This is a genomic window from Pseudomonadota bacterium (assembly GCA_036339585.1).
Taxonomy (GTDB): Bacteria; Pseudomonadota; Alphaproteobacteria; order UBA8366; family UBA8366; genus UBA8366.
Map to the genome: position 1 here is coordinate 173,015 of JAYZAS010000002.1, position 49,235 is coordinate 222,249.

Genomic DNA, 49,235 nt, shown 5'->3' on the forward strand with positions numbered 1-49,235 from the left:
GCATGTCGCTCCGGTAGAACAAGATGCCTATACATTCCACGCTTCACATTTATTATGCTCTCCAACGACGGGGTGGCACTTGCCAACACGGCCGAACAGCCTTCAATTTTAGCGCGGACGACTGCCATGTCTCGAGCATTATACAGCACTCCGTCAGACTGCTTAAACGACCCATCATGTTCCTCATCGACAACAATCATCCCTAACCGGTCAAAAGGCAGAAAGAGCGCTGATCGCGCACCAACGATTACGTCAATACTGCCCTCGGAAACACCACGCCATCTGTGCCTGCGATCTGCTTGACCTAAATCTGAGTGCCATTCAGCAGGAGCCACGCCAAAACGAGTTTCAAAGCGCGTGAACCACTGAGCGCTGAGCGCAATTTCAGGAAGTAAAACCAAAACCTGTCGACCATGCCGTAAGGTTTCTGCAACGGCTTCAAAATAAACCTCAGTTTTGCCTGAACCAGTTACCCCGTCCAGAAGTGTAACAGAAAATTTTTTATCCTGAATGCTTTTGACTAACTTGTCGGCGGCAAATCTTTGTAAATCGGATAATTGCGGGCCGGGACAGTCCGGATCTGGAGATGGAAAGTATGCATCTTGCGACAGCGCTACTTTCTCTAAAACGCCCAAGTCGCAAAGACCCCGGATTACTCCGCCGCTCACACCTGCCTCTCGCGCAAGTTCCCCCCCAGCGCGGGGACACCCAACTTTCATTAAGTCAAGCACCCTTTTTCTAGCAGCTGTGACGAGAAAATTAGTTGGTTCCGCAGAAAGTGAAAACCCAACACGTGATTTTGGAGGCTCTAGCGCCTTGGGCACACTCATTACCATACGTAGTACTGCACCAGGAGGACTAAACGTATAATCCGCAACCCAATTCACGAATCGCCTGACCGATTCGGGTAATGGTTTAACATCAACAGGGCCCTCAATGAATTTCAAACGCTCGTCATTTACCGTACCATTACTACTAAAGCCCCATACCACACCGACAACTATGCGCTTGCCGAGCGGCACGTAAACGAATGTTCCTAAAGGGATTTTTGCGTCACTGAGAACTTTGTAATCGTATACGCCGGCCAAAGGTAGAGGGATAAGAACCTGTATTCTCTGCATGCCCGTGTTTTTTCCAGCGGTTGATGTAGTATGCGGTTCAGCCATTCGATAAAGTACATTAAAGCCTATAAAGAAAAATTTACTTGATCGCTATAATGATTTTAAAACTGTGAGGACCCAAAAATGAAGTTTTTCGTGGACACTGCTGAAATTGACGAAATTCGCGAACTAGAAAATACTGGGCTCGTAGATGGCGTCACCACAAACCCATCCTTGATAAACAAATCTGGGCGAAATTTTTTTGAAGTTGTTCGAGAAATTTGTTCCCTCGTAGATGGCCCCGTCAGCGCAGAAGTCACTTCACCTGATTTTGACACCATGCTCGAAGAGGGTAAGAAATTAGCCGAAATAGCCTCAAATATTGCAGTTAAGGTACCTCTAACACGAGCAGGTCTGAGGACCTGTAAATCGTTAAGCGACAAAGGAACAATGGTAAATGTGACACTCTGCTTTTCGGCAAATCAGGCCATACTAGCGGCAAAGGCGGGCGCACGTTTTATTTCTCCCTTCGTCGGTCGGCTGGACGATATTGCTTATGACGGGATGGATTTGATATCGGACATATGTGATATCTACGCAAATTATCCTGATTTCTCAACAGAGGTGTTGGTTGCGTCTGTTCGAAGCCCAATGCATGTAGTAGAGGCAGCAAAGATCGGCGCCGATGTGGCCACTGTTCCTCCCTCAGTGCTGCACCAAATGTTTTCACATCCGCTTACGGACAAAGGTCTAGCTGATTTCATCTCCGATTGGGAAAAAACCGGCCAGTCTATTCTTTAGGCAAGAAATGGAACAAGATTTATCAAAAACGAAGAACACCCCTAAGATAACCGCGGCCGACGTTGTGGAGTATCTGCGTAATGAACCTAATTTTTTTTCACGGCACCCAGAAGCACTGACTGCCATCAGCTCGCCTGATAGTGGCCAGGGTGATGGGGTGATTAATTTTCAAAGTGTCGTAATCAACAAATTGCGCGACAGTGCAGAAGAATTCAAACAAGAACGGAAAGACCTTTTACTCACTGCCCGCACCAATCAGCAGAGTTTGTCTCGTATCCATGAATGTGTATTGGCGGTACTAGCTTCGAAATCTTTCGAACAGGTGATCCACACGGTTACCACGGATTTTGCGGTCATGCTCGATTTAGATATGGTAGTCTTATGCATAGAAGCTGATGATGAGAAAATACGCCTACTAGACACGCGAGGTTTAGTGGTTCTTCCGAAAGGAGAGATCGAGCGTTACCTTGGTGCTGAAAAGCTCGTGCGCTTGCGCGGCGATATTACGGGCGAAAAACAAATTTTTGGTGCCGGAGCATCACTAATTAGGTCTGAGGCTATCGTTCGCCTTAATATATCCTCTGTCACACCTCCTTCCTTGATAGCTTTTGGTTCACGAGACCCACTTCGTTTTGACTCTGGCCAATCAACTGAACTGGTAGCCTTTCTTGCATGCGTTTTAGAACACGTGATAAGCACATGGCTCGATATTCCAAAATAATTACCCTCCTTAAGGATCCGATATGTGCCGATCCCGCACTAAGAGACTCACTTTCTGACTGGTCTGCTTGGCTGGCTAAAGAACGCCGTTTTTCTGACCACACTGTGAATGCATATCTTCGCGATATAAAATATTTCTTATACTTCGTTGCCAATCATATTGGTGAACCCCCAACGCTTTCCGCTCTTCAAAACCTTCGCACAGTTGATTTCCGGGCATGGCTGGCGAGTCGTGCCAATAACGGCCTCAAAAAAACTACTATCGCCCGAGCTCTCTCGGTCACTCGAAATTTTTTTTCATGGCTAGAACGGAATAGTTTAGGAGCTAATCCAGCAATTAAAGTTTTGAATGCTCCAAAAATCCCGCATGGGACACCAAAACCGATAATGGCAAAAAATGCAGTACGTGCTATGAAAACTATCAAAAACGAAGCGGGATATTCTTGGGTGGCCACGCGTGACGCAGCCGTATTGTTATTACTCTATGGTGCGGGCCTCCGAATCGGCGAGGCATTGGGAATATTGGTAAAAGATGCTCCAATTAGCAACAGTTTAAGAATTTTGGGAAAAGGGGATAAAGAGCGCACAGTGCCAATACTACCTGTTATCCAGAACGCTGTACGGTCTTATTTGAAAAGCTGCCCGTATAACCTTATGCCAGAAGATATACTTTTTCGGGGGGTCAGAGGGGGATCACTGAGTCCCAGAATAATTCAAAAAAGAATGCAGTTACTACGTGAACAACTGGGCTTACCTCCTAGCGCCACCCCACATGCACTTCGTCACAGCTTTGCAACCCACTTACTATCTAACGGCGGAGACCTTCGTTCGATACAGAAGATTCTAGGGCATGCTTCATTATCAACCACCCAGATATATACTGAAGTTGATGAAGGGCACATTCTTCAACAATATAACGCACACCCACGACGTAAATAAATAGATGCCCTCTATAAAATAGACCTCATTCTTTTTTACACTTACCACAGCAGCTGAGTTCATAACCCTCTAAACGCAAATAAGGTTTAGTTACTGGTTAATATGCGGCTCAAAATCTGCCGCGCTCTGACACGAGCATTACGATTGATTTTAGCAAATTTTGGATATTTCTGGGCTATCTTATCCAACTTACTTGCAAGCCAGAAAGATTCTAAAGAGAGTACGTATGCGCCAATAATTAAAAATATAACCCCCGGCATCACTGGTAATAAAATTCCTATTATACCGAGGAAAATAAAGCCCCAGCCTGCCGCCAATGTTATCAGACGTTTCCAGACAGCTTTTAACCTGCGCTGACGCGGAAGATACTTGCCCATTGTCAGGAGGCAAACTCGTAAAACATAATAGTTCGTTCTTCATGCATGAATTTGTCTGTTAGACACTGCTAACGCTGCCTCCTTAATTGCCTCGTTCAACGTCGGGTGGCCGTGACAGGTTCGGGCCACATCCTCTGCCGCTCCCCCAAATTCCATAACAGCCACCAACTCAGCAATCATTGTTCCTGCGTCAGCCCCTATTATATGTGCACCAAGGATGCGATCAGTTTCCGAATCTGCAAGAATTTTTACAAACCCTTCGGTGGTGTCATTACAACGGGCTCTGCTATTCGCTGTAAATGGAAACTTTCCGGAAGTGAATGAGACCCCCTCTTCCTTTAATTGTTCCTCAGTTTTCCCCACCGACGCAACTTCTGGCCAAGTGTACACAATCCCCGGAATGGCGTTGTAGTTAATATGACCAGCCTGCCCAGCCAACATCTCGGCGAAAATTGTACCTTCCTCCTCAGCTTTGTGAGCGAGCATGGCACCTCGAATACAATCGCCTATAGCATAGACGCCCGAAACTGCGGTTTGAAATGAGTCGTCGACCGCAATTAAACCATTAGCATCCGGTTCAAGGCCAATTGTTTCTAGACCAAGACCTTTCGTATAAGGCCGCCGCCCAACGGAAAGTAATACAGTATCACATTTTATTTCGCTTTCCTCATTTTTGCTCACAGACGCCAAACTTAATGCAACTGTCGACTTATTTGTACTTGCACCCAACACTTTGGTGCCCAACAAAAATTTAAAGCCCTGCTTCGTTAAAATACGCTGAAAATGTTTTGCCACCTCAGCATCCATGCCGGGTGTAATTCTGTCCAAAAATTCTACAACGGTGACTTCGGATCCAAGCCGGCGCCAAACTGAACCCATCTCCAAACCTATATAACCAGCACCAATTACCACCAAATGCTTTGGCACCTTAGAGAGTGATAAGGCTCCAGTCGAACTTACAATACGTTTCTCATCAACTGTCACTCCGGGTAACGTGGTACCCTCCGAGCCTGTAGCAATTAAGATTGCCTCGGCCTCTAATATTTGCTCTTCGCCCTTATTCAAAGCCACTTCTACTTTTTTTCTGTCGGCAAAAGCACCGTGGCCATTGAAGTAATCAACCTTATTCTTCTTAAAAAGATATTCTATACCTTTGGTGAGGTCGTTAACAATCCGGTCTTTCCGTGCCATCATCTGTTTCAGGTTTAGCGTAGCGCCTTTGATATCAACACCATGATCAGCCAAATGGCCGCAAGCCTCAGCATATTTTTCTGAGCTTTGAAGAAGCGCTTTGGAAGGAATACATCCTACGTTCAAACAAGTGCCTCCTAAGGTGCCGCGCTTTTCTACGCAGGCCGTCTTCATACCGAGCTGGGCTGCTCGTATAGAAGCAACGTATCCGCCAGGACCACCGCCAATGACAACCAAATCGTATTTTTCCGACATAGCAATACTATCTCCTCAAAGAATTAAATTGACCGTCAGATCATTATTTGTCTTTACCCTATCTACGACCATTAGCTGTGTCACCTTCAAAAATATCAACAACAGCAAGGCTAGCGGCAAATCGCCGTTCCCATTAGGATAGAATAAGATTTTGGTCCTAAGCAACATAATGGAGAGAGCATGACTGCCATTTTTGATAGTTTAATGACCGGACTCCCCTTTCTTTTACTTCATTCCAGCGTTACATTTTTAATGTTGGGCGCCGGCCTATTAATTTATGTTCGCATTACACCATTTGACGAAATATCGTTGATCAAGAATAAGAATAATGCTGCGGCCATCACCCTGGGTGGAGCTGTAGTTGGATTCGCTATCCCCCTGGCGGCTTCGCTCAAAACGAGCCTGAACCTGTGGGATATAATAATTTGGGGCTTTGTAACATTAATACTAATGTTGATTTCCTATAGGGTGATTGATTTTCTCGTGAGAGATTTAGCACGACGAGTAGAGGCCAATGAAATTGGGCCAGCTATCCTTCTTGCAGCCATCAAATTAGCGGTTGGGTTGATTGCAGCAGCCAGCGTTGCCGGCTAAAGGCTCCACACAATGCGATTACCAACCGGCTTGTCATTTATTTTTGCCGCTCTTGTTTGGACCATCGGCGGATTGTTTATTGAGCGCGAAAATATTCCACGAGACCGAAGCCCAAGCCCTTTGATGGAAAAACCGCGAAAAGAAGCACCCAGATCTATTGGTTCAATAAAGGAAACACAGCCCGAAAAGATACTACCTGATATTTCCCCAGGTGATCCCGAAATTTCGGTACAGTGGGGAACTAGCGGTGGAACTTCCACCGGAACAGCCTTTCCGGTAAGTAGTGGGGGATTTTGGTTAACAGCTCGTCATGTCGTGGATGACTGTACTAGGGTCGGGATATTTTCTGCACAAAACTCGCAGGGGGGATTTTGGGTGCGAAAAGTATATGTTCATCCGAGTGCGGATATCGCCGTTTTACAAACTAGTCGTACACCTCCTGCTATTGCGATCCGACCCGCTTCCAAAAAATTAACTGTCGGCCAGACAGGTTATCATTTTGGTTTTCCACAAGGCGAGCCCGGCGACTTGCTGTCAGAACTCATCGGACGTCGCAAATTACGTAAAATTGGTAGACATAGCTTTGTCGAACCGGCCATCGCGTGGGCAGTTAAACTTCAGGCCCCGCGCCTCGGTGCATTTGGTGGTATTAGCGGAGGACCAGTATTGGATCGGAAAGGCCAAGTCGTAGGAGTAACGGTAGCAGGCAATATTCGACGCGGTAGGGTTATTGCCAGCCCCCCAAAAACAATTAATGAATTTTTACAATTTATTAGCATTAGGCCAGATGGAACTCCCTCGGCGAATGTGTCGACAAAGACACTAAATAAGGGTGCTTTTTCGGTTCATGGTGACTATCTCCGAAAGAATTTGTCTGTTGCTAAAGTCCTGTGTTCAAATAAAAAGCCGAGTAAAAACTAATCAATTAAATTGGCTTAATCGCAAGAACCCAATTGCCCAAAAAACAAAAACCCCAGACACAAAACCAAAAAGTAATATTAGTTTCATAAGACAAAAATTACGAGAGCTATAATCGCGGCAATGAGCCTATCAAATAAGAGCGTTTCTCCCAAGGCACCAGTAGGATTGAATAACATACGGAACGCAAGACCTGACGCCATAGCGTATGCAACGCATGTCATCCATTCAAAAATACGGCCGGCGGGGTCCACGCGGCCTGCTGCAAGGGCTCCTAATGCACGAGGCAATAGTGTTGCGACGGCCGCAACTAAAAAAATGTCCATTGCGATAAATCATTCACTACGTCTCTCCGAGCGCAAACCCAGTAAGAATGCAAGTGTACCACCCACAAATCCGCCCAATACCAAGCCCCACCCCGCCAAACTCAAATCTATAGCTACTACTGCACCACCGCCAAAAAACACAGCGACAACAGGCAGAAGGGTGCTTGCGTTAGCCGCCAGCAAAAGAAGGTGGATTGTTGGTATAATTAAAAGTGCTGAGTTGAAGTGATACGGCACCTTGCCCGCAGCTAAATAACCGATGATAGTTGCGATTACAGCTAATGTAAGCACTGTAATGGCGAAGCTAACGAAATAGACAGGCCGCTTACTTTGCTCAATCTTCGGTGCACACGTTGTCATATAACTCCAACTTATAACTGAAAGTAAGTGAGCATATAATAGGTGAAGCGCGCGGAAAGGCTCTGCCCCCCTTGACCAGTGGAAGAGTTGCCAATGCTAAAGGAAAAAATCTAGCGTTAACAAAGAGAACTGCAAAAAAAGTGCGGCTAAACTATCCGAAGGATACAAGTCGACTAGAACAATCTGTCCGGGCAATGCCCAAACACCTAGCGTCACCGAAACGGCAACCAGCAAAGTTTTACCGTTTGACTCAGCAAGCGCTCCGAAATCTAGCGTTGACGAAAAACCAGCAATGCTTGGTACGCCAAGGGCGTTTCTTACACCATTCCAAATTACCGCAGAGTGACGCCTGGTTTTCGTTGCAACGAGCACTTTTTCGTCAGTCGATTAAAAAGTGTTACACGTCTATTAATAATCTTTGCGGGTCTTCCAATACTTCTTTCATACGAACTAAGAAAGTAACAGCTTCCCGACCGTCGACAATGCGATGGTCATAGCTTAGTGCCAAGTACATCATCGATGCAATTTCGATTTCATCGCCACTCACGATTGGTCGTTTCTGGATCGTATGCATGCCCAGAATTCCTGACTGGGGTGGGTTGAGGATAGGCATTGACATGAGAGAGCCATAAACTCCACCATTAGATATTGTAAAAGTACCACCAGTCATTTCTTGGATAGTAAGCTTTCCGTCCCGCGCTCGCCTACCAAAGTCAGCGATAGTGCTTTCAATTTCCGCAAAAGTTAACTTATCAGCATCGCGAACAATAGGCACTACCAGCCCCTGCGCCGTTCCCACCGCGACTCCAATGTCATAGTAATTCTTATAAATAATCTCGTCGCCGTATATTTCAGCATTTACTGCAGGAATTTCTTTAAGTGCGATTATGGCTGCCTTAAGGAAAAAAGATAAAAAACCTAGTCTTGAGCCATACTTTTTCTCAAAAATTTCACGATACTCCGACCGAAGTGCTATCAGATTATCCATTCGGCACTCGTTGTAAGTGGTCAAAATAGCTGCGTTATTTTGGGCCTCCTTCAAGCGCCGAGCAATCGCCTGCCGCAACCGAGACATACGCACCCGTTCCTCACCGCGGTTGTCCACCGGCCGTAGCGGTAAATCAGCAGAATCATGGGAGGATAGTGGCAGCGTATTATGCTTGTTAGTTTCTGCCGGAACAACCGAGGGCGTCCCACTATCCTTGGTTTTGAGAAACTTTAACACGTCACCTTTTGTGATGTTACCTTTAGCACCCGTCGCCGAAATCTGTTGCGGATCAATCCTGTTTTCTTCAACTAGTTTACGCACAGCGGGAGACAGCTCTGGAGCTCGGGATTGCACTTCATCAGCTGCATTCTGACCCTCTCCAGTAGACGTCTCAGCGGTTGGCGTCAGCTCAGCGGCTCCTTCGTCTAAATTACCAAGTACGGAACCAACTGCAACCTCTGCGCCATCAATTGCAATAATTTTACTTAAAGTGCCCGCTGAAGGAGATGGCACCTCTAGCGACACTTTATCTGTTTCGAGTTCAACCAGAGGCTCGTCAACACCAACCGCATCTCCCACGTTTTTAAGCCACTTAGCTACCGTGGCTTCATTGACCGACTCGCCTAGAGTAGGGACTATTATATCAACTGCCATTTTCGACTCCTCTTAGCCGCCATTCCTATTTTTTGGACTTTAGCCCTCGTAAGTCAGCGCAGCATTAACAAGATCGTTTTGTTCTTTCAAATGCCGCTTTAGAAGACCCGTAGCTGGAGCTGCCGCTGATGAACGACCTGCATAAACCGGGCGCTTTTGCTTCATATCTAGTTCTACCATTAACTCTTCGACAAGATCACTAATAAAGAACCACGCTCCCATGTTTTTCGGCTCTTCCTGACACCAAACAACGTTAGCGTTTTTGAACCTAGCAAGCTCATTGCGAAGCGCACTAGTTGGAAATGGATATAGTTGTTCTAACCGCAAAAGATAAGTGTCCATTGCACCTCGTTTGTCACGCTCTTCTAACAGGTCAAAATAAACCTTCCCAGAACAGATTACGACACGCTTGATAGATTCATCATCAAATAATTTCCCACTGTGCTGTGCGTGATCCCAAAGAACACGGTGGAATGTCGATTTTGGACCAAACTCTTTTATCGAAGAGACACAACGCTTATGGCGCAGTAGAGACTTAGGCGTCATGAGAATAAGCGGCTTGCGAAACTCACGCCTAATTTGTCTGCGCAGAATATGAAAGTAATTAGCAGGATTGGTGCAGTTAGCTACTTGAATATTATCTTCACCGCATAGCTGCAAATAACGTTCAAGCCGAGCTGAGCTGTGTTCAGGCCCTTGCCCCTCATAACCATGGGGAAGAAGAAGAACAAGGCCACTCATCCGTAACCACTTAGATTCACCAGAGGAAATAAACTGATCTATTATGACCTGTGCACCATTGGCAAAGTCCCCAAACTGCGCCTCCCACAAGACAAGAGCATGAGGCTCTGAAACACTGTAGCCATACTCATACCCAAGAACACCAAACTCTGAGAGTGGACTATCAATGACTTCAAATGGCGCCTGACCGAAATGAATGTTATTCAACGGCACATAACGATTTCCGCTTTCCTGATCATTTAATACTGAGTGTCGCTGACTAAACGTCCCACGCTGGCAATCCTCACCAGAGAGCCGAACCGGTGTTGACTCACAGAGCAGCGTGCCAAATGCGAGTGCTTCTGCCGTCGCCCAGTCGAAGCCATCGCCGGTCTCAATCATGGTCCTCTTCGCTTTTAATTGTCTTACAATCCTAGAGTGAACATTAACGTTAGGAGGAACCTTCGAAATTGCAAACCCAACCTCTCTTAGAAGGTCGAGACTGACACCTGTTTTTCCACGACGCTCATCCCCTGACGCAGTGGCTAACCCCGACCACTTGCCTTCAAGCCAGTTGGCTTTATTAGGCTTAAAAGATTGTGCAGCTTCAAATTCAGTATCAAGATCTTCATTAAATGCCTCCGCGATACTGTCAGCTTCACCGTTCTCAATTACCTTCTCTTTTTCGAGTTGTTTGGCGTAAATAGTCCGCGTAGTCTCATGGCCAGCTATCTTCTTGTACATCTGCGGCTGGGTAAAGGAAGGCTCATCACCCTCATTATGCCCGTGGCGCCGATAACAAATTAGATCGATTACTACGTCCTTTTTAAAACGCTGCCGATATTCGGTGGCAAGACGTGCCACATGAACGCATGCCTCTGGATCATCGGCGTTCACGTGAAAAATTGGAGCTCCAACTGCCTTTGCCATATCTGAACAATAGGGCGAAGACCGAGAAGATGATGGCATGGTTGTAAAGCCAATCTGATTGTTTACGATTAAATGTATGGTCCCGCCAGTTTCGTACCCATCGAGATCAGACAAGGCAAATGTCTCTGGAACTATTCCCTGACCAGAAAAAGCAGCATCCCCATGCATTAAGACAGCCATTACCTTTACTCGCTCTTCATCGCCGCGTTGTAGTTGCTTTGCTCTTACTCGTCCCAATACAACTGTATTCACTGCCTCAAGATGACTCGGGTTCGGATTGAGGGAGAGCCTCACGACGTTTCCATCAAACTCCCGTTCCGTTGATGTTCCAAGATGATACTTTACATCCCCTGAACCTTGGACATCCTCGGGAGCCGCTGGTTGACCTTGAAACTCAGAAAAAATTGCTCGGTAAGGTTTTCCCATGACATTTGCAAGAACATTGAGGCGCCCGCGATGCGGCATTCCAATGACAATCTCCTCAATTCCTAACTGACCACCGCGTTTAAGCATCTGCTCGAGCATGGGAACCGTAGTTTCACCCCCATCGAGCCCAAACCGTTTTGCACCTTTGTGCTTCCGATCGATGAACTGCTCAAAAAGTTCGGCCTCTGTTAGACGTTCCAAGATCGTGCGCTTGCCAAGCTTAGTAAATTTTGTTTGGTTCCGGGCACCCTCTATTCGCTCTTGAATCCAGCTTTTTTCATCCGGTTCTGTTTTATGCATAAACTCGACGCCGATTGAGCCACAATAAGTCTCACGAAGGATTTTAACAATATCTCTAAGCGTGGCCGACTCTAATCCAAGCACGTAATTTATAAAGATAGGTCTGTCCATATCGCTTTCACTGAAGCCATAACTTTCAGGATCTAGCTCTGAATGTGGCATTGGCTTTTGAAGCTTTAAAGGGTCTAAGTCGGCTTCTAAATGACCACGCACTCTGTAGGCTCTGATAAGCATCAGTGCACGAATTGAGTCCTGAGTTGCCTGTCTAATTTTATCAGCACTATCCACAACCCCACCCATTTGAGACACAAGTGAGTCAGAGGGCATCTTTTCTTCAGGCAGGCGTGGCGCCGAATTGGCCACGGATAATGATGCGTCATTCTGGCCCAAGACCGATGTTTTCCGTGGAGCCCAACTTGGGCCGTTCAGATCATCTGCAACAGATTTCTCAAGTTCCTCTAATTTATCAAAGTAAGCTAACCATCCGCCGTCGATAGATCCAGGGTCGTTCAAATATTTTTCATACATCTCAACAATGTAGGTCTCATTTGCGCCAAACAAGAAGGAGGTCTCACCAGAATACTGCGCCATAACGCGCTCTCCTTTTCAAAGATTAATTGTGCACTCGCGTTTAACCTTAGCCCATTGATTTCAGCATCGTGCTACCCAGCTCGGATGGACTATCGGCAACATGTATTCCAGCAGACTTGAGAGCATCTATCTTGTGCTCAGCAGTATCTTTCCCACCTGAAATTACTGCGCCCGCGTGACCCATACGCCTACCTGGTGGTGCAGTACGCCCGGCAATGAATCCGGTTACCGGTTTTCTGGTGCCGGACGCTTTTAAGAATTCGGCCCCATTCGCCTCCGCATCTCCGCCAATCTCACCGATCATTATAATACCCTCTGTCTCATTGTCGGCGACAAACCACTCTAAACAGTCAACAAAATCTGTACCATTTATAGGATCACCGCCTATTCCTATACACGTACTCTGACCGAGCCCAGCTGCCGTCGTTTGTGCCACCGCTTCATAGGTTAAGGTGCCCGAACGTGAGACTATCCCTATTTTCCCACGCTGGTGGATATGCCCCGGCATGATACCAATCTTACATTCATTTGGCGTAATCACACCCGGGCAATTTGGCCCAATCAATCGGGTGCGACTGGTTTTGAGGGCCTTTTTGACTACCACCATGTCTCGCACAGGTATCCCCTCCGTTATGCACACAATCAACGGCAATTCCGCATCTATCCCCTCTAATATGGCCTCAGCGGCAAATTGGGGAGGAACGTAAATTACGGATGCTGTAGCACCGGTCCGGTCAACAGCATCTTTCACAGTATCAAAAACGGGAAGGTCAAGATGAGTTGTTCCTCCTTTGCCCGGAGTAACACCACCAACCATCTGCGTCCCGTAACTTATTGCTTGCTCAGAATGAAAATTACCCTGCAATCCGGTGATACCCTGACAAATCAGCCTCGTATTCTTATCAACCAAAACCGCCATCGTATTTAACCCCTCACCGCTTCTACGATTTTCTTTGCGGCATCGCCAAGATCTTCTCCGGAGATTATGGTTAGCCCAGAGTCTGCCAGTATTCTATTGCCCTTGTCCACATTAGTACCTTCCAAACGCACAACTAACGGCACTGAAAGATTAACCTCTTTCGCCGCCTCTACAACGCCTTCAGCTATTATATCGCACCGCATGATTCCGCCAAAAATATTAACTAAGATACCTTTTACATTTTCATCAGATAAAATTATCTTGAAAGCAGCTGTCACTTTTTCTGTTGTTGCACTTCCACCAACATCTAAGAAATTGGCCGGCTCTTCGCCGTAAAGCTTGATTATATCCATGGTAGCCATGGCCAACCCTGCTCCGTTAACCATGCAACCTATGGTACCATCTAATTTGACATAGTTGAGGTCATACTTCGCAGCCTCAGTCTCGGAAGGGTCCTCCTCAGCTTCATCGCGCATTTTTTCGATTTCAGGATGACGGAATAGCGCATTGTCATCAAAGTTCATTTTAGCATCAAGCACTATTAAATTATCCGTTTGAGTAACAACTAAGGGGTTAATTTCGAGAAGAGTGGCATCAAGCTCGCAGTATGTTTTGTAAAGGGTCTTCAGTAACTTAATACCTGCAGATAGCTTGCTGCCTTCTAAACCGAGACCAGAGGCGACGCGGCGAGCGGAGAATCCTGTCATGCCGATCAGTGGATCGATGGCAACCCGGGTAATTTTTTCAGGCGTCTTTTCTGCAACCTCTTCTATTTCCATACCGCCTTCTGTAGATGCAACCACAGTGACCTGGCTAGTTGCCCGATCAGTTAGTATTGCGAGGTAAAGTTCGCTGCCTATCGCACATCCATCCTCTATGTAAATTCGACGCACCTCCTTGCCAGACTGCCCGGTTTGCTTGGTGACAAGAGTATTACCAAGCATTGCTTTAGCATGGCTGACGGCTTCCTCTTTCGATTTGGCAATCCTTACTCCGCCTATCTCTGGTTTTTCTTTGAAAAAGCCAGCACCACGCCCACCCGCATGGATTTGAGCCTTCACAACCCAAACCGGCCCTTCAAGACTATCGATAACTTTCTCCACTTCATCAATTGTGAATGCCGCAGCTCCTGCTGGAACTGGCACATCGAATTTTTTCAGAAGGCCTTTGGCCTGATATTCATGGATATTCATAAATCCCAACCCTTTATTCGAAATTACTATTATCGACCACCGGCAGTTAGTCAAACGAGGTATTAACCAATCGTTCTTGGATCTTTAATTAAATTTAATAATGTACTCGCAGCAACAGCTTAATCCTAGAACATCGCCATTCAAGGTAGCAACAAAGTCATACAATACATCGCTGTTATGCAGGATTCTGTTTTATCGATTACCGCAGGTCGAAAAACATCATTTCTTTGTATTTTTTTCGATCCTTTCAACTTCTTTTATCAGACCTTTTACCGAATTGACGGAACGACGAAATTTTTTGCGTTCATCCGCATTGAGCTTGATATCAATAATGCGCTCAACGCCTTTTGACCCAATCACAACTGGGACACCAACATAAAGTCCATCAAGTCCATAAGAGCCCTTCACATAAGCAGCGCAGGGCAGGACACGTTTTTTATCAAGTATATATGACTCTGCCATAGCAATAGCAGATGAAGCTGGCGCGTAAAAAGCCGACCCTGTTCCAAGAAGCTGTACAATCTCGCCACCACCGTTAGCTGTGCGATCGACAATGGCTTCTATCCTCTTCTTTGTCGTCCATCCCATTTTAATTAAATCCGGGACCGGGATCCCCGCCACGGTTGAGTAGCGCACAAGCGGAACCATTGAGTCTCCATGCCCACCCAAAACAAAGGCCGTAACATCTTCAACTGAAACATCAAATTCGTGCGCCAAAAATAATCGCAATCGAGCGGAGTCGAGTACTCCGGCCATCCCAACAACTCTGTTAAAAGGCAGGCCGCAGGCCTTGCGTAGCTGGTGCACCATTACGTCTAGAGGATTTGTGATGCAGATGACAAAGGCCTTAGGGCAGTATTTTTTTATTCCCTTCCCAACGGCATGCATTACAGAATTATTAATCCCCAGCAAATCATCTCGACTCATCCCAGGCTTTCGAGGCACGCCTGCGGTTACGATAACCACATCCGAACCTTTTAAGGCTGCGTAACTATTTGCCCCGGTTACTTTTGAGTCAAAGCCTTCAATCGTCGAAGCTTGAGCTATGTCTAGCCCTTTGCCTTGAGGCACTCCCTTAGCAATGTCGAAAAGCACAACGTCGCCCAGATTCTTTAAACCAGCCAATAGGGCCAACGTACCACCAATTTGCCCAGAGCCCACCAATGAAATTTTATTACGTGCCATACGAAACTTCCCCATATTACTACCGCCCACTAATTCTTAGGCGCAAATTGATAATTTTCCTTTATTTCCTACCGCCTTTGCTGAAGTAGAGCAAGTTTAGCCTAAGACGCTTGGTGTGCCGTATCTATATAGTCGTCGGCCTGCATCTCCATTAACCGGCTAAGTGTGCGTTCGAATTCAAAAGCATGAGTTGCCCCTTTATAAATATCATGTGGTGCTGTTGAAGCTGCCATAACGAGATTAACCCTTAACTCATACAGCGTATCAATCAGCGTTATAAACCGTTTAGCCTCATTGCGGGTTTCCTCGGTCAAGTGGGGGACACCATCCAGTATTATTGTATGAAATCTTTTCCCTAAACATAAATAATCTTCTGCTCCACGCGGTTCACCGCAGAGCTGATCAAAACCAAACCACGCTACACCCCTCGCAGCACGAGCTACTTTAATATCACGACCTTTAACACTCACAACCTCAGGGGTTGGGAGTGCACCTTCTGTCAGATCAACGAAAGATTTCTCCAACGCTTGGGTTGATATTGGACCAAGGGGAAAATGAAATACTTCCATCTGTTTGAGGCGCGCAAGCCGATAATCGATTGGCGAGTTTAATTCGATAGGGTCAAGGCGCTGCTTCAATAATTCGATACAGGGCAGGAATCTCTCACGCTGTAAACCGTTTTTGTAGAGTGAATCTGGCTCGAAATTTGATGTAAGAACTATAACTACCCCAAGTTCAAAAAGGTTTTCAAAAAGCCTGCCAAGGATCATTGCATCTGCCACATTAGTAACGTGGAATTCGTCAAAACATAGCAGCGATGCTTCGGACGCAATAGACTTCGCAATTTCCAGAAGAGAGTCCCCGCCCCTCTTCGAAACTTTTCTTTTTCGCCACGCATGAGCAGCATCATGAACCTCAATCATAAATTCATGAAAATGGACACGCCGCTTGTGTTTGACCGGTGCACAATCAAAAAATAAATCGGTCAACATAGATTTTCCACGCCCAACTGGCCCAAAAATATATAGGCCCTGAGGGCTTTTATGGTGTTTTTCCCCTAATCGAAACCAAGCCCTCCAGCCAGCTATGGTAGGCCTCGCCTTATAGTCATAAAGCGAATGGTACAAACGTTGAAGTTTTTCAACAGCTTGCTCTTGCAATACATCTGGCCTCAATATTCCAGTTTTCTTGCGACTCTGATATTCTTGTCGGGGGTCGCTTTTGATACCATCTAGGTTTGAAGCCTCGCCTTTAGTTTCAGTCATTTCTATCCAAACTTGGCGCTCAGTTACAAAAGGTATTTGACAGCGTACCAATGCCGTCAATTATCACATCAATCTGCATCCCGGGGCGCATTGGTAATGCGCCTAACCCGGTGCCACAAGATATAATGTCGCCAGGATAAAGAGTCATAAATGACGAAATTAAATGAACTAAATTTTCGGGCCCAAAAAAGAGATCACTTACCGAATAGTTCTGCCGTTCGCGACCGTTGAGCTCAGCGCGAATATTCACGTCATCCAATTCAACATCGCTAGAAATTGTAGGGCCCATCGGTGTAAAAGTGTCAAAGTTTTTAGCGCGTGTCCATTGGGCGAAATTATCATTTTCGCCTATTATTTGAGTCGCTGTGACATCATTGATACAAGTATATCCAAATATTGATTCTGCTGCCTCAGTCTGCGATGCGTTATAGACCTCACGCCCAATGACAATTCCTAGTTCTGCTTCAAAAATAACACGTCCATCATAATTATTCGGTTTCTTAATTACCCCACCACTCGGCAAATATGTATTGGAAGTTTTTATGAAAACCAGGGGGTTATCCGGCTGCTCTAATCCGTGCTTCATAGCGACCCCACGCGAATTGTTCCAAAGACCTACCACTTTTGTTGGGGAACAAGGTATGTCGAGCACTGCATCGCTGAATGGAAAAGTCTCATCAGTCTCTTCTGGGGAGTCAAACATACTACCCGTGCATAGAACAACCATCTCTTTAACAAGCTTCCCAAATCGATATTCGCCGTTATGCTGCAAACCAATCCATTGAGCCATATGTTTTTCCCCTGGAAGCAAACAAATTTTCTCCACCCTAATCTAGCTACGCCGAGAGAGAAAGAGGACAAATGCAAGATAATACAACTGAACCACTGTTGTTTGAACCCATACAGATTCGTGGAATAGAAGCTAAAAACCGCATTGTAGTCTCTCCAATGTGCCAGTATGTCTCAAATGACGGAATGCCGAATGACTGGAACTTAGTCCATCTGGGGCGCTATGCCTTCGGCGGCGCGGGCATAATCTTCGGCGAAGAGACGGCAGTTGAGGCACGCGGGCGCAAATCCTATCAATGCGCTGGCATATGGGATGATAATCATATCGCCGGTTATCGCCGAATAACTGAGTTCTTAAAATCTTTAGGAGCAGTGCCCGCAATTCAGCTTGGCCATACTGGATCGAAAGCTTCGTGCCGTGGCCCTATGGAACAGTTTGCCGCACTCACCGACGACGACATAAAAACCGGGATGCCTCCATGGCAAGGGCTCGCACCCAGCGCGTTGAAATCAATAAACCGCCGATTTTTGCCAAAAGAGATGGATGCCGGTGATATTTCTATTGTCCAAGAATGCTTTCGGGAAGCAGTACAAAGAGCCGTCGATGCGGGCTTTGAAATTATTGAAATCCATGGTGCACACGGTTACCTTTTGCATCAATTTTTGTCCCCGACAAGTAACCTTCGAACAGATTCGTATGGCGGCGACCTCCGAGGCCGTATGCGTTTTCCTCTTGAAGTTGCCGAAGTCGTCAGGAAAGCCCTCCCCAAAAATCTACCACTGTCATTCCGTTTGTCGGCGGTTGACGGCAAAGGCGGGACTTGGGGGTTTTCTGAGGCAAAGGTCTTCGCTCGAGCGCTTGAGGAAAGAGGTGTTGATATAATAGATATTTCCTCTGGTGGCATTTCAGGTGACAGTAATTTGCCTAATGTCCCAAGAGTACAAGGTTATCATGTTGGATTTTCCGAAGGATTTAAAAATGAAGTCAATGCATTAGTCATGGTGGTTGGTTTGATAACTAATCCAAGACAAGCTGAAGACATTTTGAAGAGCGGAAAGGCTGATCTAATAGGGATGTCCCGCGAGTTAATGTATCATAGCGACTGGCCATTGCATGCCGCTCGGGAATTAGGCGTATCAGATTATCTGTCGCTGCAGCCTGAACCTTATGCTTTTCGATTAAGAAAACGGGCAGCAGATAGGTTATTAGCCAATAATCTACCCGAAGAGGCTAAGAGAGCTTTCGAGCAACTGTACAAGTCCTAACTAACAATAGTTGGTTCTGCAACCATGGCTTGTAGTAATGGAAGTGCGTTTATTCAGAGCAACAAAAATTTTTTGTATGTGGTTTTTTGGAAAATAAACAAATCAAAATAACCTAGTAAACAACAATTCAATGCACCTAATGTGGCCCATTTACAGTCGGCGCTTTATCATAGAAATTCAACGCATGTTTGCTATATTTTATTTGCATTCCATTTCGCTAGGTCTTGGTCAGCTAAACGTCGCGCTCGCGGCGACAACTCTGAGAAAAGATCTATTAGCTTCGCGTAAGCTGCTTTTTGTTTTGGCTGAGTTTGGATGCTGTGAGCAAGGGTAAGAAAAAATATTGCCCAACGAGTAGACCGCTCATCAATGTCCTCCCTATCCAAAAGCTTCATTACTTTATTTCTGTAAAGTGTCGCCGCCGGCACATATGCAATCACATGCCTTTGTAAGGCGGAAACCGTAAACCATCTTCTGGCCTTGTCTTCACTTCTCGCTACCCCTTCTCCCTTGAGGTACATCAATCCCAAATTGTATGCAGCGGACGGGTGTTGTTTATCTCCAGCTTTTTTCAGCCAGCGATAGGCCTGTTTCATATTTTTTTTAGTGCCTACGCCCGCAAAATAAAGCTCACCTACACGAGAGGCGGCTTTCGTCTCACCAGCCTTTGCTCCTTTTAAACAGAGCTCAAATCCACGTTTCGAGTTTTTCTTTATGCCATTCCCTAAAATATATAGATCACCCAATTCGCAAAAAGCAGGTTTGTAACCCTGATTCATAGCTGACGAGAGCCACTTGTGCGCCATACTAAAGTTAGGCTTGCTAGCTTTACCCTTCGCCATGCAAATACCATAATTGTGTTGGGCGGCAGGGTCTCCTCGCTCCGCGCCTTTGAGGAACAACCGGCAAGCAATACTCTTGTCTTTATCGACGCCCAATCCTAAAACATACAACTCGCCCAGTGCGTTGGGGGACAGCTTATCACCCTTTGCAACACCAGCACGAAAGGATTTAACCGCACCTAGGTAATCTTTTTGATCTAAAGCCTTTTTTCCGGCCTCAAATTCAGTTGCTAGCCCTCCCCATGAAAGGGACAGAAAGAATCCTAAACACCACAACATCAACCATCTATTATGGATCATTATTAAGGTTTCCCCGCTAGCCTTATGGAGAATAACAGACTATTGCCGAGCCAACATGAGTTTTTTTATCTCACCAATTGCCCCCGCTGGATTTAAGCCCTTGGGGCATGTCTTGGTGCAATTCATGATAGTATGACACCTATAGAGCCGAAAAGGGTCCTCCAACTGATCTAACCGTTCACCGGTATCTTCATCTCGGCTATCGATTATCCAACGATAGGCCTGTAAAAGGATAGCTGGCCCAAGGTATCTATCGCCATTCCACCAGTATGAGGGACACGACGTAGAGCAGCAAAAACATAAGATACACTCATACAAGCCATCTAACCTCCGGCGCTCTTCCGGCGACTGCAATCTCTCCCTGGCCGGCGCTGGAGATTGGTTCTTCATCCACGGTTCAATAGAGGCTAGTTGCGCGTAGGCTGTGCTTAAATCCGGAACCAAGTCTTTCACAACCGGCATGTGCGGCAGAGGATATATTTTAATAGCGCCGGCCACGTCTGAAATATATTTGGTGCAGGCAAGCGTGTTTGTTCCATCGATATTCATTGCGCACGAACCGCAAACACCTTCGCGGCAAGACCGGCGAAAGGTAACCGTAGAGTCAATTTCGTTTTTTATTTTTATAAGCGCGTCCAAAACCATTGGGCCGCAATTGTCTAAATCGACCTCAAAGGTATCGACACGGGGGTTATCTCCGCTGTCTGCATCCCAGCGATAGATCTTGAATGTTTTGAGATTTTTCGCCCCCGCAGGTGCCGAAAACGTCTTGCCGGTCCGAACTTTAGAGTTAGCAGGCAAAGTGAATTGCGCCATTTTCTGTCTCTTTCCCCTGAACTAAATAACTATGCTTCCTGTATAAATATGTTTCCTGTCATCGACTGATGAAAACAATCAATAAACCCTCGCTTTTGGTGGGAATGACTGAACTTCATTAGTCATGGTCTGCATAACTACAGAACGATAATCTAGTTTGACGTTACCCTCTTCGTCACACCATGCCAGAGTATGTTTCATCCAGTTTTCGTCATCGCGATCAGGGAAATCTTCTCGCGCATGCGCTCCACGGCTTTCCTTGCGTTCGGCTGCTGATGTCATTGACACCATTGATTGACCCAAAAGATTATCTAACTCCAATGTTTCGACTAAATCTGAGTTCCAAACCATCGACTTGTCACTAACACTTATATCATCTCGTTTCGACCAGGCCTCTTTCATCAATTTGACACCCTCATCGAGGACCTCTCCTGTTCTAAATACTGCACAATTTCCCTGCATTATGCGCTGCATTTCAAGACGCAGTGTAGCTGTGGGAGTATCGCCATTAGCATGGCGAAATTTATCTAAGCGAGCCAAGGCCTCATCACCAGCATCTGGCTTCAATTGTTTGTGTGATGCTTCAGGATCTACAGTCTCAGCACAGCGCTTTGCCGCAGCTTTCCCGAACACAACAAGATCCAATAGTGAGTTTGACCCAAGCCTGTTGGCGCCATGCACTGAAACACAAGCGGCTTCACCTATTGACATTAAGCCTGGAACCACGCTTTCTTTCCCATTAACCGTTAATGCTTCACCATAGTAGTTGGTAGGAATACCCCCCATATTATAGTGGCAAGTTGGAATTATTGGGATGGGCTCTTTATGAACGTCAACGCCGGCAAATACTCTTGCAGTTTCTGATATGCCCGGCAGGCGTTCCTCTATCACATTTGGGTCCAGATGCTCTATATGCAGGTGAATATGATCAGCTTCCGGCCCCACACCACGCCCCTCTCTTATTTCGATCGTCATCGAACGGCTGACCACATCTCGGCTAGCAAGATCTTTTGCTGAAGGAGCGTATCGCTCCATAAATCTCTCACCCTCGGAATTCGTTACATAACCACCCTCGCCTCGTACTCCTTCGGTGATCAAGCACCCAGCTCCATATATGCCAGTTGGATGGAATTGTACGAATTCTGGATCTTGTAACGGCAAGCCCGCACGTAGGACCATTCCACCGCCATCGCCGGTACAAGTGTGCGCACATGTTGCCGAAAAATAAGCTTTCCCGTAACCACCCGTTGCAAGAATCACCATTTTGGCCTTGAACCGGTGAATAGATCCATCATCTAAATTCCATGCCATCACACCAGCGATTTCGTCATCATCATTCCTTATTAAATCCAGTGCAAAATATTCTATGAAGAACTCGACTGAATGTTTGAGAGACTGTTGATAGAGCGTGTGCAAAATGGCGTGCCCGGTTCGATCCGCCGCCGCGCAAGTGCGGTGTGCAGTACCATCGCCATAATTAGTTGTCATTCCTCCAAAAGGACGTTGATAGATTTTTCCCTCTTCAGTCCTGCTAAACGGCACACCATAGTGCTCAAGCTCAATGACTGCGGGTACTGCTTCACGGCACATGAATTCAATAGAGTCTTGATCTCCAAGCCAATCTCCACCCTTAACAGTGTCATACATGTGCCAGCGCCAATCATCATCGCCCATATTACCCAAAGAAGCTGACATGCCTCCCTGCGCTGCAACCGTATGACTGCGAGTAGGGAACACCTTCGATATGCATGCAGTTTTTAGTCCTGCCTCTGCTAGCCCAACTGTTGCCCTCAAACCTGCACCACCAGCCCCGACCACAACAACGTCGTATTCATGATCAATAATTGGATATGCTTCGCCCATGATTTTATCCCCCAAAGGAAACTTTAATAATTGAGAAAGTAGCAGCCACGGCAAGGCCGATGCTGCTCAATTTCATGACAACTAACGCCATCAGTTTGACACCTTCGTGATGGACGTAATCCTCTATTACCACCTGCACACCCAGCTGCAAATGATGAAACGTTGCAATTACTAGCAGCACCATCAATATACCGTTAGTAGGCTGCGCCAGCCACTTAATGCCGCTTGCGTGATCGCTGCCCGCAAGCGTTAATGCGGAATACACAAACCAGAGCGTGAGAGGTACGAGAGCAACCGCAGTTATGCGCTGTGACCACCAATGGTGTGATCCTGCCTTCGCACTACCTAAGCCGCGCACTCTACCAAGTGGATGCTGTAAGCCCATTATATTCCCTTCAGAACACTTTAGTATATAAAACGCACCAAAATCCGCCCGTCAAAATCACAGATAGTGCAAACACAGCATAACCTGACGCTCGCGCGACCGGTAAATCGTACCCAAGCCCGGCATCCCAAACCAAATGCCTAATGCCGTTTGCCAAGTGGTAAAATAACGACCACGTCCAACCAACCAACATGACGTATCCGGGTACAGAGGTGAGAAAATTGCACAACATCAAATACCCATCTGGGCCCCCGGCAAGAGTTAATAACCACACTGCTAAAAGGACGCTTCCCGCTGTCAGCGAGATGCCAGTGGCCCTATGAAGTATTGATAAAGCCATTGTCCATTGCCACCGATATATCTGCAAATGCGGGGAAAGAGGCCTGCCTGTGGATGCCATTTTCGAGTCCTTTAAGCTCTAACAGTCAATTGTTACTCTTTATTAATGCCTGTATTCAATCCAATTCAACACAAATTCACGATGCGCATAACAGAAATAAAAAAATCGTTCTTATTTGTCTTAACTGGGCGTTCATTAGACACCTTTCAAGTCCCAAGTCAACTTCTGGTTCTGATATGTGGCTAGCGGTTTTTAAGGAAGGACGTTCATTGCATGAAGCTGCGCAAATGCAAATTCGAAAAACCCGATGGCATGCCATTTTGGGGATATTGTCCGCTGTGGAAAAATTCGGGGATAAGTTGTGGGTCTTCTGTGCGTAAACGAAGGGGTTATTCACAACAAATTTGGAAATTAGTTTTCTTTGCGCTGGACATTTAATCGGTCCACGGTCACCCTTAAAGACAGCATGAATTAGTGCTGAATTTGAGATCGTACGTAGGCATCCGTGTAGTTTTTTGCAAACTGGTACGCGCCCTGTATGAACCAAATTTAGGGCTCAAGCGGCGTCGGGACATCTTGGTAAAGCTTGAGTTGGGTAGCTACGGTGTTCACAGCAATCGTGTCTTAGACACGAGTGTTGCGCGGGTAATAGTTTTTGTTCGCGGCAGAATATCGAGAATGCTTTTGAGCGTAACGGCAGCGTCGTCGCCAGGGCGCCTGTTGTTCAAGCTCTGGTATTGCCTGACTAGCCTCGTGCGGGGAGCCTCACGGCTTCATAGGCGTCGGCAACACCGCATAGGTGCGAATACGACACGGTGGTCCCACCAACTCCTTGTCGTATTGCCGACGCCTTTTTTATTTGAAGAAAGGCCGAACGATAAGCTACAATCCTCGGCCGCGAGTTTTGTAAGTTCTTGTGTTGTTGCGTAATCGGGTTTTAACAACAAACGGCACTAAATGTTCCTTTAACGCGCATACAAAAGCGAGAGGCCGTCAATATTTTTTCTCTCTATGATTTCCCAGCTTGCGCTTACCAATTTAGCAACAAGTTCTTCTTCTGAGTGATCATTCACATATCCAGAAGCTCTTCGATCCTCGTGATCAAAGCTTAGCCTTAAAGGCACACCGTGATAGACTATATAAAGATGGCCCACAGATGTTCTCAGCCTCGCGAACAAGCGGTCTACATCGTGAACATATTCAAGCACCCCAAGCAAAGTCGCCATGTCCCAATGCCCGCTTGGAAATTGGTTTTGATTGAGATCAGCAATAACCGTATTTTTTGAAAATCGAACAATATCCAGAGGGGTGTATTTCACAGCTATCGGAAGCTTTTGAAACAGCCTCATCGTGCCAGCACCAACATCAATAAGTGTCCCTCTCCGCAATAAATATGGCATAACCATTGAAGCGCGCATTTCCGCGCCTTGCACTAAATTTGGAGGCCGACACCAACGCCATCCATCAGTTGCCTTTGCCTTCATAATACTTTTCGTAAAGCTGGCACGGGCGTGTCGATCGTAAGGTCTCTCTTGAACATCCGATAGCGATAGTGGGGGTGGTGGATACGGTTTAAAATAGCCATCGTATACTGGGTCTGCCTCAACAGCCTCAATTAATGATGGAGCAATAGCTAAAATATTACCAGTCTCGTCACCCGAGATCCAAGGCATTAAAACTCCGGGCATATGGATGTGTGGAAACCAAAAAAGACGAAACCCCAGCTCCAGAAGGCGTTTGGAAACCCTGTGAAACTCTTTTAGCGAATTTCTCTTCGCGTATTCTGTTGACTTTTCAAAAATTATCGCAGCAACTTTCCCGGATTTTAGTGTCTCATCTGCTCCATCCAGCACTTCTGGTTCCCCGCCCTCAACATCAACTTTTATAAAAGTCCGTCTCTTGGAAAGTCCTTGGCGCACAGCAAGAAGCTTATCAACCGAGATCATTTCGATATCCTCGCCCGCGGCAATCGGTACTTCTCCAGGATGCAGAGCCCCTGTTTGATGTCCCATTGTCGAAAATGACCAGAGTTTTGTGGAGCCAGTATCCAGCCCACAAGCAGCCTCGATAATCTCAATCTGTTCATCACGCTGATTTAGTTTGGCCCATGTTTTCAGTACGCGTAAATTGTGGGGATCGGGTTCTATAGCCACAACACTGACATCGCCGCATGGAGCGCTAGCGGCAGATAAGGAGTAAATTCCGAAATGGGCCCCTACATCTATAAACAAGTCACCCGACATGAGGTGACGATCCAAGAAACTACGGTACGGGTACTCATACCCACTATAGAGAGCCTCACAACGGGCAAGAAGGGCTAACCCCGGGTCTTTAGCGTAGTCGGGTGGCAAAACCATGACGAAACGAGCTGATCCATCATGATTTTTCTGACATGATGGCAGTAATAGATTACCATCGCTAGACTCTGGCAGTTGAGGAAGTAATTTCTGGCCCATAAAACTCTCAACCTACAAAATTAATATACAAGCTTTCGATTAGCGAGAATGCGGCGCAAACAACATCGCGTAAAGAGAAAAAATTGGCAATTTTGTCTATACAGTCTAATGTCATAACCGGTTACGTCGGCAATGCAGCAGCGCGTTTACCGCTACAAAGACTTGGTTTCGAAGTCTGGGCTTTAGATACGGTCACCTTGTCGAACCACCCGGCTATTTGCCCACCTGCCGGTCAAATCAGCACTCCTGAGCAAATTTTAGATTTGTTCAACGGTATCCGCTCACTAGGGCTTCTTAATAAATGCGTTGCAGTGCTTGGTGGGTATTTGGGTAATGCGGAGAATGGACCCGCATTACTGCATGCGGTTAGTAGGACTAGAAAGGAAAATAAGCGCGCTTTGTTTGTTTGTGATCCTGTAATGGGTGACAACGGCAGAATTTATGTCGATGGAGATATTGTAAGCTTTTACACAAACAAAGCTATGGGTATAGCTGATGTAATACTTCCCAATGCGTTCGAGGCAAGTTTATTGACGGGTATCTCCGTAACAAGCGTCAGCACAGCATTACAGGCCATTCAGAACCTCAGAAATAGGGGCCCGGCAATCATAATTGTTACGGGTGTAGAGGCGCCAGGCACCTCAAAACTCGCGACCTTGATATCTTTCAAAGACGAAGTATGGCAAACTTTAACCCCTAGAGTTGAAATCCAATCGCACGGCGCAGGCGATTTACTAAGCGCGCTTTTTACTGGGAATTACATTCAAAACAAAAACCCTTTAACGTCGGTGTCAAGTGCCATAGCGGGCGTATATTCAGCGTTAAAAAACGCAAAAAAAACCGACGCCGATACTTTGCTGTTAACTTCCGTTCAGGAAACAATGCTTGACCCGCCGGAAACGTTCAAACCAGAACGGCTGAGGTAATTTCCTATGCGTGCTTATTAATAAACAAGACAATGACTTGGTGCTATTGTATTCTCTCATCATTACATTAGGAGAATCTGTTTACTAGCACCTCGGCAATCTGAACCGTATTCAACGCAGCCCCTTTACGCAAGTTATCCGCAACCAACCAAAATGCTAAACCGTTTTCCACAGTGTGATCATCGCGAAGGCGACTGACGTAGACTGCGTCCTCGCCAGCACTTTCTAGCGGTGTTACATAGCCGCCATCCTCCCGATCATCAACGACAATTACACCTGGCGCCTTACGAAGCAAATTACGTGCTTCGACTGCAGAAACATCATTATCAAATTCCACAGTTACAGCCTCACCGTGCCCAACAAAAATAGGTACACGCACACAACTCGCTATCACTTTAATATCAGGGTCAATAATTTTCTTAGTTTCGGCCGCCATCTTCCACTCTTCTTTGGTGGAACCGTCATCAAGAAAAGAGTCGATATGTGGAATTGCATTGAATGCTATTTGTTTTGTGAAGTGTTCATTTTTTATTTCTGCGTTTACGTAAATATTGCGTGTCTGCTCAAATAGTTCGTCCATCGCACTTTTCCCCGAACCTGAAACCGACTGATAAGTAGCAACCACCACGCGTCGAACGTGGAATGCGTCATGTAAAGGCTTAAGCGCTACTACCATCTGAATTGTTGAGCAATTAGGATTTGAGATAATATTCCGCTTTTTATATAGATTAATCGCATCCGCATTTACTTCTGGCACTATCAATGGCACATCCGGATCCATTCTGAATTGCGAGGTGTTATCAATTACAACAGCCCCTGCTTTTGCCGCCTTAGGTGCAAATTCGGCGGAAACCTGCGCGCCAGGGGAGGAAAGAACGATATCGGTGCCCTTAAAATTGAAGTCTGCTAAATCCTGTACATCAAGAATAGCTTCCTCACCGAATGACACCTGCTTACCTGCGGACCTTTCTGAAGCAAGCGCTACAACCTCGTCAGCTGGAAACCCCCTCTCTGCTAGAATCTTGAGGATTTCTCGGCCTACATTGCCGGTTGCACCCACTACAGCTATCTTGTAACCCATTTTTTTGTTTCCTTCTCCGCATTTTCCCGCGCGGCAGTGAAAAATCGAATTATTGTATAACGAAAGATTTTCGCCATTCGTGATAAAACGCTAAAAATCATATAGAAGGTTTATGTCTCGGATATTCTCATCAATTTTTCTAATAGTGCGTCACCCATTGCATCGGTGGATAATTCAGTTGCGCCCAATTCAGTGATATCGGCAGTCCGCATACCATCATCAAGGACCGAACGCACGGCCCTCTCTACGAGCAATCCATCCTCAACCATATCAAGTGAGTGTTTTAACATCATCGAAAAACTAAGGATTGCACCCAATGGATTTGCAATGTTCAACCCAGCAATATCAGGGGCACTCCCATGCACGGGTTCATATAATGCTAATCTGCGACCACTTGAGTCAGCCCCCCCCAGAGAGGCGGATGGCAGCATACCAAGCGACCCTGTTACCATTGACGCACAATCAGACAAAATATCGCCAAACATGTTGTCTGTAACGATAACATCAAACTGCTTTGGCTCGCGCACCAATTGCATTGCGCAATTATCGACATACAAATGGCGCAACTCAACGTCACTGAACCGATCGCGCTGGATCCCTGTCACCACATCCCGCCATAATACACCTGTCGCCATGACGTTTTCTTTATCAACTGAATGCAAAATACCTTTTCTCTCTCGGGCTAGCTCGAATGCCACCTCGGCGACACGATAAATTTCATTTTCTCTATACCGCTGCGTATCAATAGCTACGCGCTCATTTTCTTTGCCCGTGATACCGCGCGGCTCGCCAAAATATATTCCTGATGTGAGTTCTCGTACTATTAGGATATCCAATCCCTTAATAACTTCAGGTTTTAAAGAAGAAGCCTCGAGCAGTGCATCAAACGTAATTGCAGGCCGTAGATTAGCAAAAAGGTCCAATTTTTTCCTTAGTTTCAGCAAGCCTGCCTCAGGCCGCATATCTCGGGGCAAGTGATCAAACTTGGGGCCGCCGACAGCACCCATAAGCACCGCGTCTGCTGTTTTCGCTCTTTCTAAGGTTTTATCTGCAAGCGGTTCCCCATAGGCCTCAACCGCCGCGCCTCCGAAATGGTCATCCTCAACTTCAAGTGTTACCGACCTAACATCAGATAGCCAATCGATGATACGCCGCACTTGGTCAACCACTTCCGGGCCAATGTAATCACCCGGCAATATGAGAATTTTCCGGTTTACAGCCATAACAAGCATCCCTTACAAGACAAAAATGAGGGTTGAAAAGATGAGTCGTCAAGGCTTTTGCAAAAAATCAAGTGGACACTCCATATCTTCCATTCACCTTAAAATAATTCGCTACCCGGAAATTGGATTTGACAGCACAAAATTCGAATTTTTTTAAAAGACCCCGGACCTTTCAAAGTGTGAATTGGGGGCAAGCCTTTATAGACTCAAATATGGGCTCTGCTCCGACCAAAAAAACCCGTATTCTATAATTTTCACTTGCTTTCACTCTCCATGTAAAGCCAAGGCTGTTTTGCCCGTTGACTGCTCTCAAAGCCATCGATCTTTTTTTGTTTTTGTAAAGTGAGACCGATATCATCTAATCCTTCCAAAAGACATTTTCGCCGAAATTCGTCAATTTTAAACGCAACCCTACCTCCATTCGGTCGGATTATAGTCTCATCCTTGAGGTCCACAGTAAGCTCAGGGTTTTCCCTATCTGAAGCATCCGCCATTAATGATTTTAATTGATCTGATTTGACGGTGACAGGTAAAATTCCGTTTTTAAAACAGTTGTTGTAAAAAATATCTGCAAAACTTGTCGATATGATGCACCGAATGCCAAAATCTAGTAGTGCCCATGGCGCATGTTCTCGGGAAGACCCACAGCCAAAGTTGTCGCCAGCAACGATAATCCCAGACCGTCGGTACGGTTCTTGGTTCAAGATAAATTCTAATTTTTCGGTTCCATCAGCATTGAAACGAAGCTCATCAAAAACAACACGCCCAAGTCCAGTGCGTTTTATTGTCCGCAAATATTGTTTCGGAATGATCATATCGGTATCGATATTTATTCTATCCATGGGCGCCGCGATGGCTGTGAGCTTTATGAAGTTTTCCATACGGTTTTTGTTAAGTATGCTTCCTCTAAAACACACTTCCCCCTCAAAGAACAAATTCAAATCATCTGTCGTTCGCGCTCGCGCAGAGCCTAAATCCTAAAGAGATGCGGCCTATAAGTCTTGTCCCGGCACTCTGATAAATCTTGGAAATTTTAATTTTATCGACTTTCGTCTCCTTCAAAAGCCAGCTACATTTGCTGGTTGCTCGAACGAAAACTCGATCACGCGAATGCAAGTGATCGTCTCTGTAAATGTCATGATGCCGATTTTCCTTTCCCCTCATCATAACATTCCCCGAACATCGGTTAACTTTCCTGTCACCGCAGCGGCAGCGGCCATTGCAGGGCTTACCAAGTGCGTGCGACCCTGCCGGCCCTGCCGACCCTCAAAATTTCGATTGGATGTTGATGCACAACGTTCCCCCGGCTCTAACCTGTCGGCATTCATAGCAATACACATAGAACAGCCTGGCGAGCGCCATTCAAACCCTGCTTCAGTAAGGATTCTATCGAGGCCTTCTTCTTCCGCCTGTCGTTTTACTAATCCGGAACCGGGCACAACCATGGCACGAACACTATCGGATACCTTACGACCCTTGGCAACCTCCGCCGCAGCTCTGATATCTTCAATTCGACCGTTAGTGCAAGAACCTATAAACACCCGGTCGACCGGAATACCGGCCATATTCATACCCGCTCGTAGCCCCATATAGTCAATAGCGCGTTGCCAGCTATCGCGAGCATCCTCAGTGGGCGCATCTGCTGGATCTGGAACCTGACTGGTAATTGGGGCTACCAATTCCGGACTAGTTCCCCACGTCACCTGTGGCACTATTTCGCTGACGTCCATTATGACTTCCTTGTCGTAACTAGCTCCCTCATCTGAAGGTAATGTCTTCCAATACGATACAGCCTGATGCCACAACTCTCCCGTTGGCGCTCGCGGACGTCCCTGAAGATAGGCAAAAGTAGTATCGTCGGGGGCTATGAGGCCAGCCCTTGCCCCGGCCTCTATGGTCATATTACTGACCGTCATTCGACCTTCCATTGTCAATGATTTAATTGCCGGACCTGCATATTCTATGACATGCCCCGTCCCCCCTGCCGTGCCTATCCTCGCTATAACAGCTAATATGAGGTCTTTAGCGGAGCAGCCCGCAGGCAAATTCCCATCAACGCTAATCCGCATCGATCTAGCCGGAGCCTGGATCAGCGTTTGTGTTGCCAGCACGTGTTCAACTTCTGAGGTCCCGACACCGAAGGCGAGCGCACCAAAAGCTCCATGCGTTGCAGTATGGCTATCCCCACAAACAATTATCGTTCCGGGAAGAGTGAATCCTTGCTCGGGACCAATAACATGCACTATTCCATTTCTAGCATCGTCAACCTCGTATAGCTCCACACCGAACTCAGCGCAATTACGCCGCAGCGTATCAATCTGGAGTTGTGACTCCTCATCTATTTTTTCATTCCAATCTGTCGGCACATTATGGTCAAGCACAGCGATCGTTGCATCAGGTCGACGCACGCTGCGACCAGCTTGACGCAATCCCTCATAAGGCTGAGGCGTTGTAACCTCGTGTGTTAAATGACGGTCGATATAGAGTAGGCAGGTCCCATCCCCTTGGACATCCACTAGGTGGCTATCCCATATTTTCTCGAATAGAGTTTTCGGATCTGTCATCTTCCACCCACGTTATGCCATCACCTCAGGCCCCTTTTTATTCTTTTTCAACTTTTTCTTCATCAACCTTTTTAGGCTCTGGTGCCTGATCTGCTGTTTCAATGTTTTGGTCAACATCCTCGGTCACCGCAGCCGCAACAGCTTCCGATACAGTCTCTTCTTGCTCACGACGATAGCTGGTATCTTCTGCGATACGAGCAGATTTACCGCGCCTTCCGCGCAAATAATAAAGCTTGGCTCGGCGAACCGAGCCTCGCCGAACAACATCTATGCCTTCAATGCGCGGGCTAAGCAGAGGAAAGATCCGCTCGACTCCTTCACCGTTACTGATTTTGCGCACAGTAAAAGAACTGTTAAGCCCTGCATTTCTGCGTCCAATACACACACCTTCAAAGGCCTGTATGCGTTCTCGGGTACCCTCGACAACACGTACATTCACACGCACAGTGTCTCCAGGCTTAAAACTAGGGACAGAGCGTTTTTCTTGCAGCGCCGAAGTCTGACGTTCTTCAAATTTTTGGATGGTATTCATTATAAAATGCCTTCTATCTTATTGCTTTGCAATGTAGGCAGACCAAAGATCCGGTCTGTGATTTCGAGTAAGCCGTTCTGACTGTTCGCGTCTCCAAGCACTAATTTTCTTATGATGACCAGAAAGCAAAACCTCTGGGACGGAACGACCGCGCCATACTTGTGGGCGAGTATAATGCGGGTATTCCAAGAGTCCTCTTTCAAAACTCTCTTCTGATAGCGATCCTATATCACCCAAAATCCCAGGAATGAGGCGAATACAGGAATCAATTATTGCGATGGCAGCAGGCTCTCCTCCCGAGAGGACAAAATCTCCAAGACTTACCTGGTGTGGCTTGTGCATATCTAAAAATCGCTCATCTATACCCTCATAGCGCCCGCAAACAAGAACAATTCCCGGCCCATCAGCAAAATCCCTCGCCATTTGCTGATCAAACGTTTTACCGCGCGGAGTTAAGTACACAACAGGTCTATCACCAATTTCCGATATTGAGCTCAATGCTGAGTCAATTACATCTGCTCTCATTACCATACCAGGCCCGCCACCGCACGGGGTATCATCAACAGTCTTGTGTCTATCAGAGGCAAACTCACGGATATCGGTAGCTTCGAATGTCCACAACCCCCTCTCCAATGCTTTCCCAGCAATGGATAGACCTAGTGGCCCCGGAAACATTTCTGGAAATATTGTCAGCATATCCACTTTCCAGGTTGACATTACAGACCCTGCGCGCCGTCACGCTGCCCGTTTTCCCGCACCTCTACTATTCCGGGCGGAACCATAACCAAGCAGCCAACATTCATTTTCACTACCGGAAAAATTTCCCGCGTAAAAGGTAATAAGCTTGTTTGTCCATCTAAGGCTATTATTTCAAGCACATCACCAGCTCCATATTCTTGAACCGACCTGACCCGCCCGTATACCTCACCGCTCTCAAGTAAAACGTTTAAGCCCACTAGATCTGCATAATAGAACTCATCATCTTCTACTGGAGGCAAAATATCGCGTTTAATATAGAGTTCCGTCCCCACTAATGCCTCAGCAGAATTGCGGTCACGCACATCATTCACCCTTCCCAGCAGCAAACCTCGCGAATGACCGGTCACATTAATATTGTAAACATCGACACCCGACGCATCGGTAAACGGCCCATAACCCGGAAGATTATCCGGGTCAGCGGTGAAGCTTTTGACTCGAACTTCACCACGCACACCGTGCGCACTTGCAATTACACCTACGAGTAATCGGTCTGAATTTACTTCGATCGCTTCGCTCGACACTAACAGCTTATCCCTCTTTTTTTTCCGAAACTGGACTAGTTTCACCAACCGGAGAATCTTTTTGAACTTCAAGGGTACCTTCTTCAGACTTGCTTTCGTCCGAATCCCCATCCCCTGTTTTTCCTTCGTTAGGATCAGAGGCGTTACCCGCAACACCTTCAGAATCAACTGATACTTTTTCTTCTAGTACCTGTTCTTCAGCGGGTTCCAGGTCGGACGCGGCTTCTTCTGGTGGTGTTGCAACCGCAGTGTCTTCTGCTGCCTTCCGTTTCTCCTCCTGCGCTGCGAGACGCTCTAACGTTTTCGCACGAGGCTTATCTTTCTTTGTTTGAGAAGGGATTGTTGGCGCCGGTCGCAGGCCTGCCGCTGCGAGCATACGTGCTATGCGCGTGGACGGTCTCGCGCCAATCGAGAGCCAATGTTCGATGCGCTCGTTTACCAGAACTACACGCGCAGGATCATCCCTTGATAACATTGGATTATAGGTTCCCAATTTCTCTATAAAACGGCCATCTCTGGGCATCCGTGTATCGGCCACCACAATCCGGTAGAATGGTCGTCTTTTTGCTCCGCCCCGTGCTAATCTTATACGTAATGACATAATAATTTCTTTCCTCGGCTTTCGATTACTAGATATTGTAGTATCATGTTAAACGGCCGCTAAAACCGGGCGGCAAGCTAGGCATTCCAAGTCCAGAAAGGCCATTCCGCGATAACCCTTTATGACCCATCTTACCCATCTTTTTCATCATTTTATTTAGCGTTGTCAGTTGTTTAAGTAACTTATTGACCTCTTGGACCGTAGTGCCCGACCCAGCGGCAATACGACGTTTTCTGGACGCTTGGATTATTTTTGGCTTTAATCGTTCTGTTGGTGTCATAGATTGAATGATTGCCTGCTGGTGCAAAATCATCTTTTCATCGACGTTGGCCTCAGTCATTTGCTTTTTCATCTTGCCGACACCCGGGAGCATACCCATTAAACCTGACAGCCCTCCCATATTCGATACTTGGCGGAGTTGATCAGCCATATCGTTGAAATCCATTTGTCCCTTTTTGGCTTTAGCAGCCAGTCTTTCAGCTTCTGCCTCCTCAACGCTCTCATTGACTCGTTCTACCAAGCTGACCACATCACCCATACCAAGAATACGTCCTGCAATACGCTCAGGGTGAAAGCTTTCCATTGCATCAAGCTTTTCGCCAGTCCCTATGAGCTTAATCGGGCAACCAGTGGTTGCCCGCATCGAGAGTGCTGCACCTCCCCGAGAGTCACCATCAACCCGTGTCAAGACAATTCCCGTAAGATCAATGCGTTGTTTAAACTGTTCGGCCGTATTAACAGCATCTTGACCAGTCATAGCATCGGCAATTAGCAATGTTTCTAGAGGTTTGACCTGGGCATGGATGGATGACAATTCAGCCATCAAAGCTTCATCAACAGCAAGACGGCCTGCTGTATCCAGCATGACTGCATCATAGCCACCAAGCGATCCAGCCTGCATCGCACGTTTAGTGATTTCTAGAGGCGGCTGACCCTCTATTATAGGTAGGGTCGTAATTCCCGCTTGTTCACCTAAAATTCTAAGCTGTTCTTGTGCTGCTGGTCTGGCAACATCAAGAGACGCCATCAGGACCTTTTGGTTTTCTTTTTCGGACAGATACTTACTAATTTTTGCACTGGTAGTCGTTTTCCCTGAACCCTGAAGACCCACCATTAGATAAGCACCTGGTGGATTTAGCGGGGTTTGTACCTTTATATCGTCGCTTCCCAAAGTATCTACCAAGGCATCGTGCACAGCCTTGATAACCATTTGACCGGGAGTTACTGATTTCAGAACTTTCTCGCCAATAGCTTCCGATTTCACTTTTTTGATGAGATCGCGCGCTACAGGTAACGCCACGTCGGCCTCTAATAATGCAATTCGAACGTCGCGTAGGGCTAAATCGACATCTTTTTCTTTTAATGTACCGCGGCGTTTAAGACCTTCAAAGACCTCATTCAACCGCCCTGATAAAGAATCGAACATGACCGCTCTCACCCAAACATTTATACCAAAACCCAAGGATCGCTAGTGAGCGAAACTCGCTGACTAACGGGGCCCCTCAGGACCAGTTTTTTCTTAATAAGAAATTGGCGCGAAGTTGTACGATTGGCAGACGCCCAAGTCAAGGAACATCCATCTAATTTTCGATTCTAAAATCATTGGACTTCTAACCTTTTCAGGCCATAAATGGTGTATAAAAATAGAACAGGGACAAATGATGACATTATTCGTCAAGATGCATGGGCTAGGAAACGATTTTGTCGTTATAGATCAGAGGGAAGAGACCCAAGAAACCCTTTGGATTTCTGAGGACCAGATCCGCTTAATTACCGATCGACGCCGCGGCGTGGGATGCGACCAGGTAGTTTTTATTTATCCCGCCAGAAGTTCCGGAGCATTCGCGCGCTTGCGATTTTTTAATGCCGATGGGAGTGAATCAGATGCCTGTGGAAATGCCTCCCGCTGTGTCGCCTCGCATCTAATGAATCTTTCAAACAAATCAGAAATAATCTTGGAAACCAGCGACAACATTCTTCACGCTACTACAACGGGGGGAAACCTAGTAACTATTGACATGGGATCACCCAAACTTGATTGGACTGATATACCCATGTCAAAACCATGTGATACCCATCGCTTACCTATCTCAGAGGGGAAACTACGTGACCCAGTCGGAGTCAGTATGGGCAACCCGCATTGTATATTCATTGTGGAAGATGCGGAGAAAGTAAATCTGACAGAAGCCGGACCTAAGATTGAGAATCATGCGTTATTCCCCGACCGTACTAATGTTGGGGTGGTAAGCAAAATTTCAGCTAAAAGTTTTAGGCTGCGTGTCTGGGAAAGAGGAGTAGGGGTCACCGAGTCATGTGGAACAGGTGCTTGCGCAGCCGCTGTAGCTATTTATAGGCGTGAAATCGGTGGGCGTGAGGTAATGATCGAAATGGATGGAGGTCAGTTAAGCATTCATTGGCGAAAAGAGGATGACCATGTGTTAATGACTGGGCCAGTCGAAACAAGCTTTATTGGCGAGTTAATGCTATGAAAAGCAAACAAAGTCAGCCCGATGTTTTAACGTTCGGCTGTCGCCTAAACACATTCGAAAGCCAAATAATAAAAGATAATTTGAGTGTTTCAGCAAATGAAAATACCGTAGTGTTTAACACCTGCGCGGTCACTGCAGAAGCGGAAAGACAAGCTCGACAGGCTATTCGCAAAGTGAGACGCGAGCGTCCAGATGCGCATATTGTTGTAACTGGCTGCGCAGCGCAAATCAAACCGGAGCGGTACGCATCGATGGACGAGGTTGATCTCGTCCTAGGTAATGTTGAAAAACTTCAACCAGGTGCCTTTGCAATTCAGCAAAGAGAAAAGGCTCAAGTTAATGATATCATGTCAGTCACAGAAACCGCGAGCCATTTAATCACTGGTTTAGAAAACAGAGCCCGCGCCTTCGTGCAGATCCAGAATGGCTGCAATCACCGCTGTACCTTTTGCATAATACCCTTTGGCCGCGGCAATAGCCGTTCGGTGCCAATGGGTGTCATAGCTCAACAAATTCGTAAATTAGTGGAGGCCGGGTATCACGAGGTAGTTCTTACTGGCGTAGATATAACGTCATATGGAGCTGATCTTCCCGGTAAACCCGGCCTAGGGCAGCTGATACGTAGACTTTTGAAACAAGTTCCAGACCTATCTCGGCTTCGCCTTTCATCGATAGATTCCTTTGAGATCGATGAGGTTCTTATGCGCACTCTTGCAGAAGAACAGCGCTTAATGCCGCACCTACATCTGTCTCTACAATCTGGCAGTGACATGATCCTAAAACGAATGAAGCGCCGCCATACACGGCTCGACTCTATCCGCACATGCGAAATGATAAAAAATTTGAGACCCGATGTTGTATTTGGTGCAGACCTAATTGCAGGATTCCCAACAGAAACCGATGAGATGTTCAATGATAGCCTTTCTTTAATAAAAGATTGCGGACTGACTTGGCTTCATATCTTCCCCTATTCTGCCCGCCCAGGCACACCAGCGGCGCGAATGCCCCAACATCCAAAAAAGCTTCGCCAAGAACGGGCAGCGAAGCTTCGTAAAGCTGGCAAAAAAGCAGAGCAAACTTTTTTTTCTAGTTTAGTAGGTAAAAAAGCCCGCGTCATTGTAGAACAAGGTAAGCTTGGCCGGTCAGAGCAATTTGCTCCAATTTTACTTGACCAAGAGGCACCAGAAGGCGCGCTTCTTGAAGTCAAAATCACCGGCGTTTCCGAAGGTCGACTTACAGCTAAAGTGCGAGGTGCAGCATGAGTTCAAAGAGCTGGATTAGTCGATTGCGCAGAGGGCTTTCCCAATCCTCTTTTCGTCTTACAAAGGGAGTGACAGCTGTTCTCAATGGCCGTCGGCTTGATGCAGAGGCAATAGAGGAGCTTGAAGAAACCCTAATTTTAGCTGACTTGGGTCCTACTATGGCCTCCCGCCTCGCTAAAACCCTCAGCCAAAAACGTTTTGAAAAAAATGTGAAGTCTCATGAAGTACTTCGTTTCTTGGCAGACCTGATAACTGAAGTTCTGAAGCCAATTGCTAAACCATTAATATATAAATCCGATAAAAAGCCTCACATAATTCTAGCTGTCGGTGTCAATGGGTCAGGCAAGACGACAACTGTCGGGAAACTTGCTCAGCAACACACAAAAAAGGGCAGAAAGGTAATGTTAGCCGCCGCTGATACCTTTCGTGCAGCGGCAGTTGAACAGCTGGAGATATGGGGCAAACGCACCTGTAGCACTGTTGTTTCTGCCGAACCAGGAGCTGACGCAGCAAGCCTCGCGTACAAGTCGATTGAGCAAGCTAAGTCGGATGAAACCCAAGTTTTACTCATTGACACAGCCGGCCGCCTGCACAACAAGGGCAACCTCATGGCCGAGTTGGAAAAAATTATCCGTGTTATGAAAAAAGTTGATCCAGAAGCCCCCCACGACTGTATTTTAGTGCTCGACGCTACTACGGGCCAGAACGCTATCGCCCAAGTCGAAATCTTTCAAAAAACGGCCCCTATTACAGGGCTTATTATCACCAAGCTTGATGGCAGCGCTAAAGGCGGAGTGCTCGTGGCTCTGGCTGACAAGTTCAAACTCCCCGTGCACGCTGTAGGGGTAGGGGAAACAGCCGAAGACCTACAACCTTTTGAGGCTCATGATTTTGCTGAAAGCCTCGTCGGACTGAAAATTGATTGTTGATTTGGAACTTCTACACAAGAACGTTTAAATAGAAACCGCGAAGAGCAATGTTATCTTGAGGTCGACCCTCAATATCAATTGCCAATAACTTGGCTAACCGCAGAAGCGCAAATTCAATGTCACGGGGATCAAAGTGCCCGCGCTGTTTGGGCAAAACTGGCCGTTCAAGTTCATTCCCAGCCTTTCCATTGGCCAGAGTACGATTTGGGGTGATACCTTTTGCGGTTAACTTTGATTGTTCTATTTTTGGCCCATCTGCAACCATCTATGAGACCTCTACGATGTTATTCATAACAATGCTCGCAAATTACCCTATCTGTTCGATAGCACACAATTTAATCAATATTCGTAATTCTTTATTTATATCTCTATCAGGGAAGGCCTTCGCGAACTCACTATCAGTAAACCAATCCCTGCCGCATAGCCAATCCCGCACCCATGATTCATCACCCAAGAGACCGCATACATTTCCCACCTTGAAGGCAGAAATCCTTCCATTAAATGGCATATCATAAGCTGGGAAACTTTCTTGAACGGCAGCATTTTTTTGGTGGTTGCGAACCAACTGTTTCGCTCCAAAACTGCAGATTATTTCTTCCAAACGCCTGCCAAGCTTGGCCAAGTGGGATTTGAGGGCATGTTGCTGATCGTAGTGGGGCAGCGGCTGATTGAACAAAGGGTCATGTTCAAGCTGCGCCTTGACCACGTCAAACACGTTCACCCCTACTAATGGTACAATACCGAATGTCAGATGCAAACTAGCCTCACTCGAAGCAATAGCGTCGTGGTACTGACCACGTGGGATGTAAAGAAAATCGCCTGGAGTTAACTCCACTTTCTCAATGCAATCTCCTTTAAGCCTTTCATTTTCCTCAGCACCCAATTTAAACACGTAAGGGGAGCTCGATAAAGGCCTTTCATAAAAGCCTTCATAGAGATTCCAAAATTTACGACCAGCTATCTGAAGTACAAAAACATCAGTTCCATCAAAATGAGTGGCAAACCCCTGGCTAGCTTGCCAGGAGCAATAAATGTTGCACTTAACCTGAGCTCTGAATTGCAGTTGCAAACAACCGGCAACACCCGATAGTTCTGGTGTGAGTGTATCTGCATGATTGAGTACCAATGTTGCACCATCTTCTAGGTGTTTGTGAATTAGTTCGGGTACAGGACGCTGAATTACGTGCCCATCACGGTCTGTCTCAACCACACAATAAGTTTTTGGGTCTAATGTTGGCCCCTGTTTAGCAAGCGTCAGCAAACGACCGGTCCATAGTGTGCTATCGGATAACAATTTATTGATTACATCCCATGAAGCAACATCCTCAAATTTGCCATCATTACCAGAAACATACAGATGAGCCTTCCCACAATAATCCAATTCAAATTTTTCTCTAGTAATAGGCGAAATGAGATCGGCAAAACGGGGTATGGTCTTACTCATGGTGTCAACAATCCCGAACAGGATTCTAAAAATCCACAATCCTCAAGCTCACGAAGATCCTTCAAAATTTCTTCTTGCTGTCGATTTGGAAAAGATCCAAATATCGTGGCAAGTGAGAAAATCTCAGACTCTTTGGCCCAACGCGCAATCTCAACGGCCCCCTCACCAAGCCCCTCCGGAATCTTGGCTTGCACCGGAGTCCTGTAGACGCTTGAAACCTCATGACGTGGTAATGAAAATGTTGCGTATTTGGCCAAAGACATTTTTAGGCGCTGAAATTTAGCCACCCGATTCCCAAATTCATCACTTGCCAATATTTTCCTAGCTTCGCCTGCTAATTCTTGCAAATGAGCATCGCTTGAGAGTTCCTCATCATAAAATGGAAGGTCACTACGGAATAATGCCGAGTCTGTCAAACATTCGCTTATGAGAGAGAAAAGTGCAATTCCATTTGGACGCTGAAGAAAAACAGTTAGTGTTAGGCATTCCTTATTAAGACCGGCGTATCTGTAAAACTGTCCCGAAGGAAGATAAAGCACATCACCTGTAGTCATCTCAAGTTCACCAGCAACTTGGTTAGGATGAATCTCATCGGTTGCAGTAGCTCGTTCTTCAAATAACGCCCAATAAGAACTGCCATCTAATTGTATGTGAAAAGCATCAGCAGCCTCGAAATCAGGAATCTCACTTGGGTCATGGGGCCCTGCACAACGTAATCTAACCTCTGCATCAGACCCAAATGCGGAGCCTAAAGCTTGCGTCAAATGAAGAAGAGAAGGATCAGCTCCCTCAAACTTATTTAACTCCAAATAAGCACCGCCGGCCAAATACTCAAAAACGATTGCTGGATCCGGACGGAAAATTGGCTGTAGGTCCCTATTTATTCCACCAAAACAATACTTTTCTGCTGGAACTGCCAAATCCTTTTTAGTTAGTTTTAAAGTCTTGCTTGACCAGAGCTTAGAATTGTTCAGCCAAGTATTTACCTCCTTCCAACCAAAAAGATGAGCGGTTTTTTCAGCTTGACCGCCCACAAACGCGGGGGCCTCGTTGAGGTGTTCCTCAAAAAATGTCTCGACCGAGAGCGGATCGAGCAAACCGCGTAAATTCATGTAGTTCTGCATCACACTGGGACCGCCGAAAATAAATAGATATAAATTCACCATAGTGTAAACTATCTGAGCGAACCCACCAACCAGTCAGGTGCCTGCGTGCCAAGATGTCGCGTTAAAACAATTTTCTATTTATCGGTTCTTAAAGATGTTTCCAGCCTCGCCACCTAAATGGCTCCGTCCCGCTTCAGAATATGTCCCTCTCGTAATCTTCTTTGCTGCCTTTTACGCCGGAGGAAAAGACCTCATAACGGCAACAGCAGCTTTTATGATTGCAGTATTCATTCTTAGTGCGGCTCTACTGATATGGCGTCAAAAACCGCCGGCAATGTTCATGGTTACAACGGCTATCATCCTGATTTTCGGGGCTTTAACTTTGTGGTTTGATGATGAACGTTTTATCAAGATGAAGCCCACTATCGTTCAGGGTTTATTCGCAGTTAGCTTAATCACCGGCCTATTACTAAAGAAGCCTTTGTTAAAATCACTTTTAGGATCGGCGTGGAGCCTAGAGGAACGTGGGTGGCAAATATTAAGTTTCAGATACGCGGTATTTTTCACTTTTATGGCTGCATTAAATGAGATTGTTTGGCGCAATGTATCGACAGAGATTTGGCTCAATTTTAAAATATTTGGAATTTTAATTCTAACTTTTCTTTTTACCGCCTGCCAGATACCTCTTTTTTCCCGTTACAAAGCCGCTGCAAAAAAGAACAATTAGAAATCTACTACTTATTCCAATCATTGTCCGGGTTGCTAAAAGGTTGGCCACGACTCTTTCCTTCAGACGCATGGTGATGGTTAAGAGCCCAACTGACTGATGGGAAAGCTAAGTCCTCCCAAGGTATATGCTCCCAAGCAAAAAGAGCCACTTCAAGGCTTTCAATTCCAGGAGCAAATACCCGATTACTCAATTCTGCGTTATAAATCATCTGCACCTGACTTATGTGGGGAATGTTGTAGACCGCAAGGAGCCCATGAATAATTATGTCGGCACAAGCCTCCTCCATGACTTCTCGCCGAGCACCATCTACAACGGTCTCATTCAACTCCAAATACCCAGCAGGTATAGTCCAATATCCCTTCCGAGGCGATATTGCCCGTCGACATAGCAAATACTGTTCCTGCCAGACCACCACCGCGCCTGCAACTATTTTGGGGTTATCATACAGAATATAGCCGCATTCAGGGCAGACCATTCTTTCACGGGTATCATTCCTTGGGACTTTCGCAACACGCGGTCCAATCGTTACCCCTTTATCTAACTCTCCCATATCTTTTCCCTCATAACCAATAGCCCTCAAACTAATATCATCAAAAAAAATCCATAACTGAAATACCGAGATTAAAAACTTCCAATGCACATTCCCTAATGCCCATCACTAATTCCCTGAACACAGAAATAATTTAAATTATCCCGAGCTCGACTACACCCTCCCCGAATAAATTCCTGATTTGGATAAAACCCAAGTTCTTGGAATTGAGGCCCCCTCTTTTAAGCAGATCGTTTTCTAGAAATCTGCGGCTCAGGCAGCATTACTTATGCAGGTCACTTCTATGCCTCACAGGAGAACCATGACCTCAATCGCCCACTCTCAACTATTTTCCTGTTCCACTGAGTGCTGCTACACCAGGCAGTTGTTTTCCTTCCAGCCACTCAAGAAATGCACCGCCAGCTGTCGAGACATATGTGAAATCCTTGGCGACTCCAGCTTGATTCAAAGCTGCCACCGTATCACCCCCTCCAGCAATTGAAGTCATGACGCCGTCTCTTGTCAGCTTAGCAGCCGTTATAGCGATAGCATTTGTACTTCGATCAAATGGGGGCACTTCAAAAGCCCCCAATGGCCCGTTCCATAACAAAGTTCTACATTCAGTCAGTTTGGTAGAAAGGCCAGACACACTCTCCGGTCCTATATCAAGAATCATTTTATCTTTCGGAACACCTGCTAGTTGTACAACGTCCGTATATGTCCCTGTCTCTAAAGCAGGTGCAATTACCACATCAGACGGCAAGACGAGTTCACAACCCCTATCATCAGAATCTGCAATAATCTCTCGCGCCGTGCTTACCATATCATTCTCAATCAGGCTCTTGCCTACATCAACGCCGATTGCACGAAGGAAAGTATTGGCCATTGCTCCACCGATCACCACAAAATCCATTCGTTCGGTTAAATTGCCGAGGACTTCAAGCTTAGTTGAGATCTTTGCACCGCCGACTATGGCGCCAACTGGCCTTTTGGGATGCTCCAACGCAGAACTAAGAGCCGTCAGCTCTGCCTGCATATTGATTCCAGCAACACTCGGCAATAGGGAGGCAAGTCCAGCCGTCGATGCATGAGCCCGATGAGAGACCGAAAATCCATCGTTCACATATATGTCGCCTAGCTCAGCGAGCTCTGAAGCAAAGACCAAACAATTAGTTTCTTCTCCCGAGTGAAACCGCAGATTTTCTAGGACCGCAATCTGACCCTGCCCCAATGTCCTGACCGTTTCTTTGGCAGCTGTTCCTATGCAATCACATGCAAATGCCACAGATCTACCGTTTAACACCTTGGATAAGGCATTTGCTACTGGCTTAAGTGACAGTTCGGGTATTTTTTTACCCTTAGGGCGACCAAAGTGAGACAATAAGATTACACGGGCTCCTTCTTCAATCAGTCTATCGAGGGTCGGCTTTAAGCGTTCCAACCGAGTCAAATCACTTACAGAACCATCGTGAACGGGAACATTTAGGTCCGCTCGAACCAACACCCGCATACCTTTAACGTTTACATCATCAATAGTTTTATACATTGCCTTACTTTCAACAGCATACATGCTTGGGTAACGGATTTTTCCTTTGAGGGCAACGCTTGGACTAGATTTAACAAGGAAGACGTCTACAATTAAATACATGGCTATGTCATTTGAAAAATTTTCTTACGCGATCTCGCAGCGATTGCGCTATGGTTGGTTTCTTGCAAATCATGCTGCAACGATGCGCTTATCAAGACCTGCCCGGCGCCCAGCGAGCTCGACAGCAAATACCTTTCCATCTGCTCGGGAGATATCGTCGGATCTTTCAAGCCTATTTTCCCGTGACTGGGCCAATATCGAAGCTGGCTTGTACGTTGCGCCAGAACAACAATGGCCTAATCCTATTCGCGTTTTAAAAAAAACTAGGGCTTATTTTCGTGATTTAAAAAAAGTTAATAAACGTATAGGTGCCGGAAACAGTCGTGAAGTGGCCCAATCGCTTCGTAACACTTCTTTACCGGCCTATTATCTTCAAAACTTCCACTTTCAGACTGACGGCTATCTCAGCGAAGCGTCAGCTGAACTATACGATTATCAGGTAGAGGTCCTTTTCAGTGGGGGGGCTGAGACGATGCGACGTCAAGCTTTAGTTCCTCTACGCGCAGCATTCTGTGGAAAAAATATCCGTGACATTAATGTTCTAGATTTAGCCTGTGGCACCGGACGATTTATGGCAAACATAAAACAAAATTATCCGCGCCTTGCAGTTTCCGGTATTGACCTCAGCGCACCATATTTACGTCTCGCAAAGAAAACTCTCAAACATTGGTCACGCTTTGAACTGGTCCACGGTAATGGTGAAAACCTCCCCTTCTCGGATGAAAGTTTTGACGCAGTAAGCTGCATTTACTTGTTTCATGAGCTGCCTCGGCCTGTTCGTCGCAATGTTACAAATGAAATTTATCGTGTCCTCAAACCAAAGGGACGGTTCATCTTCGTCGACTCATTACAGCCAGGAGACCACCCACCTTTCGATTCCTTGTTGGCTCATTTCCCTTATGCAACTCATGAGCCGTTCTATACGGACTTTCTAAATGATGATCTTGAGCACTTGTTTTGCTCGGCAGGCTTCAGAATACATTCGTTGGAGCGCGCATTTTTTTCGCGCATAATGTCATTGATCAAGTAATAATTTACTTATTTAAACTCGCCATGCGGGCAACGATGATTTATGAAATCCTGACTTGAGCTTTATGAACAACGAGTCTACCAGGATTTATGCGTGCCACAATCTCTTCTTAAAGCTACTAAAAAAACAGAAGACGATAGTCTAGAACTTTCCGTAGTCATACCGATGAGGAATGAGGAAGGGAATGTACTGCCTTTAGTGAATGAAGTGAATGCCGAGCTTGCGCAACTCGAGCACTTTGAAATAATTTGTGTTGACGACGGTAGCGATGACAATACAGAAAATGAACTCCGTCAGGCAAGGGCTAGTTTTCCCAAACTCCGCATAATTCAACATATGCAACCCTACGGCCAAAGCACAGCTACAAGGACGGGCATTCGTGCTGCGTATGCACCATGGATTGTTACCCTCGATGGCGATGGCCAAAACCCCCCTTCGGAAATTCTAAGCCTGGTAAATGCCCGAGAGCACGCTTTAGAAAAAACTCCAAAGATTGGACCATTAATGATCGCTGGACAGCGCGCAACTCGAGAGGACAATTGGTTTCGAAAATTTTGCTCTATCGGAGCAAACGGCTTACGAAGCTTGGTGCTTAGAGATGGCATTCGCGACACCGGCTGCAGCTTGAAGCTATTCCGGCGCGATACATTCCTAGATCTTCCTTATTTCGATCACATGCATCGATTTTTACCTGCACTTGTTCAGCGTGCCGGAGGGCATGTCATTACTGTAAATGTAAAACATCGACCGCGCGCAAATGGGCAAACGAAGTATGGTCTTATGAACCGGCTCTGGACTGGCATAGTCGACATACTTGGGGTTCTATGGCTCATGCGCAGGGCAAAACAACCCACCATTAATGAATTGGATTAACTCAAATGGAAGAACTATTTGCAAAGTTGAAAAATATCCTCGCCGACCCCGAAGCAGCAACTTGGTTGGCGGTTGGCTTTGCTGGCCAAGCACTATTTTTTATGCGTTTCTTCGTTCAATGGATCCACAGTGAACGACAGCGCAGGAGCATCATACCGGTCGCATTTTGGTACTTCAGCCTTGGAGGAGGCGCTACACTGTTAGCGTATGCCATTTATCGCGCTGATCCTGTATTTATTGTGGGCCAATTTTGCGGATTATTTATCTACGCACGCAATCTTTACTTCATAATGCGTGCACGCCGTGACCCAGAGTCGCTTTGTTAAAAGATTGATGTTTACCTGAGCATGAAAAAATACTTCGGAAGAATACTTACTTTAAATCTAGCATTTGTTTCATCTAGACACGGAATGCACGCTATTTTGGCTGGTGTAATTTTATGGTGCTGGTTTTTACGCTCGTTTGTCTTCCCCGGAGTCGGGCCCGACGACGCTGAGCAACTTATATTTTCTCAATCATTTGACCTTGGGTATAGCACAGGGAATCCTCCATTAATCACTTGGCTAGTTATTCTTTTTCAGCAAATGTTTGGCGTAAGCGTCATAACAATCATGTCTCTCAAATTCCTTTTGCTATGGCTAGCTTATTATTTGGTGTGGCGCTGTGCTATTCGCGTATTGGCAGACAAACAACTTTCTACCTTGGCAACACTCTCCCTTTTTGCAGTTTATTACATCGCTTGGGATTCAGTGTTTCATTACTCAAACTCTCTTCTGATGATAGTTTTCATAGGCGCAACCTTCTTGAAGATGCTGCAATTAAATGAGAGCCCGACAGCGAAGAATTATGCATGGCTCGGGCTATTAATCGGCCTAGGTTTGCTTGCAAAGTATACTTTTGTTCTTTTTGCCATCCCCTTACTGGCAGCTGCCACCTTTGATTCACAGATTCGTCAAAGAGTAATGCACCCATTCTTTTTTATCACAGTAGTCATAGCTATCGTCATTAACATTCCACATGGCTACTGGATGATTGAAAATCATACCCTATTGCAACAACGCGCGATTGACAGATTTTCTCAAATGGGGAGTGAAAACTTTTTCACAGCAAGAGCTCTGGGCATCTTAGAAGTGGGGCGCATTTTGTTTGATATTTCGATGCCCTTGGTTGCTATTTTAATCGTCATATTTTGGCCCGCCTGTAAGCGGATTAATTGGAAGGAAGAGCCAATTAAACGCTACCACAACATTTTAGCACGCACATTCCTTATTGCTATTGGTTTGACACTTATAGGCTCATTAGTTTTTGGCATCTCTCGGATCCGAAGCCATTACATGATGATCTTGTTACTTTTCCCGATTTTGTTTTTTGCAAGAGTAAAATTCAGTGATATTCGGGCATGGCGCCTAAAAGCATACGCCGCAACACTCACGTCCATTGTTTGTATGATCATTTTTGGGCTTGGGCTGAAATATTTTATTGACCCCAAACGAAGTAGCAAAGCGTACTACAATATTCCCTACTCTGCCTATGCTCAGCAGTTACGTTCTAGTGGCTTTACTCATGGCACAATCTTCGCGGACTGGCATACAAATCCAATTGCCGGAAATTTTCGCGCCCAATTCCCTAAATCACGAGTCCTTGATTATCTTTGGACCCACTATACTCCCCCTAAGTCGATTAAAAATGGGAAGTGTCTCATAATCTGGACACCCCGCTCCGACGGATCTCGGCGACGCGAATTTTTGAATCAAGCCAACCTAATCTTGAAATCTAGCATAGACCTTGAAACACCCGCTCGTTTCCTAAAAGCGGAGATGCCACCCGGGGGAAGGATTGCGCAACTCGCATTCGTGATGGTTGAAGGCCAAGGCAAATGCAGGTGATTAGGTTCCTTATAAAATTTTTAAAACTGAAATCTGCGATATAATGTAAATTTCGATGTGCAATCGAAGAGAATAAGACAAAGGTACATCCCGAACCAGGGCGTTCACGAAGATACTCGAGATAACTAAATCCTAACAAACGCCATAATACGTGATGACAAAAAAATCAAAATGTAAAATTGGGGGAACAGAGTGGTTGAATTGCAAGTCATATCAGATGCCAAAAATGCACTTGGTGAAGGGCCGATGTGGAACATTCGGGAGAATGCTCTTTACTGGACAGATGCAAAAGAACATCCGCGAGTACAGAGGTGGGAGCCAAAAACCGGAAAGATAGATGAGTGGGAGATGCCTGACGTAATCGGCTCATTTGTTTTTCGCAAAAATGGCGGTCTGATTACGGCTCTGAAATCGGGTTTCTACAAGTTTGACTTAGAAAAATCTGAAGCCGAAAAATTCCACGATCCTGAACCCGGTTCGCCAACGACTCGTCTGAATGATGGCAAATGTGATCGTCGTGGGCGTTACTGGTGCGGATCTCTCGACGACAGCGGAAAGCCGGGGGGAGCGCTTTATCGAGTTGACCCAGATCTAAGTGTTCACAAAATGGATGAAGGGATAAAATGTTCTAATGGTATTGCTTTTAGCCCTGATAACAAATTTTTGTACTTTTCTGATTCCCGCAACGAGACTTGCTGGAGATATAATTACGATTTAAGCAGAGGGCAAATAACCAACAAAACACTCTGGATTGACAATCGCGGAAAACGAGCCCGGATAGATGGAGCAACAGTAGACTCTGAAGGGTTTTACTGGGCAGCACATATACGCCATTGGGAAATTGCCAAGTATGCTCCTGATGGCACGATAATGGAAACTATCGAATTGCCCATTCAACACCCAACAATGTGCACATTTGGAGGGAAAAATCTAGACATCCTATTCGTAAGTTCAGGTACAATTTTCTTAACAAAGGAGCGACTGGCAGAGCAGCCGCTCGCTGGAGCCGTTTTCGCTATTCATGGAACCGGTGCGATCGGTCTTCCTGAAGCATTCTTTGCAGGCTAATAAAAATGGTGCGCCCGACAGGATTCGAACCTGTGGCCCCCAGATTCGTCACACTACAACTTTCGTTGCCACCCCAGCACTGTGGGGTGTTTGTGCGCTGGACTTTCTCTTCATCATACCAACTAATGTTGGCTTAGATGCCGCCCGTAAAGTCTCTACACCGTTCCCTAACAGGACTTGGCTCGGGATTGCCATTCAACAGGTTTCCCCGACTTTGAGCGGTTC

General features: G+C 46.2%; 50 protein-coding genes and 1 pseudogene (1 of these 51 cut by a window edge). 17 read left to right on the top strand and 34 right to left on the bottom strand.

The window, feature by feature from the left end; translation table 11 throughout:
* On the bottom strand, positions 1-1,166 hold the 5' portion of the coding sequence (locus VX941_02495) for a primosomal protein N' (GenBank protein MEE2932274.1). The gene continues 1,045 nt to the left of window position 1, outside the view; the window shows 1,166 of its 2,211 coding nt (coding positions 1-1,166); the start codon lies at positions 1,164-1,166; its stop codon lies beyond the left edge, outside the window.
* Between the two features lie 78 nt (positions 1,167-1,244).
* Here VX941_02495 and fsa point away from each other — a divergent pair, with 78 nt between their 5' ends.
* The 3 genes from fsa to VX941_02510 are packed head-to-tail and all read left to right on the top strand — an operon-like array spanning position 1,245 to position 3,560.
* Positions 1,245-1,901, top strand: a complete 657-nt coding sequence (fsa, locus tag VX941_02500) for a fructose-6-phosphate aldolase (protein MEE2932275.1) — start codon at positions 1,245-1,247, stop codon at positions 1,899-1,901.
* A 7-nt stretch (positions 1,902-1,908) separates the two neighbouring features.
* A complete protein-coding gene (locus VX941_02505; GenBank protein MEE2932276.1) occupies positions 1,909-2,622 on the top strand; it encodes a DUF484 family protein in 714 nt (237 codons plus the stop codon).
* A complete protein-coding gene (locus VX941_02510; GenBank protein ID MEE2932277.1) occupies positions 2,601-3,560 on the top strand; it encodes a tyrosine recombinase XerC in 960 nt (319 codons plus the stop codon). Before VX941_02505 ends, VX941_02510 begins: the two co-directional genes overlap by 22 nt.
* An 86-nt stretch (positions 3,561-3,646) precedes the next feature.
* Here VX941_02510 and VX941_02515 read toward each other — a convergent pair whose 3' ends face one another.
* Both VX941_02515 and lpdA read right to left on the bottom strand, forming a co-directional pair.
* Positions 3,647-3,937 (bottom strand): PGPGW domain-containing protein, encoded by a 291-nt coding sequence (locus VX941_02515; protein MEE2932278.1) that lies wholly within the window; start codon positions 3,935-3,937, stop codon positions 3,647-3,649.
* Positions 3,938-3,976: 39 nt separating this feature from the next.
* The gene (lpdA, locus tag VX941_02520) at positions 3,977-5,383 is read right to left on the bottom strand and encodes a dihydrolipoyl dehydrogenase (GenBank protein ID MEE2932279.1); all 1,407 of its coding nucleotides are present in this window, start codon (positions 5,381-5,383) and stop codon (positions 3,977-3,979) included.
* 180 nt (positions 5,384-5,563) lie between these two features.
* Between lpdA and VX941_02525 the strand changes: the two genes are divergently transcribed.
* Complete coding sequence (locus tag VX941_02525) at positions 5,564-5,977, top strand: DUF350 domain-containing protein (GenBank protein ID MEE2932280.1); 414 nt, start codon at positions 5,564-5,566, stop codon at positions 5,975-5,977.
* Between the two features lie 12 nt (positions 5,978-5,989).
* Positions 5,990-6,898: a serine protease gene (locus tag VX941_02530; protein MEE2932281.1), complete on the top strand. Its 909-nt coding sequence runs from the start codon at positions 5,990-5,992 to the stop codon at positions 6,896-6,898.
* 83 nt (positions 6,899-6,981) lie between these two features.
* Here the strand turns inward: VX941_02530 and VX941_02535 are convergent, their stop codons facing one another.
* The 10 genes from VX941_02535 to VX941_02580 all read right to left on the bottom strand — a co-directional run bounded on the left by VX941_02535 (position 6,982) and on the right by VX941_02580 (position 17,542).
* Complete coding sequence (locus VX941_02535) at positions 6,982-7,221, bottom strand: AzlD domain-containing protein (GenBank protein ID MEE2932282.1); 240 nt, start codon at positions 7,219-7,221, stop codon at positions 6,982-6,984.
* Between the two features lie 9 nt (positions 7,222-7,230).
* Entirely contained in the window at positions 7,231-7,581 is a 351-nt protein-coding gene (locus VX941_02540; GenBank protein ID MEE2932283.1) for a hypothetical protein, read from the bottom strand.
* Between the two features lie 96 nt (positions 7,582-7,677).
* Positions 7,678-7,953, bottom strand: a complete 276-nt coding sequence (locus tag VX941_02545) for a hypothetical protein (GenBank protein ID MEE2932284.1) — start codon at positions 7,951-7,953, stop codon at positions 7,678-7,680.
* A gap of 25 nt (positions 7,954-7,978) precedes the next feature.
* Entirely contained in the window at positions 7,979-9,223 is a 1,245-nt protein-coding gene (gene odhB / locus VX941_02550) for a 2-oxoglutarate dehydrogenase complex dihydrolipoyllysine-residue succinyltransferase (GenBank protein ID MEE2932285.1), read from the bottom strand.
* Between the two features lie 39 nt (positions 9,224-9,262).
* Positions 9,263-12,190: a 2-oxoglutarate dehydrogenase E1 component gene (locus VX941_02555; protein MEE2932286.1), complete on the bottom strand. Its 2,928-nt coding sequence runs from the start codon at positions 12,188-12,190 to the stop codon at positions 9,263-9,265.
* A gap of 46 nt (positions 12,191-12,236) precedes the next feature.
* Positions 12,237-13,109: a succinate--CoA ligase subunit alpha gene (gene sucD, locus VX941_02560; GenBank protein MEE2932287.1), complete on the bottom strand. Its 873-nt coding sequence runs from the start codon at positions 13,107-13,109 to the stop codon at positions 12,237-12,239.
* A 5-nt stretch (positions 13,110-13,114) separates the two neighbouring features.
* The gene (gene sucC, locus VX941_02565) at positions 13,115-14,302 is read right to left on the bottom strand and encodes an ADP-forming succinate--CoA ligase subunit beta (GenBank protein ID MEE2932288.1); all 1,188 of its coding nucleotides are present in this window, start codon (positions 14,300-14,302) and stop codon (positions 13,115-13,117) included.
* Between the two features lie 219 nt (positions 14,303-14,521).
* Positions 14,522-15,487 carry a malate dehydrogenase gene (gene mdh, locus VX941_02570; GenBank protein MEE2932289.1) on the bottom strand — a complete coding sequence of 322 codons (966 nt, stop codon included), beginning with the start codon at positions 15,485-15,487 and terminating at the stop codon, positions 14,522-14,524.
* Positions 15,488-15,588: 101 nt separating this feature from the next.
* On the bottom strand, positions 15,589-16,752 hold the full coding sequence (gene zapE / locus VX941_02575; protein ID MEE2932290.1) for a cell division protein ZapE: 1,164 nt from the start codon (positions 16,750-16,752) through the stop codon (positions 15,589-15,591).
* A gap of 19 nt (positions 16,753-16,771) precedes the next feature.
* A complete protein-coding gene (locus VX941_02580) occupies positions 16,772-17,542 on the bottom strand; it encodes a fumarylacetoacetate hydrolase family protein (protein MEE2932291.1) in 771 nt (256 codons plus the stop codon).
* Positions 17,543-17,613: 71 nt separating this feature from the next.
* On the opposite strand from VX941_02580, the gene VX941_02585 reads away from it, so the two are divergent.
* Positions 17,614-18,807, top strand: coding sequence for an NADH:flavin oxidoreductase/NADH oxidase (locus VX941_02585; protein MEE2932292.1), 1,194 nt, complete (start codon positions 17,614-17,616; stop codon positions 18,805-18,807).
* A 191-nt stretch (positions 18,808-18,998) separates the two neighbouring features.
* Here VX941_02585 and VX941_02590 read toward each other — a convergent pair whose 3' ends face one another.
* From VX941_02590 to VX941_02615, 6 genes are all read right to left on the bottom strand, one after another.
* A complete protein-coding gene (locus VX941_02590) occupies positions 18,999-19,949 on the bottom strand; it encodes a tetratricopeptide repeat protein (GenBank protein MEE2932293.1) in 951 nt (316 codons plus the stop codon).
* 39 nt (positions 19,950-19,988) lie between these two features.
* Positions 19,989-20,765 (bottom strand): succinate dehydrogenase iron-sulfur subunit, encoded by a 777-nt coding sequence (locus VX941_02595; protein ID MEE2932294.1) that lies wholly within the window; start codon positions 20,763-20,765, stop codon positions 19,989-19,991.
* 78 nt (positions 20,766-20,843) lie between these two features.
* The gene (sdhA, locus tag VX941_02600; protein ID MEE2932295.1) at positions 20,844-22,628 is read right to left on the bottom strand and encodes a succinate dehydrogenase flavoprotein subunit; all 1,785 of its coding nucleotides are present in this window, start codon (positions 22,626-22,628) and stop codon (positions 20,844-20,846) included.
* 4 nt (positions 22,629-22,632) lie between these two features.
* Complete coding sequence (sdhD, locus tag VX941_02605; GenBank protein ID MEE2932296.1) at positions 22,633-23,013, bottom strand: succinate dehydrogenase, hydrophobic membrane anchor protein; 381 nt, start codon at positions 23,011-23,013, stop codon at positions 22,633-22,635.
* A gap of 10 nt (positions 23,014-23,023) precedes the next feature.
* The gene (gene sdhC, locus VX941_02610; GenBank protein MEE2932297.1) at positions 23,024-23,413 is read right to left on the bottom strand and encodes a succinate dehydrogenase, cytochrome b556 subunit; all 390 of its coding nucleotides are present in this window, start codon (positions 23,411-23,413) and stop codon (positions 23,024-23,026) included.
* Positions 23,414-24,318: 905 nt separating this feature from the next.
* Complete coding sequence (locus VX941_02615; GenBank protein MEE2932298.1) at positions 24,319-25,809, bottom strand: FkbM family methyltransferase; 1,491 nt, start codon at positions 25,807-25,809, stop codon at positions 24,319-24,321.
* Positions 25,810-25,892: 83 nt separating this feature from the next.
* Between VX941_02615 and pdxY the strand changes: the two genes are divergently transcribed.
* Positions 25,893-26,735, top strand: a complete 843-nt coding sequence (gene pdxY, locus VX941_02620) for a pyridoxal kinase (protein MEE2932299.1) — start codon at positions 25,893-25,895, stop codon at positions 26,733-26,735.
* A 67-nt stretch (positions 26,736-26,802) separates the two neighbouring features.
* Here the strand turns inward: pdxY and VX941_02625 are convergent, their stop codons facing one another.
* The 10 genes and pseudogenes from VX941_02625 to ffh all read right to left on the bottom strand — a co-directional run bounded on the left by VX941_02625 (position 26,803) and on the right by ffh (position 35,442).
* Positions 26,803-27,816, bottom strand: coding sequence for an aspartate-semialdehyde dehydrogenase (locus tag VX941_02625; GenBank protein MEE2932300.1), 1,014 nt, complete (start codon positions 27,814-27,816; stop codon positions 26,803-26,805).
* Positions 27,817-27,926: 110 nt separating this feature from the next.
* Positions 27,927-29,039: a 3-isopropylmalate dehydrogenase gene (leuB, locus tag VX941_02630; protein ID MEE2932301.1), complete on the bottom strand. Its 1,113-nt coding sequence runs from the start codon at positions 29,037-29,039 to the stop codon at positions 27,927-27,929.
* A gap of 254 nt (positions 29,040-29,293) precedes the next feature.
* The gene (gene leuD / locus VX941_02635) at positions 29,294-29,920 is read right to left on the bottom strand and encodes a 3-isopropylmalate dehydratase small subunit (GenBank protein ID MEE2932302.1); all 627 of its coding nucleotides are present in this window, start codon (positions 29,918-29,920) and stop codon (positions 29,294-29,296) included.
* 61 nt (positions 29,921-29,981) lie between these two features.
* On the bottom strand, positions 29,982-30,206 hold the full coding sequence (locus tag VX941_02640; protein ID MEE2932303.1) for a hypothetical protein: 225 nt from the start codon (positions 30,204-30,206) through the stop codon (positions 29,982-29,984).
* Positions 30,203-31,603: a 3-isopropylmalate dehydratase large subunit gene (leuC, locus tag VX941_02645; protein MEE2932304.1), complete on the bottom strand. Its 1,401-nt coding sequence runs from the start codon at positions 31,601-31,603 to the stop codon at positions 30,203-30,205. Before leuC ends, VX941_02640 begins: the two co-directional genes overlap by 4 nt.
* A 37-nt stretch (positions 31,604-31,640) precedes the next feature.
* Entirely contained in the window at positions 31,641-32,135 is a 495-nt protein-coding gene (rplS, locus tag VX941_02650) for a 50S ribosomal protein L19 (protein ID MEE2932305.1), read from the bottom strand.
* 18 nt (positions 32,136-32,153) lie between these two features.
* A complete protein-coding gene (gene trmD / locus VX941_02655; GenBank protein MEE2932306.1) occupies positions 32,154-32,831 on the bottom strand; it encodes a tRNA (guanosine(37)-N1)-methyltransferase TrmD in 678 nt (225 codons plus the stop codon).
* Positions 32,832-32,851: 20 nt separating this feature from the next.
* Positions 32,852-33,415, bottom strand: a complete 564-nt coding sequence (rimM, locus tag VX941_02660; GenBank protein MEE2932307.1) for a ribosome maturation factor RimM — start codon at positions 33,413-33,415, stop codon at positions 32,852-32,854.
* A gap of 238 nt (positions 33,416-33,653) precedes the next feature.
* A pseudogene (gene rpsP / locus VX941_02665) lies at positions 33,654-34,016 on the bottom strand (30S ribosomal protein S16).
* Positions 34,017-34,059: 43 nt separating this feature from the next.
* The gene (gene ffh / locus VX941_02670) at positions 34,060-35,442 is read right to left on the bottom strand and encodes a signal recognition particle protein (GenBank protein MEE2932308.1); all 1,383 of its coding nucleotides are present in this window, start codon (positions 35,440-35,442) and stop codon (positions 34,060-34,062) included.
* Between the two features lie 235 nt (positions 35,443-35,677).
* Between ffh and dapF the strand changes: the two genes are divergently transcribed.
* Genes dapF through ftsY form a run of 3 tightly spaced genes read left to right on the top strand, consistent with a single transcriptional unit; the run spans position 35,678 to position 38,696 of the window.
* Entirely contained in the window at positions 35,678-36,505 is an 828-nt protein-coding gene (gene dapF / locus VX941_02675) for a diaminopimelate epimerase (GenBank protein ID MEE2932309.1), read from the top strand.
* A complete protein-coding gene (gene mtaB, locus VX941_02680) occupies positions 36,502-37,767 on the top strand; it encodes a tRNA (N(6)-L-threonylcarbamoyladenosine(37)-C(2))-methylthiotransferase MtaB (protein ID MEE2932310.1) in 1,266 nt (421 codons plus the stop codon). Before dapF ends, mtaB begins: the two co-directional genes overlap by 4 nt.
* The gene (gene ftsY / locus VX941_02685; protein ID MEE2932311.1) at positions 37,764-38,696 is read left to right on the top strand and encodes a signal recognition particle-docking protein FtsY; all 933 of its coding nucleotides are present in this window, start codon (positions 37,764-37,766) and stop codon (positions 38,694-38,696) included. Before mtaB ends, ftsY begins: the two co-directional genes overlap by 4 nt.
* A gap of 10 nt (positions 38,697-38,706) precedes the next feature.
* Here the strand turns inward: ftsY and VX941_02690 are convergent, their stop codons facing one another.
* Genes VX941_02690 through VX941_02700 form a run of 3 tightly spaced genes read right to left on the bottom strand, consistent with a single transcriptional unit; the run spans position 38,707 to position 41,252 of the window.
* Complete coding sequence (locus VX941_02690) at positions 38,707-38,961, bottom strand: hypothetical protein (GenBank protein ID MEE2932312.1); 255 nt, start codon at positions 38,959-38,961, stop codon at positions 38,707-38,709.
* 42 nt (positions 38,962-39,003) lie between these two features.
* The gene (locus VX941_02695; protein ID MEE2932313.1) at positions 39,004-40,140 is read right to left on the bottom strand and encodes a cupin domain-containing protein; all 1,137 of its coding nucleotides are present in this window, start codon (positions 40,138-40,140) and stop codon (positions 39,004-39,006) included.
* Entirely contained in the window at positions 40,137-41,252 is a 1,116-nt protein-coding gene (locus VX941_02700) for a cupin domain-containing protein (protein ID MEE2932314.1), read from the bottom strand. Before VX941_02700 ends, VX941_02695 begins: the two co-directional genes overlap by 4 nt.
* 148 nt (positions 41,253-41,400) lie before the next feature.
* On the opposite strand from VX941_02700, the gene VX941_02705 reads away from it, so the two are divergent.
* Positions 41,401-41,973, top strand: coding sequence for a septation protein A (locus VX941_02705; protein ID MEE2932315.1), 573 nt, complete (start codon positions 41,401-41,403; stop codon positions 41,971-41,973).
* A gap of 7 nt (positions 41,974-41,980) precedes the next feature.
* Here VX941_02705 and VX941_02710 read toward each other — a convergent pair whose 3' ends face one another.
* Together VX941_02710 and VX941_02715 are read right to left on the bottom strand one after the other, a co-directional pair.
* Complete coding sequence (locus VX941_02710) at positions 41,981-42,526, bottom strand: NUDIX hydrolase (GenBank protein MEE2932316.1); 546 nt, start codon at positions 42,524-42,526, stop codon at positions 41,981-41,983.
* Between the two features lie 325 nt (positions 42,527-42,851).
* Positions 42,852-44,075 (bottom strand): phosphoglycerate kinase, encoded by a 1,224-nt coding sequence (locus tag VX941_02715; GenBank protein MEE2932317.1) that lies wholly within the window; start codon positions 44,073-44,075, stop codon positions 42,852-42,854.
* A gap of 82 nt (positions 44,076-44,157) precedes the next feature.
* On the opposite strand from VX941_02715, the gene VX941_02720 reads away from it, so the two are divergent.
* The 6 genes from VX941_02720 to VX941_02745 form a co-directional block, all read left to right on the top strand.
* Entirely contained in the window at positions 44,158-45,183 is a 1,026-nt protein-coding gene (locus tag VX941_02720; GenBank protein MEE2932318.1) for a class I SAM-dependent methyltransferase, read from the top strand.
* 93 nt (positions 45,184-45,276) lie between these two features.
* Positions 45,277-46,056, top strand: a complete 780-nt coding sequence (locus VX941_02725) for a glycosyltransferase family 2 protein (GenBank protein MEE2932319.1) — start codon at positions 45,277-45,279, stop codon at positions 46,054-46,056.
* A gap of 5 nt (positions 46,057-46,061) precedes the next feature.
* A complete protein-coding gene (locus VX941_02730) occupies positions 46,062-46,382 on the top strand; it encodes a lipid-A-disaccharide synthase N-terminal domain-containing protein (GenBank protein ID MEE2932320.1) in 321 nt (106 codons plus the stop codon).
* 21 nt (positions 46,383-46,403) lie between these two features.
* Entirely contained in the window at positions 46,404-47,942 is a 1,539-nt protein-coding gene (locus VX941_02735) for a glycosyltransferase family 39 protein (protein MEE2932321.1), read from the top strand.
* 192 nt (positions 47,943-48,134) lie between these two features.
* Entirely contained in the window at positions 48,135-49,010 is an 876-nt protein-coding gene (locus VX941_02740) for an SMP-30/gluconolactonase/LRE family protein (protein MEE2932322.1), read from the top strand.
* The coding region (locus VX941_02745) for a hypothetical protein (protein MEE2932323.1) at positions 49,000-49,235 on the top strand (236 nt) is incomplete at its 3' end. The genes VX941_02740 and VX941_02745, both read left to right, overlap by 11 nt.

What these genes read in the sequence shown, in the direction of transcription:
- VX941_02590 (MEE2932293.1), bottom strand. Translation starts at nt 19,949, where the DNA reads ATGATCCATAATAGATGGTTGATGTTGTGGTGTTTAGGATTCTTTCTG.
- VX941_02510 (MEE2932277.1), top strand. Translation starts at nt 2,601, where the DNA reads ATGGCTCGATATTCCAAAATAATTACCCTCCTTAAGGATCCGATATGT.
- odhB (MEE2932285.1), bottom strand. Translation starts at nt 9,223, where the DNA reads ATGGCAGTTGATATAATAGTCCCTACTCTAGGCGAGTCGGTCAATGAA.
- sucD (MEE2932287.1), bottom strand. Translation starts at nt 13,109, where the DNA reads ATGGCGGTTTTGGTTGATAAGAATACGAGGCTGATTTGTCAGGGTATC.
- VX941_02625 (MEE2932300.1), bottom strand. Translation starts at nt 27,816, where the DNA reads ATGGGTTACAAGATAGCTGTAGTGGGTGCAACCGGCAATGTAGGCCGA.
- sdhD (MEE2932296.1), bottom strand. Translation starts at nt 23,013, where the DNA reads ATGGGCTTACAGCATCCACTTGGTAGAGTGCGCGGCTTAGGTAGTGCG.
- VX941_02505 (MEE2932276.1), top strand. Translation starts at nt 1,909, where the DNA reads ATGGAACAAGATTTATCAAAAACGAAGAACACCCCTAAGATAACCGCG.
- mtaB (MEE2932310.1), top strand. Translation starts at nt 36,502, where the DNA reads ATGAAAAGCAAACAAAGTCAGCCCGATGTTTTAACGTTCGGCTGTCGC.
- VX941_02695 (MEE2932313.1), bottom strand. Translation starts at nt 40,140, where the DNA reads ATGAGTAAGACCATACCCCGTTTTGCCGATCTCATTTCGCCTATTACT.
- sucC (MEE2932288.1), bottom strand. Translation starts at nt 14,302, where the DNA reads ATGAATATCCATGAATATCAGGCCAAAGGCCTTCTGAAAAAATTCGAT.
- VX941_02705 (MEE2932315.1), top strand. Translation starts at nt 41,401, where the DNA reads ATGTTTCCAGCCTCGCCACCTAAATGGCTCCGTCCCGCTTCAGAATAT.
- VX941_02580 (MEE2932291.1), bottom strand. Translation starts at nt 17,542, where the DNA reads ATGGCTCAATGGATTGGTTTGCAGCATAACGGCGAATATCGATTTGGG.
- zapE (MEE2932290.1), bottom strand. Translation starts at nt 16,752, where the DNA reads ATGACTGAAACTAAAGGCGAGGCTTCAAACCTAGATGGTATCAAAAGC.
- fsa (MEE2932275.1), top strand. Translation starts at nt 1,245, where the DNA reads ATGAAGTTTTTCGTGGACACTGCTGAAATTGACGAAATTCGCGAACTA.
- leuB (MEE2932301.1), bottom strand. Translation starts at nt 29,039, where the DNA reads ATGGCTGTAAACCGGAAAATTCTCATATTGCCGGGTGATTACATTGGC.
- leuD (MEE2932302.1), bottom strand. Translation starts at nt 29,920, where the DNA reads ATGGAAAACTTCATAAAGCTCACAGCCATCGCGGCGCCCATGGATAGA.
- sdhC (MEE2932297.1), bottom strand. Translation starts at nt 23,413, where the DNA reads ATGGCATCCACAGGCAGGCCTCTTTCCCCGCATTTGCAGATATATCGG.
- dapF (MEE2932309.1), top strand. Translation starts at nt 35,678, where the DNA reads ATGACATTATTCGTCAAGATGCATGGGCTAGGAAACGATTTTGTCGTT.
- VX941_02710 (MEE2932316.1), bottom strand. Translation starts at nt 42,526, where the DNA reads ATGGGAGAGTTAGATAAAGGGGTAACGATTGGACCGCGTGTTGCGAAA.
- VX941_02715 (MEE2932317.1), bottom strand. Translation starts at nt 44,075, where the DNA reads ATGTATGCTGTTGAAAGTAAGGCAATGTATAAAACTATTGATGATGTA.
- VX941_02535 (MEE2932282.1), bottom strand. Translation starts at nt 7,221, where the DNA reads ATGGACATTTTTTTAGTTGCGGCCGTCGCAACACTATTGCCTCGTGCA.
- VX941_02595 (MEE2932294.1), bottom strand. Translation starts at nt 20,765, where the DNA reads ATGGCGCAATTCACTTTGCCTGCTAACTCTAAAGTTCGGACCGGCAAG.
- VX941_02730 (MEE2932320.1), top strand. Translation starts at nt 46,062, where the DNA reads ATGGAAGAACTATTTGCAAAGTTGAAAAATATCCTCGCCGACCCCGAA.
- VX941_02530 (MEE2932281.1), top strand. Translation starts at nt 5,990, where the DNA reads ATGCGATTACCAACCGGCTTGTCATTTATTTTTGCCGCTCTTGTTTGG.
- sdhA (MEE2932295.1), bottom strand. Translation starts at nt 22,628, where the DNA reads ATGGGCGAAGCATATCCAATTATTGATCATGAATACGACGTTGTTGTG.
- ftsY (MEE2932311.1), top strand. Translation starts at nt 37,764, where the DNA reads ATGAGTTCAAAGAGCTGGATTAGTCGATTGCGCAGAGGGCTTTCCCAA.
- rplS (MEE2932305.1), bottom strand. Translation starts at nt 32,135, where the DNA reads ATGAATACCATCCAAAAATTTGAAGAACGTCAGACTTCGGCGCTGCAA.
- VX941_02690 (MEE2932312.1), bottom strand. Translation starts at nt 38,961, where the DNA reads ATGGTTGCAGATGGGCCAAAAATAGAACAATCAAAGTTAACCGCAAAA.
- trmD (MEE2932306.1), bottom strand. Translation starts at nt 32,831, where the DNA reads ATGCTGACAATATTTCCAGAAATGTTTCCGGGGCCACTAGGTCTATCC.
- mdh (MEE2932289.1), bottom strand. Translation starts at nt 15,487, where the DNA reads ATGGCACGTAATAAAATTTCATTGGTGGGCTCTGGGCAAATTGGTGGT.
- VX941_02700 (MEE2932314.1), bottom strand. Translation starts at nt 41,252, where the DNA reads ATGAATTTACGCGGTTTGCTCGATCCGCTCTCGGTCGAGACATTTTTT.
- VX941_02615 (MEE2932298.1), bottom strand. Translation starts at nt 25,809, where the DNA reads ATGGGCCAGAAATTACTTCCTCAACTGCCAGAGTCTAGCGATGGTAAT.
- VX941_02585 (MEE2932292.1), top strand. Translation starts at nt 17,614, where the DNA reads ATGCAAGATAATACAACTGAACCACTGTTGTTTGAACCCATACAGATT.
- VX941_02555 (MEE2932286.1), bottom strand. Translation starts at nt 12,190, where the DNA reads ATGGCGCAGTATTCTGGTGAGACCTCCTTCTTGTTTGGCGCAAATGAG.
- lpdA (MEE2932279.1), bottom strand. Translation starts at nt 5,383, where the DNA reads ATGTCGGAAAAATACGATTTGGTTGTCATTGGCGGTGGTCCTGGCGGA.
- VX941_02525 (MEE2932280.1), top strand. Translation starts at nt 5,564, where the DNA reads ATGACTGCCATTTTTGATAGTTTAATGACCGGACTCCCCTTTCTTTTA.
- ffh (MEE2932308.1), bottom strand. Translation starts at nt 35,442, where the DNA reads ATGTTCGATTCTTTATCAGGGCGGTTGAATGAGGTCTTTGAAGGTCTT.
- leuC (MEE2932304.1), bottom strand. Translation starts at nt 31,603, where the DNA reads ATGACAGATCCGAAAACTCTATTCGAGAAAATATGGGATAGCCACCTA.
- VX941_02735 (MEE2932321.1), top strand. Translation starts at nt 46,404, where the DNA reads ATGAAAAAATACTTCGGAAGAATACTTACTTTAAATCTAGCATTTGTT.
- VX941_02540 (MEE2932283.1), bottom strand. Translation starts at nt 7,581, where the DNA reads ATGACAACGTGTGCACCGAAGATTGAGCAAAGTAAGCGGCCTGTCTAT.
- VX941_02515 (MEE2932278.1), bottom strand. Translation starts at nt 3,937, where the DNA reads ATGGGCAAGTATCTTCCGCGTCAGCGCAGGTTAAAAGCTGTCTGGAAA.
- VX941_02640 (MEE2932303.1), bottom strand. Translation starts at nt 30,206, where the DNA reads ATGATGAGGGGAAAGGAAAATCGGCATCATGACATTTACAGAGACGAT.
- VX941_02720 (MEE2932318.1), top strand. Translation starts at nt 44,158, where the DNA reads ATGTCATTTGAAAAATTTTCTTACGCGATCTCGCAGCGATTGCGCTAT.